Origin of the sequence: Streptomyces sp. NPDC048415, assembly GCF_040651675.1 — a bacterium.
Lineage (GTDB): Bacteria > Actinomycetota > Actinomycetes > Streptomycetales > Streptomycetaceae > Streptomyces.
On sequence record NZ_JBEZKJ010000035.1, the window covers coordinates 34,004 to 83,340 of the forward strand.

A 49,337-nucleotide genomic window follows, 5' to 3' on the forward strand; every position below is an offset into this window, starting at 1 on the left:
GGCGGTTACTCACGTGAGTAACCGCCCGACCCGCACGCGCGCGTGGAGCGCGGAATCTCAGTCGCGTGCTTCGGAGAGCAGCTTCTGGATCCGGGAGACACCCTCGACGAGGTCCTCGTCACCGAGGGCATACGACAGGCGCAGGTAACCCGGCGTGCCGAAGGCCTCGCCCGGGACGACCGCGACCTCGACCTCCTCCAGGATGAGCGCGGCCAGCTCCACCGTGTCCTGGGGGCGCTTGCCGCGGATCTCCTTGCCGATCAGGGCCTTCACCGAGGGGTACGCGTAGAAGGCGCCCTCGGGCTCGGGGCAGAGCACGCCGTCGATCTCGTTCAGCATGCGCACGATGGTCTTGCGGCGGCGGTCGAAGGCCTCGCGCATCGCGGCGACGGCCTCGAGGTCGCCCGAGACGGCGGCGAGCGCGGCGACCTGAGCCACGTTCGAGACGTTCGACGTGGCGTGCGACTGGAGGTTGGTCGCGGCCTTGACGACGTCCTTCGGGCCGACGATCCAGCCCACCCGCCAGCCGGTCATGGCGTAGGTCTTGGCCACGCCGTTGACCACGATGCACTTGTCGCGCAGCTCGGGCAGGAGGGCCGGCAGCGAGACGGAGACCGCGTCCCCGTAGACCAGGTGCTCGTAGATCTCGTCGGTCAGCACCCACAGGCCGTGTTCGACGGCCCAGCGGCCGATGGCCTCGGTGTCGGCCTCGGTGTAGACCGCGCCGGTCGGGTTGGACGGCGAGACGAAGAGGACGACCTTGGTCTTCTCGGTGCGGGCCGCCTCCAGCTGCTCCACGGAGACCCGGTAGCCGGTGGTCTCGTCCGCGACCACCTCGACCGGGACACCGCCGGCGAGACCGATCGACTCGGGGTACGTGGTCCAGAACGGCGCCGGGACGATCACCTCGTCGCCCGGGTCGAGGATGGCGGCGAAGGCCTCGTAGATCGCCTGCTTGCCGCCGTTGGTCACGAGGATCTGCGACGGGTCCACCTCGTAACCCGAGTCGCGCAGGGTCTTCGCGGCGATCGCGGCCTTCAGCTCGGGCAGACCGCCGGCCGGCGTGTAGCGGTGGTACTTCGGGTTCGCGCAGGCCTTGATGGCGGCCTGGACGATGTAGTCCGGGGTCGGGAAGTCGGGCTCACCGGCGCCGAAGCCGATCACCGGACGCCCGGCGGCCTTGAGGGCCTTGGCCTTGGCGTCCACGGCGAGGGTGGCGGACTCGGAGATCGCGCCGACTCGGGCGGAGACCCGGCGCTCGGTGGGAGGGATTGCAGCGCTCATGGGACCCATCGTTTCAGACTGGAAACGCCCCTGGCACGCGGGTTTCACGGACTGAACACAGCAGAACATCCGTCCGGATCCGGACGCCTCACCAGTCGATCTTCGGTGGAGGAGGCCCGTACGGACACTTTCTGTTCGACGACCGGCCCCGGAGCACGTACACTCTCACCTCGTTGGCCTTCGCCGGCCGTGCCCACCCGGTGCACAACGAGCACCCGGGCGGATGCGGTACGTTGGGGGAAATCAAAGGGTCGTAGCTCAATTGGTAGAGCACTGGTCTCCAAAACCAGCGGTTGGGGGTTCAAGTCCCTCCGGCCCTGCTACACACACCTTTCGCCAGGATGTGTGCGCATGTACGTACTGCAATGCATCGCCGTGCGGCTCAGCCGGGCGCGGCACGGCCACGACCCGGAATCAGGTGAGGACGAGTGACGGACGCCGTGGGCTCCATCGACATGCCTGATGCCGAGGCGCCGGAGTCCAAGAAGAAGGCTCGCAAGGGCGGCAAGCGTGCCAAGAAGGGCCCGCTGAAGCGCCTCGCCACCTTCTATCGCCAGATCGTCGCGGAACTCCGCAAGGTCGTCTGGCCGACTCGCAATCAGCTGACGACGTACACCACAGTGGTGATTGTCTTCGTCGTCATCATGATCGCCCTGGTGACCGTGATTGACTATGGGCTCAACCACGCCGCCAAGTACGTCTTCGGCTGAGCCGAGAGCGAAGGGCGCCGTCACCGGCGCCCCTTTCGCGTGTTCCACCCCCATGTATCCAGGAAGAAGCAGCCACCGTGTCTGACCCGAACCTGAACGACGCCATCGAGTCGGTCGAGTCCGTTGACGACGAACTCGACATCGTCGAGGGCGCGGACGTCGAGGACGAGGTTGAGGCTGCCGACGACGCCGCCGGCGAGCCCGCCGAGGAAGCGGCCCTGCACGTCGAGGACGAGTCCGGTGAGGACGTCGAGGACGAGGACGTTCCCGCCGAGGCCCTCGCTGACGAGCCCGAGGCCGAAGAAGAGGCCGAGCCCGTCGATCCCGTCACCGCCCTGCGCGAGGAGCTCCGTACCCTCCCCGGCGAGTGGTACGTCATCCACACGTACGCCGGTTACGAGAACCGCGTGAAGACCAACCTCGAGCAGCGCGCCGTCTCGCTGAACGTCGAGGACTTCATCTTCCAGGCCGAGGTGCCGCAGGAAGAGGTCGCGCAGATCAAGAACGGCGAGCGCAAGACGATCAAGCAGAACAAGCTCCCGGGCTACGTCCTGGTCCGCATGGACCTGACGAACGAGTCCTGGGGTGTCGTCCGCAACACCCCCGGCGTCACCGGCTTCGTGGGCAACGCCTACGACCCGTACCCGCTGACCCTGGACGAGATCGTCAAGATGCTCGCCCCGGAGGCCGAGGAGAAGGCCGCCCGTGAGGCCGCCGAGGCCGAGGGCAAGCCTGCCCCGCAGCGCAAGGTCGAGGTCCAGGTGCTGGACTTCGAGGTCGGCGACTCGGTCACCGTCACCGACGGCCCCTTCGCCACCCTCCAGGCGACCATCAACGAGATCAACGCCGACTCGAAGAAGGTCAAGGGCCTCGTCGAGATCTTCGGCCGCGAGACCCCGGTCGAGCTCTCCTTCGACCAGATCCAGAAGAACTAGCACTCTCTGGACGTACGTCTTCCGAACAGGTCAGACGGGCTCTCGCAGCCGGTCTGACCTGCTCGGTTTTTGGCCGCGCATGGATACCCGTTATCGTTGTGCGGTATGCCTCCATCCGGATGATCCGGACGGAAGCTGAAAACTCTCACTAGGACCCGGAGAGAGCACATGCCTCCCAAGAAGAAGAAGGTCACGGGGCTTATCAAGCTCCAGATCCAGGCCGGCGCCGCGAACCCGGCTCCGCCGGTCGGCCCCGCGCTGGGCCAGCACGGCGTCAACATCATGGAGTTCTGCAAGGCCTACAACGCCGCGACCGAGTCGCAGCGCGGTTGGGTCATCCCGGTGGAGATCACGGTCTACGAGGACCGTTCCTTCACCTTCATCACCAAGACCCCGCCGGCCGCCAAGATGATCCTCAAGGCCGCAGGTGTCGAGAAGGGCTCCGGCGAGCCGCACAAGACCAAGGTCGCCAAGATCACCCAGGCGCAGGTCCGCGAGATCGCCACCACCAAGATGCCCGACCTCAACGCCAACGACCTGGACGCCGCGTCGAAGATCATCGCCGGCACCGCCCGTTCCATGGGCATCACGGTCGAGGGCTGACACCCACCTTCAGGACACCCGTGGCAGGGCCTGCTCGGCCCGCACCACGACTCCTCAGAACACATCAGGAGCAGTAGTGAGCAAGCGCAGCAAGTCTCTCCGCGCTGCGGACGCCAAGATCGACCGGGACAAGCTCTACGCCCCGCTCGAGGCCGTCCGTCTCGCCAAGGAGACCTCCACGTCCAAGTTCGACGGCACCGTCGAGGTCGCCTTCCGTCTGGGTGTCGACCCGCGCAAGGCCGACCAGATGGTCCGTGGCACCGTGAACCTCCCGCACGGCACCGGTAAGACCGCCCGGGTCCTGGTCTTCGCGACCGGTGACCGTGCCGAGGCCGCGACTGCCGCGGGCGCCGACATCGTCGGCTCCGACGAGCTCATCGACGAGGTGGCGAAGGGTCGTCTGGACTTCGACGCCGTCGTCGCCACCCCGGACCTCATGGGCAAGGTCGGCCGCCTGGGCCGTGTCCTCGGCCCGCGTGGTCTGATGCCGAACCCGAAGACGGGCACCGTGACCCCGGACGTGGCCAAGGCCGTGACCGAGATCAAGGGCGGCAAGATCGAGTTCCGCGTCGACAAGCACTCGAACCTGCACTTCATCATCGGCAAGGCGTCCTTCGACGACTCCCAGCTGGTGGAGAACTACGGCGCCGCGCTGGACGAGATCCTTCGTCTGAAGCCGTCGGCCGCCAAGGGTCGCTACATCAAGAAGGCCACGATCAGCACCACGATCGGCCCTGGCATTCCGGTCGACTCGAACCGCACCCGCAACCTCCTCGTCGAGGAGGACCCGGCCGCCGTCTGAGCCCTCCCGCTCACCGTGCAGGCCGCGTCGCGTACGCGTTTTTGATACGGGCCCCGCAACCTTTCGAGGTGCGGGGCCCGTCCCCATCTGCGGACGGCAAATCCGAATACGAGTGTCAGTGGGCTGCGCTAGCGTGCAGATCACAGAATTCGCATAGGGGTGGGGACGAATGAAGAGCACGACCGTGCGCCGCGTGACCCTTTCGATCGCGCTGACGACCGCGCTGACGGGCGTGGCCGCCTGTAGCTCCGCGGGCTCCTCCGGGGGCTCGGGCAAGGGCGACAAGGCGGTGCACAAGGGCACGACGCAGGTCAGCCCCATAGCCGCCCTGCGCTCCGCCGAGAAGTCCACCGACAGCGCCGACTCCGCCAAGGTCGAGTCCACGACCACCATGGGCGCGATGATGTCCATGAAGGCGGACGGCGTCATGGGCTGGGCCGACGGCCTCACCGGCACCATGACGATCACGTACACCGGCGGCACGATGGCCGACACCATGCGCAAGACCGGCAGCACGTCCATGCAGGCCCGCTATCTGCCCGACGCCTACTACGCGAAGATGAGCGACACGTTCGCCGAGCAGGCCGGCGGCAAGCACTGGATCAGGTACGCGTACGACGACCTGGCGAAGCTCGGCGGCAGCTCGGGCGCGTATCTCAAGGACCAGATGCAGAACACCACGCCGAACCAGTCGGTGAAGCTCCTGCTGGCCTCCGGCGATGTCAGGAAGGTCGGCGAGGAGAGCGTGCGCGGCGAGCAGACCACGCACTACTCCGGCACCGTCGACGTCGCCGACCTGGCGACCAAGTCCTCCAACCTGTCCGCGAGTCAGCTGACCGACCTGAAGAAGCAGCTCACGGCGGCCGGCGTCAGCACCGAGCAGATCGACATCTGGGTCAACGGCGACGACCTGCTGGTCAAGAAGGCAGAGAAGGGCGAGCTGTCGACCGGCACGATGTCCTCGACGGCGTACTACAGCGACTACGGGGTGAAGGTCTCCGCCCAGGAGCCCCCGGCGAGCGACACCGCCGACTTCAAGGACCTGCTGAAGGCCCAGGGCGCGGGCGGCACCACCTCTTGAGCCCCACAGGAATTCGGAAGACCACCTGAACCCCCTGGGATACGCTCGCGGCTTTGCTGTGAATCGACCATTTGTTCCTTGGGGGGAATCGTGGAGTTCGCTGTGCGCGCGGGCGCCCGGCGCGCGGTGGCGGGCGTGCTCGCCGCGCTGGTCGTCGGAGGATGCGGCGTCGCCTGTACGAAGGGCGACGCGAGGCAGTCGCCGGGCATGACGCCCGCGGCGGCCGTCGCCAAGGCGGCGAGGAACGCGGACGACATCACCTCGCTGCGCTATCGCATGTCGGGCCGGATCCCGGAGCAGGGCCGGGTCAGCGCCGAGGCGGCGCTGACCGTGAAGCCGCTGGCCATGACCATGAAGACGGTCGTGCTTGACGGCCCCGACAAGGGCGAGGTCGTGCAGACGCGGCTGGTCGGCGGAGCGCTGTACATGGGCGGGGGCGAGGAAGTCGCCAAGAACATGGGCGGCAAGCACTGGATGAAGTTCGATGTGTCCGCGCACAGCCGCACCCCGGGCGGCCTGAAACTCGACACCACCAAGATGCGCGACCAGGCCGACAAGAACCCGGCCCAGGAAGCCGGTTTCCTGACCGGCTCCAAGGACGTGAAGAAGGTCGGCAGCGAGAAGGTCGACGGCGTCCGCACCACCCACTACCAGGGCACGGTCACCCTCGCCGCCATCCGCGCGGAGCTGAGGACCAAGGACAAGGCGACGCGGGAGAGGCGCGAGAAGAGCCTCAAGCAGTACGAGGACATGGGCGCCGACGCGCTCACGATGGATCTCTGGATCGGCCCGGACGACCGCACGAAGCAGTTCCGGGTCCGAGCCGCCGCGGACAAGGGCACGTTGGACGTGACCATGACCTTCCTCGACCACAACAAGCCCGTGACGATCAACGCCCCGGCCGCCAAGGACACCGTTGATCTGGCCCGGGCGATGAAGGACGCCCAGGGCTGACCCGGGGGTCCGGAGCCGATTTGCTTGACGCGCGACCGTTCACGTACTCTTCCACAGAAGCCAAAGACCGCTGGTCGTTGCCGTGTGCTCGCAAGAGGACGCGGTGGCCGAAGGATCCGCTGAGACTGCGGACGACCCGCGCAGGTGATCGTGGATGTGCTCCCGGAGATCTGTCCAAGACCTCAGGTCGAGCTACGCCCCGTGCGCCTGCGCCGGGGCGTTTTGTTTTGTCGGCCCCTTCCGAGCGGTCCTCATCACCCGGAAGGAGGCCACGCTCTATGGCAAGGCCCGACAAGGCTGCCGCGGTAGCCGAGCTCGCGGACCAGTTCCGCAGCTCGAACGCCGCTGTGCTGACCGAGTACCGGGGTCTCACCGTGGCGCAGCTCAAGACGCTGCGTCGTTCGCTCGGTGAAGACGCCCAGTACGCCGTGGTGAAGAACACGCTGACCAAGATTGCGGCCAACGAGGCCGGGATCTCCACGCTCGACGACCTGTTCAACGGTCCGACGGCGGTCGCGTTCATCTCCGGTGACCCGGTGGTGTCCGCGAAGGGTCTTCGTGACTTCGCCAAGGACAACCCGAACCTCGTCATCAAGGGCGGTGTCCTTGACGGTAAGGCGCTGTCCGCCGACGAGATCAAGAAGCTTGCGGACCTCGAGTCCCGCGAGGTTCTGCTCGCCAAGCTGGCGGGTGCCTTCAAGGGCAAGCAGTCTCAGGCTGCCTCGCTCTTCCAGGCGCTGCCGTCGAAGTTCGTCCGCACTGCGGAAGCGCTTCGCGTCAAGCTGGCCGAGCAGGGCGGTGCCGAGTAATTCGGCTCGCGCATTGACCGCCGCCTGAGGCGACGGTCGTAGCGGGCCGAACGTACGCCCGCCTCACCAGTACATACCGGCACCTGCCGAATTAGTGGAAGGACGCCATCATGGCGAAGCTGTCCCAGGAAGAGCTGCTCGCGCAGTTCGAGAACCTCACCCTCATCGAGCTCGCCGAGTTCGTGAAGGCCTTCGAGGAGAAGTTCGACGTCACCGCCGCCGCCGCGGTCGCCGTCGGCCCCGCCGCCGCCGCTGCCCCGGCCGAGGCCGAGGCCGAGCAGGACGAGTTCGACGTCATCCTCACGGGTGCCGGCGAGAAGAAGATCCAGGTCATCAAGGTCGTGCGTGAGCTGACCTCGCTGGGTCTGAAGGAGGCCAAGGACCTCGTCGACGGCGCTCCGAAGCCGGTCCTCGAGAAGGTCGCCAAGGAGGCCGCCGAGAAGGCTGCCGAGTCCCTCAAGGGCGCCGGCGCCTCCGTCGAGGTCAAGTAACACCTCACGGGTCCGGCACGGGCTCACGCGAGCTGATACGGGGCTACGAGTAGCTCTGTAACGGGGCTGGAAGCAGCTCTGTAACGCGGACGCACTGAAGAGCGATCATCCATCTGGGTGGTCGCTCTTCGGCGTTCCCAGGGGTCGTCGTAGCGGCTGCCTTGCGCTGTCGGTCGCGGCGAGTATGGTGATCTTCGTTGTGCCTCCGCCCGGTCCGTGACGGGCTGCAAGACGGGTTGCAAGACGGGCTGCACGTGACGATCGCGGCACTCGCTTTGGGCATGGGGGGCCTTGACGAACCGCACGCAGCGCGCAATTCTCAGGACGCGTCGTCACAACGATCCGGATCCGAGGCATGGATCGACGGCGAAGAGGGCAGTATCGATGTGCATTGAGGGCGTGGCTTGCCGCAGGTGTTGAGAACAACGAGGGTCTCAAAAACCGGGACTGGACATCAGTGGGCCAAGTGGCTACACTGACCCTTTGCGCTGCCTGTTAGCTGCCTCCTGCCCGTCACCAGGGGCATCCCCGTGCTAGAGCATCGACGATTGGACCATTCCGACCTGGCCTTCTTGGGCTGGATGAGGAACGCCCCGTCGCGGTGTCCGACATGGGACCGGTACGCGCGTAGTGAGTCCGAGCCCTCGGAAGGACCCCCTCTTGGCCGCCTCGCGCACTGCCTCGACCGCGAATACGAACAACGGCGCCAGCACCGCCCCGCTGCGCATCTCCTTTGCAAAGATCAAGGAGCCCCTCGAGGTTCCGAACCTTCTTGCGCTGCAGACCGAGAGCTTCGACTGGCTGCTCGGCAATGCCGCGTGGAAGGCTCGTGTCGAGGCGGCTCTGGACAGTGGACAGGACGTCCCCACCAAGTCCGGTCTGGAGGAGATCTTCGAGGAGATCTCTCCGATCGAGGACTTCTCCGGGTCGATGTCGCTGACCTTCCGCGACCACCGTTTCGAGCCGCCGAAGAACTCCATCGACGAGTGCAAGGAGCGGGACTTCACGTACTCCGCGCCGCTCTTCGTCACGGCTGAGTTCACCAACAACGAGACCGGCGAGATCAAGTCCCAGACGGTCTTCATGGGCGACTTCCCGCTCATGACCAACAAGGGCACCTTCGTCATCAACGGCACCGAGCGTGTCGTGGTGTCGCAGCTCGTCCGCTCGCCGGGCGTCTACTTCGACTCCTCGATCGACAAGACGTCCGACAAGGACATCTTCTCCGCGAAGGTCATCCCGTCCCGGGGTGCCTGGCTGGAGATGGAGATCGACAAGCGCGACATGGTCGGTGTCCGCATCGACCGCAAGCGCAAGCAGTCCGTCACCGTTCTCCTGAAGGCTCTCGGTTGGACCACCGAGCAGATCCTCGAGGAGTTCGGCGAGTACGAGTCCATGCGCGCCACCCTGGAGAAGGACCACACCCAGGGCCAGGACGACGCGCTGCTCGACATCTACCGCAAGCTGCGTCCGGGCGAGCCCCCGACCCGTGAGGCCGCGCAGACGCTGCTCGAGAACCTCTACTTCAACCCGAAGCGCTACGACCTCGCGAAGGTCGGCCGCTACAAGGTCAACAAGAAGCTGGGCGGCGAAGCCCCGCTGGACGCCGGGATCCTGACCGTCGAGGACATCATCTCGACGATCAAGTACCTGGTGAAGCTGCACGCCGGTGAGACCGAGACCGTTGGCGACAGCGGCACCTCGATCGTCGTCGAGACCGACGACATCGACCACTTCGGCAACCGTCGTCTGCGCAACGTCGGCGAGCTCATCCAGAACCAGGTCCGCACGGGTCTGGCTCGTATGGAGCGCGTCGTGCGTGAGCGCATGACGACCCAGGACGTCGAGGCGATCACGCCGCAGACCCTGATCAACATCCGGCCGGTCGTCGCCTCCATCAAGGAGTTCTTCGGCACCAGCCAGCTCTCGCAGTTCATGGACCAGAACAACCCGCTGTCGGGTCTCACCCACAAGCGCCGTCTGTCGGCGCTTGGCCCGGGTGGTCTCTCCCGTGAGCGGGCCGGCTTCGAGGTCCGTGACGTGCACCCGTCGCACTACGGCCGCATGTGCCCGATCGAGACCCCTGAAGGCCCGAACATCGGTCTGATCGGCTCGCTCGCCTCCTACGGCCGGGTCAACGCGTTCGGTTTCGTCGAGACGCCGTACCGCCGCGTCACCGACGGTGTCGTCACCGACGAGGTCGACTACCTCACGGCCGACGAAGAGGACCGGTTCGTCATCGCGCAGGCCAACGCGCCGCTCACCGAGGACTTCCACTTCGAGGAGTCCCGCGTGCTGGTGCGCCGTCGTGGCGGCGAGGTCGACTATGTCCCCGGGGACGACGTCGACTACATGGACGTCTCGCCGCGCCAGATGGTGTCGGTCGCGACCGCCATGATCCCGTTCCTCGAGCACGACGACGCCAACCGTGCCCTCATGGGCGCGAACATGATGCGTCAGGCCGTGCCGCTCATCAAGTCCGAGGCGCCGCTGGTCGGCACCGGCATGGAGTACCGCTGCGCGGTCGACGCCGGTGACGTCCTGAAGTCGGAGAAGGACGGTGTGGTCCAGGAGGTCTCCGCGGACTACATCACCACCGCCAACGACGACGGTACGTACACCACGTACCGCCTCGCGAAGTTCTCCCGCTCCAACCAGGGCACGTCCGTCAACCAGAAGGTTGTCGTGGACGAGGGTTCCCGGGTCATCGCCGGTCAGGTTCTGGCCGACGGTCCGGCGACCGAGAACGGCGAGATGGCGCTCGGCAAGAACCTGCTCGTGGCGTTCATGCCGTGGGAGGGTCACAACTACGAGGACGCGATCATCCTGTCGCAGCGCCTCGTGCAGGACGACGTCCTCTCCTCGATCCACATCGAGGAGCACGAGGTCGACGCCCGTGACACCAAGCTCGGCCCCGAGGAGATCACCCGGGACATCCCGAACGTCTCCGAGGAGGTCCTCGCCGACCTCGACGAGCGCGGCATCATCCGTATCGGTGCCGAGGTCGTCGCCGGCGACATCCTGGTCGGCAAGGTCACGCCCAAGGGTGAGACCGAGCTGACCCCGGAGGAGCGCCTGCTCCGCGCGATCTTCGGCGAGAAGGCGCGCGAAGTGCGCGACACCTCGCTGAAGGTGCCGCACGGTGAGATCGGCAAGGTCATCGGCGTCCGCGTCTTCGACCGTGAAGAGGGCGACGAGCTGCCGCCGGGCGTGAACCAGCTGGTTCGTGTCTACGTGGCGCAGAAGCGCAAGATCACGGACGGTGACAAGCTCGCCGGTCGTCACGGCAACAAGGGTGTTATCTCCAAGATCCTGCCGATCGAGGACATGCCGTTCCTGGAGGACGGCACCCCGGTCGACATCATCCTCAACCCCCTCGGTGTCCCGTCCCGAATGAACCCGGGACAGGTCCTGGAGATCCACCTCGGCTGGCTCGCCAGCCGCGGCTGGGACGTCTCCGGGCTCGGCGAGGACTGGGCGCAGCGCCTGCAGTCCATCGGTGCCGACCAGGTCGCCCCGGGCACCAACGTCGCCACCCCCGTCTTCGACGGTGCGCGTGAGGACGAGCTCGCGGGTCTGCTCCAGCACACGATCCCGAACCGCGACGGCGAGCGCATGGTGCTCCCGTCCGGCAAGGCGAGGATGTTCGACGGCCGCTCCGGCGAGCCGTTCCCGGAGCCGATCTCGGTCGGCTACATGTACATCCTCAAGCTCCACCACCTGGTCGACGACAAGCTGCACGCCCGGTCGACCGGTCCGTACTCGATGATCACCCAGCAGCCGCTGGGTGGTAAGGCCCAGTTCGGTGGCCAGCGCTTCGGAGAGATGGAGGTGTGGGCGCTTGAGGCTTATGGCGCCGCGTACGCCCTCCAGGAGCTGCTGACCATCAAGTCCGACGACGTCACCGGCCGCGTGAAGGTCTACGAGGCCATCGTCAAGGGCGAGAACATCCCCGAGCCCGGCATCCCCGAGTCCTTCAAGGTGCTCATCAAGGAGATGCAGTCCCTGTGCCTCAACGTGGAGGTGCTGTCCTCGGACGGCATGTCCATCGAGATGCGCGACACCGACGAGGACGTCTTCCGCGCGGCGGAGGAGCTTGGCATCGACCTGTCCCGGCGCGAGCCGAGCAGCGTCGAAGAGGTCTGACGGGAGTCCGGTACGGGGGCTCAGCAATGAGCCCCCGGCCGGCCCCAGGACCCCCGTTTCAGACCCCATGACTTACAACCCTGAGAGGGATTGACGCATAGTGCTCGACGTCAACTTCTTCGATGAGCTCCGGATCGGTCTGGCCACCGCTGACGACATCCGTCAGTGGAGCCACGGCGAGGTCAAGAAGCCAGAGACCATCAACTACCGCACCCTCAAGCCCGAAAAGGACGGACTCTTCTGCGAGAAGATCTTCGGTCCGACCCGGGACTGGGAGTGCTACTGCGGCAAGTACAAGCGTGTCCGGTTCAAGGGCATCATCTGTGAGCGCTGCGGCGTCGAGGTCACTCGCGCCAAGGTGCGTCGTGAGCGGATGGGCCACATCGAGCTGGCCGCTCCCGTCACCCACATCTGGTACTTCAAGGGCGTTCCGTCGCGCCTCGGCTACCTGCTCGACCTCGCCCCGAAGGACCTCGAGAAGGTCATCTACTTCGCGGCGTACATGATCACGTACGTCGACGAGGAGCGCCGCACCCGCGACCTGCCCTCGCTGGAGGCGCACGTCTCCGTCGAGCGTCAGCAGGTCGAGAACCGTCGCGACGCCGACCTCGAGGCCCGCGCCAAGAAGCTCGAGACCGACCTGGCCGAGCTCGAGGCCGAGGGCGCCAAGGCCGACGTACGCCGCAAGGTGCGCGAAGGTGCCGAGCGTGAGATGAAGCAGCTGCGTGACCGTGCGCAGCGCGAGATCGACCGTCTCGACGAGGTGTGGACCCGCTTCAAGAACCTCAAGGTCCAGGACCTCGAGGGTGACGAGCTGCTCTACCGCGAGCTGCGTGACCGCTTCGGCACGTACTTCGACGGTTCGATGGGTGCCGCGGCGCTGCAGAAGCGCCTGGAGTCCTTCGACCTGGAGGAGGAGGCCGAGCGCCTCCGCGAGATCATCCGCACCGGCAAGGGCCAGAAGAAGACCCGTGCGCTCAAGCGCCTGAAGGTCGTCTCCGCGTTCCTGCAGACCAGCAACAGCCCCAAGGGCATGGTGCTGGACTGCGTGCCGGTCATCCCGCCGGACCTGCGTCCGATGGTGCAGCTGGACGGTGGCCGCTTCGCGACCTCCGACCTGAACGACCTGTACCGCCGCGTGATCAACCGCAACAACCGCCTCAAGCGACTCCTTGACCTCGGCGCGCCCGAGATCATCGTGAACAACGAGAAGCGCATGCTTCAGGAGGCCGTCGACGCGCTCTTCGACAACGGCCGTCGTGGTCGCCCGGTCACGGGCCCCGGCAACCGTCCGCTGAAGTCGCTGTCCGACATGCTCAAGGGCAAGCAGGGCCGCTTCCGTCAGAACCTTCTCGGTAAGCGTGTGGACTACTCCGCGCGTTCCGTGATCGTCGTCGGTCCGCAGCTGAAGCTGCACCAGTGTGGTCTGCCCAAGGCCATGGCGCTGGAGCTCTTCAAGCCGTTCGTGATGAAGCGTCTGGTCGACCTGAACCACGCGCAGAACATCAAGAGCGCCAAGCGGATGGTCGAGCGGGGCCGCACGGTCGTGTACGACGTCCTGGAAGAGGTCATCGCTGAGCACCCGGTTCTGCTGAACCGTGCGCCCACGCTGCACCGCCTCGGCATCCAGGCCTTCGAGCCGCAGCTGGTCGAGGGCAAGGCCATCCAGATCCACCCGCTCGTCTGCACCGCGTTCAACGCGGACTTCGACGGTGACCAGATGGCCGTGCACCTGCCGCTCTCCGCGGAGGCGCAGGCCGAGGCCCGCATCCTGATGCTGTCCTCGAACAACATCCTCAAGCCGGCCGACGGCCGCCCGGTCACGATGCCGACCCAGGACATGGTCCTCGGTCTGTTCTTCCTGACCACGGACGGCGAGCTGCGTAACGTCAAGGGTGAGGACCGCTCCTTCGCGTCCGTCGCCGAGGCGATCATGGCGTTCGACTCCGGCGAGCTCTCGCTGCAGTCCCGCGTGGACATCCGCTTCCCGGTGGGCACCATCCCGCCGCGCGGCTGGACCCCGCCGGCCCGCGAGGAGGGCGAGCCGGAGTGGCAGCAGGGTGACACCTTCCGCCTGAAGACGACCCTGGGCCGCGCGCTCTTCAACGAGCTGCTGCCCGAGGACTACCCGTTCGTCGACTACGAGGTCGGCAAGAAGCAGCTCTCCGAGATCGTCAACGACCTCGCCGAGCGCTACCCCAAGGTCATCGTGGCGGCGACGCTCGACAACCTGAAGGCTTCCGGCTTCTACTGGGCGACCCGCTCCGGCGTCACCGTGGCCATCTCCGACATCGTCGTTCCTGAGGCGAAGAAGGAGATCGTCAAGGGCTACGAGGCGCAGGACGAGAAGGTCCAGAAGCAGTACGAGCGCGGTCTGATCACCAAGGACGAGCGCACGCAGGAGCTCATCGCGATCTGGACCAAGGCGACCAACGAGGTTGCCGAGGCGATGAACGCGAACTTCCCGAAGACGAACCCCATCTTCATGATGGTTGACTCGGGTGCCCGAGGAAACATGATGCAGATGCGTCAGATCGCCGGTATGCGTGGTCTGGTGTCGAACGCCAAGAACGAGACGATCCCGCGCCCCATCAAGGCCTCCTTCCGTGAAGGCCTGTCGGTGCTCGAGTACTTCATCTCGACTCACGGTGCTCGTAAGGGTCTGGCGGACACGGCTCTGCGTACCGCCGACTCGGGTTACCTCACCCGTCGTCTGGTCGACGTCTCCCAGGACGTCATCATCCGCGAGGAGGACTGCGGCACCGACCGTGGCCTCAAGCTGCACATCGCGGAGCGCGGCGCGGACGGTGTGCTGCGCAAGGCGGACAACGTCGAGACCAGCGTGTACGCACGTGCGCTGGCCGAGGACATCACCGTCGACGGCAAGGTGCTGGCCCCGGCCAACACCGACCTCGGCGACGTCCTCATCGACGAGCTCGTCAAGCACGGCATCGAGGAGGTCAAGACCCGCTCGGTCCTGACCTGCGAGTCCGCCGTCGGCACCTGCGCCATGTGCTACGGCCGTTCGCTGGCCACCGGCAAGCTGGTCGACATCGGTGAGGCGGTCGGCATCATCGCCGCCCAGTCCATCGGTGAGCCCGGCACGCAGCTGACGATGCGTACCTTCCACACCGGTGGTGTGGCCGGTGACGACATCACCCAGGGTCTGCCCCGTGTCGTCGAGCTCTTCGAGGCCCGTACGCCCAAGGGTGTCGCCCCGATCTCCGAGGCCTCCGGCCGCGTGCGGATCGAGGAGACCGAGAAGACCAAGAAGCTCGTCGTCACCCCGGACGACGGCAGCGACGAGACGGCGTTCCCGATCTCGAAGCGCGCCCGACTCCTGGTGTCCGAGGGCGAGCACGTCGAGGTGGGCCAGAAGCTCACCGTGGGTGCCACCAACCCGCACGACGTGCTGCGCATCCTGGGTCAGCGTGCCGTCCAGGTCCACCTGGTCGGCGAGGTCCAGAAGGTCTACAACTCGCAGGGTGTGTCGATCCACGACAAGCACATCGAGATCATCATCCGGCAGATGCTGCGCCGGGTGACGATCATCGAGTCGGGTGACGCGGAACTGCTGCCCGGCGAGCTGGTCGAGCGTTCGAAGTTCGAGACCGAGAACCGTCGTGTGGTCCAGGAAGGTGGCCACCCGGCCTCCGGCCGTCCGCAGCTGATGGGTATCACCAAGGCCTCGCTGGCGACCGAGTCGTGGCTGTCGGCGGCGTCCTTCCAGGAGACGACCAGGGTTTTGACGGACGCGGCGATCAACGCCAAGTCCGACTCCCTGATCGGCCTCAAGGAGAACGTCATCATCGGTAAGCTCATCCCGGCCGGTACGGGTCTGTCCCGCTACCGCAACATCCGGGTCGAGCCGACCGAGGAGGCCAAGGCCGCGATGTACTCGGCCGTCGGCTACGACGACATCGACTACTCGCCGTTCGGCACGGGCTCCGGCCAGGCCGTCCCGCTGGAGGACTACGACTACGGTCCGTACAACCAGTAAGCGGTAGTACTGAAGGGCGGTCACCCCGGGTTCGGGGTGACCGCCCTTCGGCGTTTGTCAGCGGGGGAGCTGGAGGTACGGCTCCAGGGCGCGGATGCGGGTGATGTTGTCGGGATGAGTCGTCAGGAGCTTGGCCAGGCCGCCCGGCTCCTTGAGCTTCTTGCCCTGCGCGGCGGCGTACGCCTTCGCTGCGTTCTCCTCGGCCTGGAAGTGGTGCAGCACCTGGACCATCTCGGTCGCGAAACCGAGGGCGGCGGCCTGCTGGTCGGCGCGAAGCTCGCCCAGACGGCCCGCATAGGCGAGCAGGTAGGGCGCAATCACGAGGGGGATGGTGATGTACCAGGCGACGAGGAAGCCCATCACCACGAATGCCCCCATGAAGAGGATGAGAATCCCCGTCGCGGCCGCGGAGAAGACACTGGCGACGGCCAGCGCGATCCTGGCGAGCCCCCGGGTCAGCGCCCAGGCGATCCGGCCGGGCAGCGAGTACCAGTAGCCGAGCAGGCCCGCCCAGGCGTGACCGCCGGTGTGGTGGCCCAGTTCATGGGCGAGTACGGCGGCGAGGTTGCTGCTCGGGATCCGGTTGAGCGAGTACGTGGTGACGCCGACGACGTGCCCGGCCACCGCGACCGCGTTGAGGTCGTCACTGTTCTCCACCATCAGTGCGTACGTGTCCGCCTCGATGCCCGCCCGGGCGGTGACCTCGCGCCAGATCGGCTCCAGACGGGCCCGCTCCTCGGCCAGCGGTGCCCGCAGCTTGAGCACGCGCCGGGCGAAGAGCAGTTCGCTGGGCCGGTGGAAGACGAGCGCACCGGAGGCCAGCCAGGCCAGCACGACCAGCCAGCCCACCACCGTGCCGAACAACGGCAGGGCGATCGCGGAGACCACGGCGAGGCTCACCACGAAGCCCGGGATCTGCGTCGCCAGTTGGCCTATGGCGGTGGCGTCGGCCCCCCGCTGATGGGCCGCCACGTGGACGCGGGAGCCTTGATGACGGTAGTGGAGGTCATCGGGGGCGGTGGCGGGCTGCTGCGGGACGAAGGGGACCGCTCCCGGGGGCTGGGCCGCGTACTGCGGGGCGGGTCCCGGGGCCGGGGCGGCGGCTCCCGGGTACGGCGGGGCCGCCGTGCCGGGGTGGGCGGGCGGGGCCGCCGGATACTGCGGCTGTGGACACGGCTGCGGATACTGCGGTGGGGGAGCGGAGGCGCCCGGGTACGCGCGAGGCGGTGGGGGAGCGGGAGCGCCCGGGTACGCGGGAGGCGGCGGGGCCGCGCCCGGGTACTGGGGCTCGGGGGACGCCGGGCCCGATGGCTGGGTCATGCGGGACTCCTTCGGGGAATGCGGAAAGGGGACGTCAGCCGATGAGCAGCGCGGTGGGCAGCAGTGCGGAGCCGACGCAGAAGGCGATCAGTCCGGTGCGGATCCACTGGTGCTTGCGGGCGGCGATACGGCTGGTCTCGACGAGTGCCGCCGTGAGTCCGGTGGCCGGGTCACGGTCGGTGTCGGCGAGCGCCTCGGCCAACTGGCCCTCGCGTACGGCCTGTTGGATGTCGCCGAAGTAGCACAACGGCTGGCCGGGGGACCAGGAGCCGTTGCGGTAGCGGGGGAGTACGGCGAGGAGCAGCGCGAACAGGGAGAGTGCCAGGGCGGCGGCACCGGCCCACCACAGGGCGGTCCCGGCCCCGGACAGCGCGCCCGGCGTCCAGTCCCGCCCGGCCAGCAGCCCGCTGAACACTCCCGCCGTCATCCCGAGCGCCGCCACCAGGACGGACGCCTTGCTGTCGGCCCGGGCGATCTCCGCCCGCAACTCGCCGAGCAGCCGCTCGGCGGTGCGGGTGCCGGTCAGGGTGCCCGGGGTGGTCATACGGACCCCGCTTCGGCGGAGCCCTGAGGCGGCACACTGGCGTCTGAGGGGTCGCCCGCGCCGGGGGGCGGGGGAACGGCCGGAGCGGGGCCTGCGGCGGCGTACGGCGGTGTCTGACCGGCGTACGGGGGCGTCTGGCCGGCGTACGGCTGTGTCTGACCGGCATGCGGCGGTTGGCCCGCGTACGGAGTCTGGCCGGGATACGGAGCCTGGCCCGTGTTCGGAGCCTGGCCGGCATGCGGCGGTTGGCCCGCGTAAGGAGCCTGGCCCGCGTAGGGAGCCTGGCCCGCGTACGGAGCCTGGCCGGGATGCGAAGCCTCGCCGGGATGCGGCGGCTGCGGCGGGACGTACGGCTGTCCGGGCGTCGCTCCCGCGGGCAGTGCGCCCTGGCTCTCCGCCGGCTGAGGCGTCTGCTGCTGAATCAGGTCGTTGACGGCGCGCAGCGTGGAGCGGGCGGACTCCGCCTTCTGGTAGTCCTCCAGCGTGTCCCCGGCGATCAGTTCCAACTGGCTCTTCATGATGGAGAGTTGGTCTTTCTGGATGGAGCCGACGACCAGCTGGGTGTCCTCGGGATGCTGGGCCAGATGCAGGGCCCAGGCGGCGACACCGCCGTGCTGGAGCCAGTACTGGTAGAAGTTGATCTTCTCGGCCACCAGCTGCTGGTTCTGCTGCTGCCGCAGCACCTCCAGCTCGTGCTGCTGCCGGGCCTGGCGGAGCCGGAACTCGTGCTCGGGGTCGAGCATGTCCGTCTCGTAGCGCAGGCTCCGCTGCCGCCGCCGGTGCGCGATCGCCTCGTCGTCCAGCCGAAGCCGTACGACACAGGTCACGGCGAGGCCGACGCCCGCCGCGAAACCCCCGGTTCCCACGGCCTGTTGGACCGCGCCCTCGGCAGCCGGGCTGTCCTCGATGGAGAAGCGGCGGCTCACCGGCCGGGCGAACTTGTGGAGTTCACGGGTCAGCCGCGTCGGCACGTCACGCTCGCCGCTCGCCACATACGCGATCGGATCGGCGACCCGCCAGGTCAGATCGGCGGTGGCGCCGAAGGAGAACGCGTCGTCGTCGCTGGGCAGTTCCAGGTCGAGCTGTACCGGATGGCTGCCCATGTCCACCTCGTACACCGAGGTGTAGCGGCGTGTCGCGGCGTCCGAACGGCTCGGCCGGTGCGGCGGCATGTAGACGTCGTACGCGCCCTTGGCGGTGACGAAGACCAGCGCGTGGTCGATCGCGGTGACCGGCCGGCGGGCGGTGTAGTCGAAGCGTGCGATGGGCCGCACCGTGAGCACCGGGTCGATCAACTCGGTGTGCCGGTCGGCGTCCTGCTGCCACTCCGGCTGACGGCGGAACTCCGCCATGGTTCAACTCCTCGATGGCTCTGGGGTGGAGGGGATCAGTACGCCGAGCAGCCGGTCGGAGATCGGCGGGCGCGGTCCGCCGTCGGAGGCGCGCAGGTTGAGCAGCTCGTGGCTGAGCCGCTTGTGGTCGTCCGCCGTCACGATCAGCGCGGGCAGCAGCAGCTCCAGGGCCTGCGCGGCGTCCGCGCGGCGCTGGGCCACGTACACCCAGGTGTGCAGGGCGTTCAGGGCTCCCCGGGTGTGCGCGCGGTCGCCGAGCGCGGTGCGCCAGAGGGTGGCGAGGTCGCGGGCCGAGTCCGTCTCGTACATGCCCGTCTCGGCGTACCACTCGACGAGCGCGCCCTCCTCGGCGTTGTCGCAGGCGCGGACGAACGCGCCCAGTGCGAGCGCGCGGACCGACGCCGTGTCGTGGTGCAGGAGCCGCACCAGCTCGGAAAGCATCTCGCCGCGCCGGCCGCCCACGGACAGCAGCAGGGCTGTGGACTCGATCAGGTTGTTCGCCTCGGCGGCGGTGCTGTTGTCGACGCGGGCACGGGCCGCGAGTGCGCTCAGCGCGGGGCCCACGAGGTCCGGGCGCAGCGGTGTGAGCAGACCGAAGGCGCGGATCGCGGTCCAGCGTCGGGCCCAGTGGGAGTCCGTGCACCACTGCGTGAGCAGGCGCAGGACGACGGGCGCGTCGAGGAGCTGGGCGAGCGTGAGCGCGTTCGCGGCGGTGACCCGGGGGCCGAAGGACTTCGACACGGCCCAGCCGTCGATCAGCAGCGCGACCGCCGACGGCAGGTCGGCGCGGGCGAGCAGCGCGGTGGCCGCGGCGGCCCGGGTGCGGACGACCGGGCGGCCGTCGCGGGCCAGTTCCCTCAGCCAGGCGACCAGCGCGGGCCGGGCCGACGGATGGCCCGTCCACACCTCGGTGAGCAGGACGCGCGGGGTGTTCTCCCTCTTGAAGTACGCCGTGTACTGCGGCACCGACCCCCACTCGGTCGCCTCGTCCCGCACCTCCCCCTCGGCCCGCGCCCGCTCGAGCCGGGTCTCGGCGGCGAGCCCGAACACCGGGATCTCCGGCGGCTGTTCGGGATGCTGCAAGCGCTGAAAGTGCACGTACAACGTGTCCGCGAGCTCGGCGGCGAGGACGTACGGGGCCTGGTCGAAGACGGCGAGCGAGATGAGGAACGCCTTGTCGCGCAGGGTGGCCTCGGGGTCGCTCAGCCACTCCCGGCACTGCTGCTCCACCGCCGCCTGCCCGAAGTCCGTGAGACGCGCCGCCGCTTCCTCGCCACCGTCGTAACCGGCCACTTCGGCGGCGAACTTGGCGGCTTCCGCGGGCCGGTGGGCGCCGCGCGAGAGGAAGTGCCGCACGGGGCCGAGCGCGAGGAGTTCGTCGATGTCCGCGCCGCGCCGCTCGGCCAGGTGCGCGCGCAGCACGTCGGTCGCCTCCGGCGGCTCCCAGCGGGACGGCGTGACGCCCAGCAGGAACGGGGAGTTCTCGACGGTCACCACGAGATATCCGTCGATCTTCTTGAGCTGGTCGCGGGCCGCGTACAGGTAGTTGTCCCGCAGTGGCCGGTTGCGGCTCAGCGGCAGGTCGCGCAGGACATGGCCGCCCGGCGAGGAGAGCTGGGCGCTCAGGGCGGCCGGGTTCGTCTCCGAGGAGAGGGCGTGCACGGCGGGGACGCCGAGGCGGTGCAGCAGCATGAGCGCGGCGGCGGAGCGGCCGGTGGCGTGGGCGCCCGCCAGTACCAGGACGCGTTCCTCGCGCAGCCGCGCCAGGGCGGACGCGAAGGCGGGGCCCTCGACGAAGGTCGCGGCCAGTTCGTCCAGCCGCTCGCGCGGGATCTCGCCGGAGGCGTACGCCGCCGAGGCCGTCGCCCCGTAATGGTGGTGCTCCGTCTTGCCGCCCATGAACACATCACGGGCTACGCCGCCGGACACCCCGTGCTGGGCGCCGCCCACCAGGCTGCCGCCGAAGGACGTGGCCTCATTGAGGATGAATCCCGGGGTGTGCGCGACGAGTTCGCGCTGGGCGGCTCGAGCCTCCTGGGTGCGCTCCTCGGGATCGTGGTCGGGGTTCGGTTCGGCGGCCGGGTGCGGCTCGTTCGGCAGTACGTCGTCGGGGGGCGGGGGTGGGGGCATCGTCACGCCGACTCACCCCCGGATCCGCCCAGGTGTACGTCGCCGGTGACCTGGCCGCCGGACACGCCGTGCTGGTCGCCTGCGACGACGCTGCCGCCGAAGCTGGGGGAGCCGCCGTTGAAGTTGAAGACGACGCCTGAGGGAGGACCGGAGGGAGGACCGCAGGGAGGACCGGAGGGAGGAGGGGAAGCCGGTGTGTCAGCGCCCGGCGCCGGGCTCTCCCCCGAGCCGCCCGGCGCCGGGGCTCCCCCCTCCTCACAGTGGTCGTCGGTGCCGTGCCGCGGGACGGGGCCGTGCAGCCAGGCCCGCAGGGGGCCGTTCTTGCTGTCCACCGTCACCGGGTGGAAGTCGTCCGCCGGGATGCCGCGATGGCCGTGCCGCACGATGCCCGCGTGCACGCTCTCCGAGACGCACAGCGCGAAGTCGTTCGGCCGCTCGCGCAGGGCCGCGCGCAGCAGCTTGGCGTCCAGGAGCCGGCAGGCGTGGTTCAGGTCCGAGCCGACCCAGCCGTCGAGGTTGTCCACGGCGACGTAGCCCGTGGCGACGACGCCGCGCAAGCGGATCTGGGCGGAGCTGGACGCCATGCGATTGATGGCCTGGAGCTGGGTGGGGACCTCGGTGAGCAGGGTGCGCAGCAGGGCGGCGACGGAGGCGTTGGCGTCGATCAGCTCCATCACCGAGTCGCCTCGGTCCGCGCGGAGCCGGAGCCGCTCGTCGATGCCGGCGCTTTCGAGTGCGCGGTCGGTGATGTCGTACAGCATGCGGCGCAGGTAGGCCTGCTCGACGTCGTCCCGGTCGCTGTACTTCTCGATGTCGAGCAGGAGGATCGTCCGGCTCACGGGGTCGGTCATGGTCGCCTTTCGGTGGGGGCCGCCTTGCCTGCTCAGCAGGGTGTCGTTCCCGGCGGGCCGGGTGTGAGGGCGGATTTCCCACTCGAAGTGTGACCGTGTGCACAGAGGGCTTCCGGCGTCCCGGAGGTCCCACGTGGCCGTTGCTTTCACGGGCACCCGGCGCGGGTGCCTGCGCAGGCGTTTCTCGCCCCCTCCGCCCCTTCCCGTCCCGTCCCTGGGGGCTGCGCCCCCAGACCCCCCTGTCGCGCTTCGCGCTCGTCCTCAAACGCCGGACGGGCTAGGTCTAGCCCCGTGCGATCTGTCGCAGTACATCCGGACGCACGATCACCAGTGCCCGCCTCCCCGTCACCACCGCCTCCCGTTCCCGTAGCTCCTTCAGCAGGCGTTGGACCATCTCCCGGGAGGCGCCCACGGAGCCCGCCAGCTCCTGCTTGCTCAGCGGGACGGACAGCTCGATGCCCTCGGGCGTGCGGCGGCCGTTGGTGCGGGCGAGGTCGAGGAGGAGGGCGGCGAAGCGTTCACGGACGCTCATGGAGGCGAACTCCAGGCGGCGGCGGTCGGCGGCGCGGGTGCGGTCGGAGGTGAGGCCGAGGAGGGCGAAGGAGACGGCCGGGGAGCGGGCCAGGAACGCGGTGAAGTGTTCGCGGACCACGGCGATGGTGCGGACCGGTTCCAGGGCGGTGACCGTGGCCGAGCGCGGCCGGCCGGTGAGGGCGGCGGACTCGCCGATGATGTCGCCGGGCCCGCGCAGCGCGAGCAGTGCCTCGTACCCGTTCGCCGCGGCCGCCGTCACCTTCGTCCACCCGTGCGTCACGATCAGCACATGGGAGGACGGCTCACTCTGGTGCAGCAGCACCATGCGCGGGGTGAAGGAGAGCTCACGGCCGAGGGCCAGCAGCGCGGCGCGGTCCCCGCTCTCCAGCCGGGCCAGGAACGGCACCCTGTCGTCCAGGCCCTCGTCACCGGGTAAATCCGCAACCGTCATGTGTCCCCCGTCCCCCGATCGTCACAGCGACCGATCAACGTACTGAACGGACAGTCGTCACAATGGCGGAACCGGAGACATTCGCAGGAGGTCGGCGAAAGAGCCCACAGCAAGGGTGACAAGTCCGGCGTGTCGGGCCCCACGGCATTTGTTTTGACCGGAGTCCGTGAGGTAGGTACGCTCAGACCTTGTGCCTGGGGTGTGCCCTGGCTCCCGTGCGTGCCTTCAACCGCACAGGGGGAGCCGTAGGCGGCCACCGTAATCTGCGCCCTTTTCGCCTCGCGGCGAGAGTCCGCGGTTTCGACACACCCGACCGCGTGGGTCGGCGATGTTTCAGGTTAGCTTCACCATTCGGCACACAGAAACCGGAGAAGTAGTGCCTACGATCCAGCAGCTGGTCCGGAAGGGCCGGCAGGACAAGGTCGAGAAGAACAAGACGCCCGCACTCGAGGGTTCGCCCCAGCGTCGCGGCGTCTGCACGCGTGTGTTCACGACCACCCCGAAGAAGCCGAACTCGGCCCTGCGTAAGGTCGCGCGTGTGCGTCTGACCAGCGGGATCGAGGTCACCGCTTACATTCCGGGTGAGGGACACAACCTGCAGGAGCACTCCATCGTGCTCGTGCGTGGTGGCCGTGTGAAGGACCTGCCGGGTGTTCGCTACAAGATCATCCGCGGTTCCCTTGACACCCAGGGTGTGAAGAACCGCAAGCAGGCCCGCAGCCGCTACGGCGCCAAGAAGGAGAAGTAGAAATGCCTCGTAAGGGCCCCGCCCCGAAGCGCCCGGTCATCATCGACCCGGTCTACGGTTCCCCTCTGGTGACCTCCCTCATCAACAAGGTGCTGCTCAACGGCAAGCGCTCCACCGCCGAGCGCATCGTCTACGGCGCCATGGAGGGTCTGCGTGAGAAGACGGGCAACGACCCGATCATCACGCTGAAGCGCGCGCTGGAGAACATCAAGCCGACCCTCGAAGTCAAGTCCCGCCGTGTCGGCGGTGCGACGTACCAGGTCCCGATCGAGGTCAAGCCCGGTCGCGCCAACACGCTCGCGCTGCGCTGGCTCGTCGGTTACTCCCGCGCCCGTCGCGAGAAGACCATGACCGAGCGTCTGCTCAACGAGCTTCTCGACGCCTCCAACGGCCTCGGTGCCGCTGTGAAGAAGCGCGAGGACACCCACAAGATGGCCGAGTCCAACAAGGCCTTCGCGCACTACCGCTGGTAGTCGCAACCCACATCGAGACCGAGAGAAGACTGAAGCCTTATGGCTACCACTTCACTTGACCTGGCCAGGGTCCGCAACATCGGGATCATGGCCCACATCGACGCGGGCAAGACGACCACCACCGAGCGGATCCTCTTCTACACCGGCGTCAGCTACAAGATCGGTGAAGTCCACGACGGCGCCGCCACCATGGACTGGATGGAGCAGGAGCAGGAGCGTGGCATCACGATCACCTCTGCTGCCACCACCTGTCACTGGCCGCTTGAGGACAACGACTACACGATCAACATCATCGACACCCCGGGCCACGTCGACTTCACGGTCGAGGTGGAGCGCTCGCTGCGCGTCCTCGACGGTGCCGTCACGGTGTTCGACGGTGTCGCCGGTGTCGAGCCGCAGTCCGAGACGGTGTGGCGTCAGGCCGACCGTTATGGCGTGCCGCGCATCTGCTTCGTGAACAAGCTGGACCGTACCGGCGCCGAGTTCCACCGCTGTGTGGACATGATCTCGGACCGCCTGGGTGCCCAGCCGCTCGTCATGCAGCTTCCGATCGGCGCCGAGATGGACTTCAAGGGCGTTGTGGACCTGGTCCGCATGAAGGCGCTCGTGTGGTCCGCCGAGGCCGCCAAGGGCGAGATGTACGACGTCGTCGACATCCCGGCCACGCACACCGAGGCTGCCGAGGAGTACCGCGGCAAGCTGATCGAGGGCGTCGCCGAGAACGACGAAGAGATCATGGAGCTGTACCTGGAGGGCGTCGAGCCCACCGAGGAGCAGCTGTACGCCGCGATCCGTCGCATCACCATCGCGTCCGGCAAGTCCAACGACACCACGGTCACCCCGGTGTTCTGTGGCACCGCGTTCAAGAACAAGGGCGTTCAGCCCCTGCTCGACGCGGTCGTGCGCTACCTCCCGACTCCGCTTGACGTCGAGGCCATCGAGGGCCACGACGTGAAGGACCCGGAGCTGGTCATCAAGCGCAAGCCGTCCGTGGACGAGCCGCTGTCCGCCCTCGCGTTCAAGATCATGAGCGACCCGCACCTCGGCAAGCTCACCTTCGTCCGGGTTTACTCGGGCCGCCTGGAGTCCGGCACCGCCGTGCTGAACTCCGTCAAGGGCAAGAAGGAGCGCATCGGCAAGATCTACCGCATGCACGCGAACAAGCGTGAGGAGATCGAGGCGGTGGGCGCCGGCGACATCGTCGCCGTCATGGGCCTGAAGCAGACCACCACCGGTGAGACGCTTTCGGACGACAAGAACCCGGTCATCCTGGAGTCCATGGACTTCCCGGCGCCGGTCATTCAGGTCGCCATCGAGCCCAAGTCCAAGGGTGACCAGGAGAAGCTGGGTGTAGCCATCCAGCGTCTCGCGGAGGAGGACCCCTCCTTCCAGGTTCACTCGGACGAGGAGACCGGCCAGACCATCATCGGCGGTATGGGCGAGCTGCACCTCGAGGTGCTGGTCGACCGTATGCGCCGTGAGTTCAAGGTCGAGGCCAACGTCGGCAAGCCGCAGGTCGCCTACCGTGAGACGATCCGCAAGGCCGTCGAGCGCGTGGACTACACCCACAAGAAGCAGACCGGTGGTACCGGTCAGTTCGCCAAGGTGCAGATCGCGATCGAGCCCATCACCGAGGCCGACGGTCCGGCGTACGAGTTCGTGAACAAGGTCACCGGTGGCCGTATCCCGCGGGAGTACATCCCGTCGGTGGACGCCGGTGCGCAGGAGGCCATGCAGTTCGGCATCCTCGCCGGGTACGAGATGACGGGCGTCCGCGTCACGCTTCTCGACGGTGGCTACCACGAGGTCGACTCCTCCGAGCTCGCGTTCAAGATCGCCGGTTCGCAGGCCTTCAAGGAGGCCGCGCGCAAGGCCAGCCCCGTGCTGCTCGAGCCGATGATGGCCGTCGAGGTCACCACGCCCGAGGACTACATGGGTGACGTCATCGGCGACATCAACTCCCGCCGTGGTCAGATCCAGGCCATGGAGGAGCGGGCCGGTGCCCGCGTCGTGAAGGGCCTCGTGCCCCTCTCGGAGATGTTCGGCTACGTCGGCGACCTCCGCAGCAAGACCTCGGGTCGCGCAAGCTACTCGATGCAGTTCGACTCCTACGCCGAGGTTCCCCGGAACGTCGCCGAGGAGATCATCGCGAAGGCCAAGGGCGAGTAACACACCCCGTTTACACGCTTTAGGCTTGACACCGACCGCCGGGGCTCATCCGGTAAGGGAGAACCCCGGCGGGCGGCATCCCAGCAAAGATCACCTGGCGCCGATGAGTAAGGCGTACCAGAACCACTCCACAGGAGGACCCAGTGGCGAAGGCGAAGTTCGAGCGGACTAAGCCGCACGTCAACATCGGCACCATCGGTCACATCGACCACGGTAAGACGACCCTCACGGCCGCCATTACCAAGGTGCTGCACGACGCGTACCCGGACCTGAACGAGGCCTCGGCCTTCGACCAGATCGACAAGGCTCCTGAGGAGCGCCAGCGCGGTATCACGATCTCGATCGCGCACGTCGAGTACCAGACCGAGACGCGTCACTACGCCCACGTCGACTGCCCCGGTCACGCGGACTACATCAAGAACATGATCACGGGTGCGGCGCAGATGGACGGCGCCATCCTCGTGGTCGCCGCCACCGACGGCCCGATGCCGCAGACCAAGGAGCACGTGCTCCTGGCCCGCCAGGTCGGCGTTCCCTACATCGTTGTCGCGCTGAACAAGGCCGACATGGTGGACGACGAGGAGATCCTGGAGCTCGTCGAGCTCGAGGTTCGTGAGCTTCTCTCCGAGTACGAGTTCCCGGGCGACGACCTGCCGGTCGTCAAGGTCTCGGCGCTCAAGGCCCTTGAGGGCGACAAGGAGTGGGGCCAGACCGTCCTCGACCTGATGAAGGCCGTCGACGAGAACATCCCGCAGCCCGAGCGTGACGTCGACAAGCCGTTCCTCATGCCGATCGAGGACGTCTTCACGATCACCGGTCGCGGTACGGTCGTCACCGGCCGTATCGAGCGTGGTGTCCTCAAGGTCAACGAGACCGTTGACATCGTGGGCATCAAGCAGGAGAAGACCACCACCACGGTCACCGGCATCGAGATGTTCCGCAAGCTGCTCGACGAGGGCCAGGCCGGTGAGAACGTCGGTCTGCTCCTCCGTGGCATCAAGCGCGAGGACGTCGAGCGCGGCCAGGTCATCATCAAGCCCGGTTCGGTCACGCCGCACACCGAGTTCGAGGCCCAGGCCTACATCCTGTCCAAGGACGAGGGTGGCCGCCACACGCCGTTCTTCAACAACTACCGGCCGCAGTTCTACTTCCGTACGACGGACGTGACCGGTGTGGTGACCCTCCCCGAGGGCACCGAGATGGTCATGCCGGGCGACAACACCGAGATGCTTGTCTCGCTGATCCAGCCCGTCGCCATGGAAGAGGGCCTGAAGTTCGCCATCCGTGAGGGTGGCCGGACCGTGGGCGCCGGCCAGGTCACCAAGATCAACAAGTAAGTCTTGTTGACTTGATTGCCTGGTAGCTCCTTCAAGAGCTCCTGAGAGGGCCCGTACGACTTCGGTCGTACGGGCCCTTTCGCTGTGACGAAACTATTCGGCGCCGACGACCCGCTGTTCCCTCGCCGTACCCGCCCTCCCGATTTGGACATACCTGGGCCCTCCGGAGAGCCACCGCGTCAACCGACTCGCACATCTGGCCGTACGCATCACTCGAAAGGACTGCACCTGGGGAACTTCTGTGTGCCCGCAGTAGCTGTGGTGGCCGCGACGCTGCTGGTGAGCCGCCACGCAGACGGCGTCCGCGCACGAGGCCCCGCCGCGGGCGCTCGCCGACCGGGCGGACGTCACTCCGGATTGCCACGCCCGTGCACATGACGGCACTCGCCCAGGACGCCACGTACAGCCGTACGACCGCGCGTGAATTTACCTGGCGCGCTTCGCGGGCCTGGACATGCGGACGGCCTTCACGGAGGTGGACGTACGGATGGTCCTGCCGGCGGACGCCGAGAAGTTCACCCGTCAGGCGGGCTACTTCCGGGGACTGCTCGACGCCTGCCTCTCCACCCGCAGCTGCACGTCCTTCACCGTCTGGGGCTACACCGACAAGCACTCCTGGGTGTCGGGGGCCTTCACGGGGCAGGGGGCGGCGACGCTGATGGACGAGGACTTCGCGACGAAGCCGGCGTACGCGGCGGTCGGCGACCGGCTGGCGTCCGGACGCTGAGCGGCTGTCACCAAGTGACCGGCAGAGCCACCGGGCCGCGGATCATCGTGCGCTGCCGGAAGGGGACCTGATCGGCGGGTACGGCGAGGCGCAGCCCCGGGAGGCGGTCCAGCAGCGTGTCGATCAGCAGCTCGATCTGCATACGGGAGAAGACGGCACCCGTGCAGTAGTGCGGCCCGTTGCCGAACGCCACATGGGCGCCGGCGTCCCGGTCGAGGTCGATCCGGTCGGGGTCGGGGAAGACGTCCGGATCACGGTTGGCGGCGAGGTAGGAAACGTAGACGGGGTCGCCGGCGCGGACGCGGATGCCCTGGATGTCGACGTCCTCCGTGGCGATACGGGGGAGGCCGACGGCGGCGCGGTGGGGGATGTAGCGCAGCAGTTCCTCGATGGCTGCGGGGCGGCAGGCCGGGTCGCTGCGGAAGCGTTCCAGCAGGTCGGGCCGGGTGAGCAGCAGGTAGAACATCTGGCCGGAGTTGTTGGTGACGGCCTCCCCGCCGATCTGCAGCGGCCCGGCGACGCTGATCGCCTCTTCCTCGCCGAGCTCGCCGCGCCGCACGGCGCCGCCGAGCAAGGACAACACCTCTTCGCTGCCACTGTCACTGTCAGTCTCGCTGTCGCGGCGGTCGCGGACGGCCTGCCCGATCCACCCGAACAGGCCCTGCTTGGCGCGCTCGGCGGCCTCGACGCCGCCCGCGGTGGAAATGATCTCCCGCGTCCAGTCGTGCAGCTTCTGCCGCTCGTCGACGGGGACGCCCATGACCTCGCAGACGACGTTGATCGGGAACGGCTCGAGAACCCGCTCGATGAGATCGGCGGGCGGCCCGCTCGCCACCATCTCCTCGACCAGGACGTCGAGCATCTCCTGGGCCCGCGGGCGCAGCCGTTTCACCGCGCTCACGGTGTAGGCGTTCGCGACGGCGTGCCGGAGCCGGTTGTGGTCGGGCTGGTCGGCCCACGCGAGCGCGCCGGGCCTCGGCGCGAAGTGCGGCGCCAGCCGGGTGACCTGCCGGACGGAGGCCTCCGCCCGGCTGAACCGGGGATCGTTCGTGATCATCTTCACGTCGTCGTAGCGCGTCGCCAGCCACGCCCAGCCCTCCCCGTGCGGAAGCCGGATCCGCGTGAGCGGCCCTTCCCGCATCAGCTCCGCGAGCACCGGCTCGAACTCGGTCGCGGCCAGCTCACCGGCGGGCCAGTCACGGACAGGGGGAAGGGGCTGCTCGGCGAGGGTGGTGGTCTCTTCTGCCATGGATCCACCTTCGGCCGCCCCGGCTCGGGTGTCGCGCGGGAGTGCTCCAGGCGGAGGTGGCCTCCATGAGGGAACCTCGGCTGCGCTGAGTCCCCGTTCAGTCCTCCGCGAAGACCTCGGTGGTCGACGTGTAACGCTCGTGTGCGCGCCCCGCCGCGTTGCCGTCACCGGGACGCGGCGAACCGCCTCCCGGTGGGAGCGAGGCCCAACTCGGCCCAGACCGTCTTGCGTGGGGCCGGCCCGGACCGGACGCCCCAGCGGTCGGCGAGTGTGTCCACGAGGAGGAGCCCTCGGCCGGACTCGCCGTCGGGCAGCGGGTGCCGGGCCTGCGGAAGGTGGTCACCCCGGGTGTCCGTGACCTCGATGCGCAGGGTGTCGCCGACGACGTACAGAGTGAGCCGGAAGTCGCGGCCGGGCACGCGGCCGTGCGTCACCGCGTTGGCCGCGAGCTCCGCCACGATGTGCCGTGCCGCCTCCAACGGGAGTTCCCAGGCGCGGAGTTGTTCGGTGGTGAGCAGTCGAGGTGCTGCGCCGAGAGCTTGAACGCATGTCGGCAGTCGCCCAGTTGAGGAGGGTCTCGTTCCAGGTCATGCCTACGAATCGAGAGGATCACGCCGGAATGCAGGGGCTGATCGAGGTGCTGAAGTTCGGTGACGGTACGGCGGTCGGGCGCTCCGAGGGCGCGTTCAACTCCCGTCCGGTCTCGGACCCGAAGGTGTCTGCCCCCACCTGGGGTTCACCCCCACCACGTGGGCCAACTTCGTGCCGTACGCCTGCGGACCCTGACGCCTTCTGGTGAACGGCGCCCGCGCAGCGGACACTTCACGGATGGATGAGCAGCAGCGGGTCGATGAGCCGGCCAGAGCGGCGGCCTTGGTGCGCCGGTGGGGCGCGGCGACGTTGGGCTACGAGGAGCTGGCTCGGAGGGGCGCCCGTCAGCTGCTCGACGAGGGCCGTGTCGAGGAACTGCGGGAGTTGGCACGGAACGGGTCCTTTGAGCGGCTGGCGTTGGCGCGGTTCTACGCCGAGCGGGGCCGGACCGAGGAGCTTCAGGAGCTCGCCGACCTCGCGCTCCCGCGCCTGGACGTCGTCCTGAGCGGCGCCCTGGCCGGGCAGGACGACGCGGAAGCGGCGAAGGCCCTCATGAAGACGGGCCTGTACGTGCGCGACCGGGACGCCCGCGAGCAGTTGATCGCGCTGCTGCGCGCCCAGGGCCGCATGGACGAGGCCATCGCCGCGCTGGACACGCACCCCAACGAGTTCGCGGAATGGCATCTGCTGGTCCACCTTCTCCTCGCGCAGGGCCGTATCGAGGAAGTCCGCGCGATGGTGGACGACCAGCGCCGCGCGCATGCCCGCAGCGCGATCGCGGACATCTTCGCCGAGGAGGGCATGGTCGAGGAGTTGCGGGCGCTCACCGGCCGCGGACACGCCGACAACACCGCCTACCTCCTCCTGCTGGCCCGCACCCTGGCACGCCTCGGCCGCGCCGAGGAGGGCATCGCCGTGTTCAGGAAAGGCGTCAAGGCAGGCGACAAGTACGCCTTCACATGGCTGATCGACCTGCTGGTGGAGCAGGGCCGGGCCGATCAGGCCCTGGCAGCCCTGGCCGGCCATCGCGGTCGCACTCAGGCCGACCGCGACTCCCGCAGCGACGCCGGCTTCAAAGTGGCCCGACTGCTGGACCGACAGGGCCGCGCCGAGGGCGCGATCCGCGTGCTGCGCACCTACACAGACGCGCCCGCCCAGCTCGCCGACCTGCTGGCCGAGCAGGACCGCCTCGACGAGGCCCTCCAGGTCCTCGACCGTGCCATCGGGGCCACCACCTATACGAAGCCCCTCGAAAGGCTCGCCGAACAGGTGACCGACCTGCTCGTCGAGCACGGCCGGATCGACGAGCTCCGCGGCCGCGCCGACGGGACAGGCGGAGCCGTCCCCACGTACCGGCTGCGCCTTGCCCGGTACCTGGAGGAACGCCGGTTCCTCGACGAACTGCGGACACGCCACGCCGCCGGAGATCATTTCGCGAGCAGAAGCCTGGCCGAGCTGCTGGCCCGGGAGGACCGTGTCGCCGATCTCGAAGCCCTCGTGGCCGAGAGCGACGACAGCGTCCCGCGGTACGTCCTGGGGCACGTCAGGCAGGCCCGCTTCCTGGAGATCCCCTACCAGCTCTACATGCAACGGCAGCGGGGCCAGGAACCAGCCTGAGAGCAGGAGTCGATCACGGTCCTTCCTGTTTCCCCGTCTCCCGGATCCGGGCTCCTGTAAGGCAGTCCGAACCGCGACTCGGCGTCAAGAGCGGGAAGTTGAGCCGTGGGGAGCCGGGCGTCGCGGGTGTCGGTCAGCTCGATGTACCCCGATGTACAGGGTGTTGCCAGCGGGTGGGTTCGGTGACTGCCCGGAGCTTGTCCGGGCTGCCGGGACGGCGTGTACGGGTAGGGCGCTGCTGCGCGGGGGAGCGTCGCCCGGACCGTCCGGTGCACCGGCGTATCGGGGTGGGGACAGTCCCCCCGGGGCCGAGTTCGCCCCGGAGCGGGGCGGTTTCCTTTTTCTGACTCACTGTCATTTCCCACCGGGTCTCGGGGAGCCTCACCCTCGTGGCGCAACACGAGTCGCAGGGCGGTCGTGCATCGCCAAGGCTGCATTGCAGAGCGGCGCGGCCCTTCAAAAGCCCACTGCTTTCACCGGCGTGTGGCACGCCGCACCGCAACGGCTCGCTCGGGGAACCATGAAGGAAAGGTGTCGAGATGACACATTCTGGCCGCCCGGTGCGGCTTCCAGGCCGTTGGGGCATAGCCTCGCTCACGGCTGCAGCCGCCCTCCTGGCCACCGGTATGGCGCAGCCGACGTCGGCAGCCGCAGTGCGGCCACCCGCCATTCCGGCCCCGTATGCCCCTTCCCAGAGCGATGGATCCGTCTCCGTCACACCGCTCTCGGGCGGCTGGTCCAATCCCTGGGCCATCTCGTTTCTGCCGGACGGACACTCGGCGCTGGTGACCGAGAACGAGACCTCCCGTGTCTTCCGCCTCCGCGACGACGGCTCCAGGAGCCTTGTCGGCACAGTGCCGCACGTGGCCGTCTTCGCGCCCGGCGACTCCGGAGTCGGCGGGCTGCTGGGGGTCGTTCTGTCTCCGACGTGGGACGGCAAAAAGGACAAGAGCGTGTTCTTCATGCACACCACGGCGACGGAGACCCGCGTGGTGCGGATGAACTACGACGGCAAGTCGCTGAGCGGCTACACCGTGCTGCTCGGTGGCATCAGACGGGGCTCGAACCACCACGGCGGCAAGATCGCCTTCGGGCCGGACGGGTACCTCTACGTCGCGACCGGCGAGGCCACGCAGGCGCAGCTCGCACAGGACAAGAACTCGATCAACGGAAAGATCCTCCGGATCACCAAGACCGGCGCTCCGGCGCCCGGTAACCCGTTCGGCAACCACATCTACAGCTATGGCCACCGCAATCCGCAGGGCCTGGCCTGGGATCGCAAGGGCCGGCTGTGGTCGGTTGAAATCGGCCAGGACGCGACCGACGAACTCAACCTGATCGAGCCGGGCGCCAACTACGGCTGGCCGCGCTGTGAGGGCAACTGCAATGTCAAGGGCATGACCAACCCGAAGGCCACCTGGGATCACACCACCGCCCCCGCCCAGATCGCTGTCGTAGGCGACAACCTCTATGTGTCGTCGCTGCGCGGCTATCACCTGTGGCGCGTTCCGGTCGACGCGGCAATCGGGGGCAAGGGCAACGACGCGAAAACCGCCGTCTACTCCGGCCACGTGCTCCGTGCCCTCACGAAGGTCCCCGGCAGGAACGAGCTGTGGCTCGGCACCTCGAGAAGCGGGGACGGCAAGGACGAGATCTTCCGCGTGACCATCAAGTAAGGCCCCTCGCAGAAAGGCAGGTACCACCCATGAACGAAACCGAGGCCCAGACGAAGGCAGTCGAGGCGGCCCCCTCGCAGCAGCCCGACCCGACTGCCTGGCAGACGCCCGAGTACACGGTCGTCGACACCGCGCTCGAGGTCACCGCCTACTCCCTCAACTCCCGCTAGCCGACGCCATGCTGCTGCTGGTACTCGGCACTGCCGCCGGCGGCGGAATCCCCCAGTGGAACTGCGCGTGTCCCGGATGCTCCGGGGCACGCGCCCACCCGCACTGGCGCCGCCGCCACGCATCGCTCGCCGTCCGGACAGGTGAAGGGCGCTGGTACATCGTCAACGCGACACCCGACATCGGCGACCAGATCGAAGACCGGCCCGAACTCCACCCGGGGCCCGGACCCCGGCAGACACCGGTCGCCGGACTGATCCTCACCGACGCCGAACTCGACCACACCCTGGGCATCGCACGGCTGCGTGAGGCGGAGGGCCTCCAGGTGATCGCGACGGCCCCGGTCCGCCAGGCCCTCCTGGACCATCTGCACCTCGGCGATGTGCTGACGCCGTACACCTCCGTGACCTGGCGGGAACTGCCGCGGCGCGGCGCCGATCCGCTGGACCGGGACACCTCGGCCCTGCAGATCAGCGGCATCCCGGTGTCCGGCAAGCGCCCGCGGTACGCCGCCGACGCCCCGGACGACGACGCGTGGGTCGTCGCGCTGCGCCTGTACGACCCCGCCTCCGGCGCGTCCGCGCTCTACGCTCCCGCGCTGGCCGCCTGGCCGGACCGCCTCCAGCAGGCCGCCGCCGAGGCCGACTGCGTCATCGTGGACGGCACCTTCTGGGACGACGAGGAGCCCCGCCGTACCGGCATCTCGCCCCGCACCGCCACCGGCATGGGCCACCTGCCCATCGAGGGACCCAACGGCACCGCGGAACGCCTGGCCGCCCTCTCCGCCCGGTGCCTCTACACGCACCTCAACAACACCAACCCCCTCGTCGACCCGGCGGCACCGCAGCACAAGCGGCTCGCACGGCTGGGCATCGAGGTGGCGCACGACGGGATGGTGATCGAGCTGTGAACACGGCACTCGCCCCGCTCGCGGAGCCCTGGAGCCCCGCGGAGTTCGAGGCACGACTGCGCGCGGTGGGGGAGGACCGGTACCACGACCGCCACCCCTTCAACCTCCGGATGCACAGCGGCGATCTCAGCCCGGATGAGCTTCGCCGCTGGATCGCCAACCGCTTCCACTACCAGTGCCACATCCCCGTCAAGGACGCCTTGATCACCGCCAAACTGGACACCCCCAACCTGCGCCGGATGTGGCTGCGCCGCATCCAGGACCACGATGGGCACCAGGACGGAGAGGGCGGCATCGAGCGGTGGCTGCGGCTCGGCGAGGCGGCCGGCCTGGACCGCGAGACGCTGCTGCGCGCCGACACCGTTGTGCCGGGCGTACGGCTGGCGGTGGACGGATACGTCAACTTCTGCCGGCTGCGCTCGCCCCTCGAAGCCGTCGCCGCCTCCCTGACCGAACTGTCCGCGCCGGATCTGATGCGCACCCGCATAGACGCCTTCGAACGCCACTACCCGTGGATCGAACCCGATGGCCTCGCCTATTTCCGCGCCCGTGTCTCCCAGGGGCGGCGCGACAGCCGCGAGGCACTCGACCTCGTGCTGAGCTGGGCCCGTACTCGGGAGGAGCAGAAGCGCGCCGTGGCCGCGCTGCGCTTCAAATGCGACGTCCTGTGGTCGCTGCTCGACGCCGTGGACGGGGCAAGCCGCCGGGAGCAGGCGTGAGGGCGGCACCAGTGACCGACTGGCGGCCCGTCCTGGCCCCCGCCATCGTGCGGCGGCACGACCCCGTACGCGACGCGGACCTGCTGCTCCTTCCCGAACGCGTCGGTGTCCTGACAGGCCGGGCCGAAACAGTCGTCGGCCTGTGCGACGGCACCCGCAGCGTGTGCGAAATCGTCGATGCACTGGCCGAACGCTTTCCCGGCGCCCCCGTCGCCACCGACGTCCCCACTTTCCTCGAACGTCTGCGCAAGGAGGGCTGGCTCCGATGACCGCCATTGATCCGACGGCCCCCGCCGCTCAGGCGCTCGCGCCCGCCCGCCCCTGGGCGCTGTTGGCCGAACTCACCCATGCCTGCCCGCTCCACTGCGGGTACTGCTCCAACCCACTGGAGCTGACGCGGCGTTCGCGCGAGCTGACCACCGGGCAGTGGACGGACGTGATGCGTCAGGCGGGCGAGTTCGGTGTCGTCCACACGCATCTCTCGGGCGGCGAGCCGCTGCTGCGCCGGGACCTGGAGCGGATCGTCACCGCGGCCGACGCCGCCGGGATTTACACCCAACTGGTCACCAGCGGCGTGGGCCTGGACCAGGCCCGGCTGTCCGCGCTCGCCGCCGCCGGGCTGCGCAGCGTCCAGCTGTCCGTCCAGCATGCCGACCCGCGCGCCTGCGACCGGATCGGCGGCCGCCGGTCCTTCGCCGAGAAGGAACGGGCCGCCGAGCTCGTACGGGCCGTCGGTCTCCCCCTCGGCCTCAACGTTGTCCTGCACCGCGAGAACCTCGACGCCATCGACGCCCTCATCGAACTGGGCCTGTCCTGGGGCGTGGACCGTATCGAACTGGCCAACGTCCAGTTCTACGGCTGGGGTCTGCTCAACCGTGCCGCGCTGCTCCCCACGCGCGACCAGCTCGCCCGTGCCCGGGATGCCGTCGAGCGATGGCGAGAGAAGCTCGCCTCGGGCGCCGGGGGCGTGGCGAACCAGGCGGGGGCGCCCGAGCTGGTCTGGGTCGTCCCCGACTACTTCGACGGTGTCGCCAAGCCGTGCATGGGCGGGTGGGGAGCGGTCTCGCTCACCGTCACCCCGGACGGCACCGTCCTGCCCTGCCCGGCCGCGGCCTCCCTGCCGGACCTGGACCCCCCGAACATCCGCGACCATCCACTGGCCTGGATCTGGGAACACTCCAAGGCGTTCACCCGCTACCGCGGGACCGGCTGGATGGCCGAGCCCTGCCGCAGCTGTTCCCGCCGCGACGAGGACTTCGGCGGCTGCCGCTGCCAGGCGTACGCGCTCACGGGGGACGCCGCCCGCACGGACCCCGCATGTCGGCTGTCCCCGGACCACGGGCTGATCCGTACGCTGGCCGACGACAGCGCGGACGGGACCGCTCCGCTCAGGCGGCGAGCACCCGGCCGGCCCGAGAACGCCGGGAATCCGCGCTGATCCGGGCCTGTGTTTGACCTACGTCACGTCCGGGGTATTGTCTCCGGCTCGATTGGCGTCGGCGCTGCCCCATATGGCAGACTGTCGGAGTTGCTCGGTCGAGTGCCGATGCTGCGCGCCTCCCGTCGGGAGGACCGGAAGCGAGTCCCACAGTACTCGTCGCCTCAACTGCCGTAAGGCAGCGCTGGGGCGGACGTACGGGAATCTTTCGGGAAGTGTCAGCGGGGTGCAGGCCAGGCGCCCGGTGGGTGTTCCAGCCCCCGGTCCTGCGGTTGCTTTCGGGCGGGCCGCGTCCCTCGTAGGGAAATCCATTACGGATATCTCTGCGGCAGGAGCGCGACACACCCGACCGCGTGGGTCGGAGATAGGGGACGCGAACCCCCGGGTACCAGAGCGTTTCACGAGACAAAGGACTACTGAGTAGCCATGGCGGGACAGAAGATCCGCATCCGGCTCAAGGCCTACGACCACGAGGTCATCGACTCCTCGGCGAAGAAGATCGTCGAGACGGTGACCCGCACTGGTGCGTCGGTCGCGGGCCCGGTGCCGCTGCCCACTGAGAAGAACGTGTACTGCGTCATCAAGTCGCCGCACAAGTACAAGGACTCGCGCGAGCACTTCGAGATGCGCACGCACAAGCGCCTGATCGACATCCTCGACCCGACGCCCAAGACCGTTGACTCTCTGATGCGACTCGACCTCCCGGCCGGTGTCGACATCGAGATCAAGCTCTAGGGATCGGTGATCTGAGAATGGCTAAGCAGATCAAGGGCATCCTGGGCGAGAAGCTCGGCATGACGCAGGTGTGGGACGAGAACAACCGTGTTGTTCCGGTCACCGTCGTCAAGGCCGGCCCCAACGTCGTCACCCAGGTCCGTACGAACGACACCGACGGCTACGAGTCGGTCCAGATCGCCTTCGGCGAGATCGACCCGCGCAAGGTGAACAAGCCCCTCAAGGGCCACTTCGCCAAGGCCGACGTCACCCCCCGCCGTCACCTCGTCGAGATCCGTACCGCTGACGCCAGCGAGTACACCCTCGGCCAGGAGATCACCGCCGAGGCCTTCGAGGCCGGCGTCAAGGTGGACGTGACCGGCAAGAGCAAGGGCAAGGGCTTCGCCGGTGTCATGAAGCGTCACAACTTCAAGGGCCTCGGCGCCGGTCACGGCACCCAGCGCAAGCACCGCTCTCCCGGCTCCATCGGTGGCTGCGCCACCCCGGGTCGTGTGTTCAAGGGCCTCCGCATGGCGGGTCGCATGGGCAACGAGCGGGTCACCACCCAGAACCTGACCGTTCACGCCGTTGACGCGGAGAAGGGCCTGCTCCTTATCAAGGGCGCGGTTCCTGGTCCGAACGGCGGCCTCGTCCTGGTCCGCACCGCGGCCAAGGGGGCCTGAGGACTATGAGCACCATTGACATTCTGTCGCCCTCCGGCGACACCGCCGGGACCGTTGAGCTCCCGGCCGAGATCTTCGACGTAGAGAAGATCAGCATTCCGCTGCTTCACCAGGTCGTCGTCGCACAGCTGGCCGCTGCCCGTCAGGGCACGCACAAGGTCAAGCGTCGTGGCGAGGTCCGCGGTGGTGGCAGGAAGCCCTACCGCCAGAAGGGCACCGGCCGCGCCCGTCAGGGTTCGACCCGTGCGCCGCAGTTCGCCGGCGGTGGCGTTGTCCACGGCCCCACGCCGCGTGACTACTCGCAGCGGACCCCGAAGAAGATGAAGGCCGCGGCCCTGCGCCACGCCCTCACCGACCGGGCCCGCAACGCTCGCATCCACGTCATCACCGGCGTGATCGAGGGCGAGACCATCTCCACCAAGGCCGCGAAGAGCTTCCTCGGCAAGATCTCGGAGCGCAAGAACGTGCTCCTGGTCATCGAGCGCTCCGACGAGGCCGCGCTGCTTTCCGCGCGCAACCTGCCCCAGGTCCACATCCTGGAGCCGGGCCAGCTGAACACGTACGACGTTCTCGTCTCGGACGACGTGGTCTTCACCCAGGCCGCTTTCGAGTCCTTCGTGTCTGGCCCCCAGGCCGCTGACACCGAAGGGAGCGAAGCCTGATGGCTACGCGTCACCCGAGCATTGCCTCGAAGGCCGCCAAGGCCAAGAAGGCCGCGCGCGTCGCCAAGGCGAAGCGCCACGAGGCCGAGGGCAAGAACACCGTAGAGACACCGCTGAGCAAGAGCTTCACGGATCCCCGTGACGTCCTCCTCAAGCCGGTCGTCTCCGAGAAGAGCTACGCGCTGCTCGACGAGGGCAAGTACACCTTCGTCGTGGACCCGCGGGCCAACAAGACCCAGATCAAGCAGGCCGTCCAGGCGGTCTTCTCGGTCAAGGTCACCGGAGTCAACACGATCAACCGTCAGGGCAAGCGCAAGCGCACCAAGACGGGCTTCGGCAAGCGTGCTGACAGCAAGCGCGCGATCGTGACCCTCGCTGAGGGCGACCGTATCGACATCTTCGGCCAGGCCTCCTAACGGAGCGCCCTGGTCCGAATATCGGACGAGGACTGAGAAATGGGAATCCGCAAGTACAAGCCGACTACGCCGGGGCGTCGTGGCTCCAGCGTCGCCGACTTCGTCGAGGTCACGCGGTCCACGCCGGAGAAGTCGCTGGTCCGCCCGCTGCACAGCAAGGGCGGCCGTAACAACGCCGGTCGTGTGACCGTTCGCCACCAGGGTGGCGGACACAAGCGCGCCTTCCGAGTGATCGACTTCCGTCGTCACGACAAGGACGGCGTGCCGGCGAAGGTCGCGCACATCGAGTACGACCCCAACCGCACCGCGCGCATCGCGCTGCTGCACTACGCGGACGGCGAGAAGCGTTACATCCTCGCCCCCCGCAACCTGTCGCAGGGCGACCGCGTCGAGAACGGTCCTGGGGCCGACATCAAGCCGGGCAACAACCTGGCCCTCCGCAACATCCCGGTCGGTACCACGATCCACGCGATCGAGCTCCGTCCCGGTGGCGGTGCCAAGTTCGCCCGCTCCGCCGGTACCTCCGTGCAGCTGCTCGCGAAGGAGGGCCAGATGGCTCACCTCCGCATGCCCTCCGGTGAGATCCGCCTGGTCGACCAGCGCTGCCGCGCCACGGTCGGTGAGGTCGGCAACGCCGAGCAGAGCAACATCAACTGGGGTAAGGCCGGCCGCAAGCGCTGGCTGGGCGTTCGCCCGACCGTTCGCGGTGTGGCGATGAACCCGGTTGACCACCCGCACGGTGGTGGTGAGGGCAAGACCTCCGGTGGTCGCCACCCGGTCTCCCCGTGGGGTCAGAAGGAGGGTCGTACTCGTTCGCCGAAGAAGGCTTCGAGCAAGTACATCGTCCGCCGCCGCAAGACGAACAAGAAGCGCTAGGAGCGGGTTTAGATGCCGCGCAGTCTCAAGAAGGGGCCCTTCGTCGACGACCACCTGATCAAGAAGGTGGACGTACAGAACGAAGCCGGTTCCAAGAACGTCATCAAGACCTGGTCCCGTCGCTCGATGATCATCCCGGCCATGCTCGGCCACACGATCGCGGTGCACAACGGCAAGACCCACATTCCGGTGTTTGTCACCGAGTCGATGGTCGGCCACAAGCTCGGCGAGTTCTCGCCGACGCGCACCTTCCGGGGTCACGTCAAGGACGACCGGAAGTCGAAGCGCCGCTAACGCGGGGTGGAATGACCATGACAGACACTGGAAGGACAACCATGGAAGCCAGGGCCCAGGCGCGGTACATCCGCGTTACGCCCATGAAGGCCCGCCGCGTGGTGGACCTTATCCGTGGCATGGATGCCACGGAGGCTCAGGCGGTCCTGCGTTTCGCCCCGCAGGCCGCGAGCGTGCCGGTCGGCAAGGTGCTTGACAGCGCCATTGCCAACGCCGCGCACAACTACGACCACACCGACGCCGACAGCCTCTTCATCTCCGAGGCGTACGTCGACGAGGGTCCGACCCTGAAGCGGTTCCGGCCGCGTGCCCAGGGCCGTGCCTACCGGATCCGCAAGCGGACCAGCCACATCACCGTGGTCGTCAGCAGCAAGGAAGGAACCCGGTAATGGGCCAGAAGGTTAACCCGCATGGGTTCCGGCTCGGCATCACGACGGACTTCAAGTCCCGTTGGTACGCCGACAAGCTGTACAAGGACTACGTCAAGGAAGACGTCGCCATCCGTCGGATGATGACGTCCGGCATGGAGCGCGCCGGTATCTCGAAGGTTGAGATCGAGCGCACCCGTGACCGCGTGCGGGTGGACATCCACACCGCGCGTCCCGGCATCGTCATCGGCCGCCGTGGCGCCGAGGCCGACCGCATCCGCGGCGACCTCGAGAAGCTCACGGGCAAGCAGGTCCAGCTGAACATCCTCGAGGTCAAGAACCCCGAGACCGACGCTCAGCTGGTTGCTCAGGCCGTTGCCGAGCAGCTGTCCTCCCGCGTCTCCTTCCGCCGCGCCATGCGTAAGAGCATGCAGTCGGCGATGAAGGCGGGCGCCAAGGGCATCAAGATCCAGTGCGGTGGCCGTCTCGGCGGCGCCGAGATGTCCCGCTCGGAGTTCTACCGCGAGGGCCGTGTGCCCCTGCACACGCTCCGCGCGAACGTCGACTACGGCTTCTTCGAGGCCAAGACGACCTTCGGCCGTATCGGTGTGAAGGTCTGGATCTACAAGGGCGACGTCAAGAACATCGCCGAGGTCCGCGCCGAGAACGCCGCTGCCCGCGCCGGCAACCGCCCGGCCCGTGGTGGCAACGACCGCCCGGCCGGCCGTGGTGGCCGCGGTGGCGAGCGTGGCGGTCGCGGTCGCAAGCCGCAGCAGGCTCCCGCTGCCGAGGCCCCCAAGGCCGAGGCTCCGGCTGCCGCTCCGGCTGAGAGCACCGGAACGGAGGCCTGACCGACATGCTGATCCCCCGTAGGGTCAAGCACCGCAAGCAGCACCACCCCAAGCGCCGTGGTCAGGCCAAGGGCGGTACGCAGGTTTCGTTCGGCGAGTACGGCATTCAGGCCCTCACGCCGGCGTACGTGACGAACCGCCAGATCGAGGCCGCTCGTATCGCGATGACCCGCCACATCAAGCGTGGCGGCAAGGTCTGGATCAACATCTACCCGGACCGCCCGCTCACGAAGAAGCCCGCCGAGACCCGCATGGGTTCCGGTAAGGGTTCGCCCGAGTGGTGGGTCGCGAACGTGCACCCGGGCCGGGTCATGTTCGAACTGTCCTACCCCAACGAGAAGATCGCCCGTGAGGCCCTCACTCGCGCAGCCCACAAGCTGCCGATGAAGTGCCGGATCGTCAAGCGCGAGGCAGGTGAAGCGTGATGTCGGCCGGTACCAAGGCGTCCGAGCTGCGCGAACTGGGTGACGAGGAGCTTCTCGCGAAGCTTCGCGAAGCCAAGGAAGAGCTGTTCAACCTCCGCTTCCAGGCGGCGACCGGTCAGCTCGAGAACCACGGTCGGCTCAAGGCCGTCCGTAAGGACATCGCGCGGATCTACACCCTGATGCGTGAGCGCGAGCTGGGCATCGAGACGGTGGAGAGCGCCTGATGAGCGAGAGCAACGTGACTGAGACCAACGAGCAGCGCGGTTTCCGCAAGACCCGTGAGGGTCTTGTCGTCAGCGACAAGATGGACAAGACCGTCGTCGTCGCTGTCGAGGACCGCGTCAAGCACGCGCTGTACGGCAAGGTCATCCGCCGTACCAGCAAGCTCAAGGCCCACGACGAGCAGAACGCCGCAGGCGTCGGCGACCGTGTCCTCCTCATGGAGACCCGGCCGCTGTCCTCGACGAAGCGCTGGCGCATCGTCGAGATCCTCGAGAAGGCCAAGTAATCCCTCCTAGGGGGACCCCCTAGGAACAGTTCCGCCAGGCTCGGGGCGGGGTCGCCACAACGGCCCCGCCCCGGGAACCGGCAGACAATCAGGAGATAGACGTGATCCAGCAGGAGTCGCGACTGCGTGTCGCCGACAACACTGGTGCGAAGGAGATCCTTTGCATCCGTGTGCTCGGTGGCTCCGGTCGCCGCTACGCGGGCATCGGTGACGTCATCGTCGCCACCGTCAAGGACGCGATCCCCGGTGGCAACGTGAAGAAGGGTGACGTCGTCAAGGCGGTCATCGTTCGCACCGTCAAGGAGCGCCGCCGTCCGGACGGCTCGTACATCCGCTTCGACGAGAACGCCGCCGTCATTCTGAAGAACGACGGCGACCCTCGCGGCACCCGTATCTTCGGCCCCGTCGGCCGTGAGCTGCGCGAGAAGAAGTTCATGAAGATCATCTCGCTCGCGCCGGAGGTGCTGTAAGCATGAAGATCAAGAAGGGCGACCTGGTCCAGGTCATCACCGGTAAGGACAAGGGCAAGCAGGGCAAGGTCATTGCCGCTTACCCGCGCGACGAGCGCATCCTTGTCGAGGGTGTCAACCGGGTCAAGAAGCACACCAAGGCCGGCCCGACCGCGAGCGGTTCGCAGGCCGGTGGCATCGTCACGACCGAGGCGCCGATCCACGTCTCCAACGTCCAGCTGGTCGTTGAGAAGGACGGCAACAAGGTCGTCACGCGTGTCGGTTACCGCTTCGACGACGAGGGCAACAAGGTTCGCGTTGCCAAGCGGACGGGTGAGGACATCTGATGGCTACCACCACCACTCCGCGTCTCAAGACGAAGTACCGCGAGGAGATCGCGGGCAAGCTGCGTGAGGAGTTCTCGTACGAGAACGTCATGCAGATCCCCGGCCTCGTCAAGATCGTGGTCAACATGGGTGTCGGCGACGCCGCCCGTGACTCCAAGCTCATGGACGGTGCCGTCCGTGACCTGACCACCATCACCGGTCAGAAGCCGGCCATCACCAAGGCCCGCAAGTCCATCGCGCAGTTCAAGCTGCGCGAGGGTCAGCCGATCGGTGCCCACGTCACGCTCCGTGGCGACCGCATGTGGGAGTTCCTGGACCGCACCCTGTCGCTTGCGCTGCCGCGCATCCGCGACTTCCGCGGTCTGTCCCCCAAGCAGTTCGACGGCCGTGGCAACTACACCTTCGGTCTCACGGAGCAGGTCATGTTCCACGAGATCGACCAGGACAAGATCGACCGCGTCCGGGGTATGGACATCACCGTGGTGACCACGGCGACCAACGACGCTGAGGGCCGTGCCCTTCTCCGTCACCTCGGCTTCCCGTTCAAGGAGGCGTAAGCGAGATGGCGAAGAAGGCTCTTATTGCCAAGGCTGCTCGTAAGCCCAAGTTCGGTGTGCGCGCGTACACCCGCTGCCAGCGCTGCGGCCGTCCGCACTCCGTGTACCGCAAGTTCGGCCTGTGCCGCGTGTGCCTTCGTGAGATGGCTCACCGTGGCGAGCTGCCGGGCGTGACCAAGAGCTCCTGGTAATCCCCTAGTTGGGATTCCCCGGACGCTCTCGGTAAGCAGAGGGTTGGCAGAGGCCCTCCCCTTCATGGCTTAGGCTAGGAGGGTTGGGCGTCTGTCGCCCGTACGACTTACTACGCCGTAGGTCCCCGTGCCGCACCCGTCCCGCCCATGTGTGGGGAGAGGGATGGCGCATACAGGAAACCCCGGCGAGAGAGGCCGAAGGCCAATTCATGACCATGACTGATCCGATCGCAGACATGCTTACGCGTCTGCGTAACGCGAACTCGGCGTACCACGACTCCGTGGCTATGCCGCACAGCAAGATCAAGTCGCACATCGCGGAGATCCTCCAGCAGGAGGGCTTCATCACGGGCTGGAAGGTCGAGGACGCCGAGGTCGGCAAGAACCTCGTCCTCGAGCTGAAGTTCGGCCCGAACCGTGAGCGCTCCATCGCGGGCATCAAGCGGATCTCCAAGCCCGGTCTCCGGGTTTACGCGAAGTCCACCAACCTGCCGAAGGTGCTCGGCGGCCTCGGCGTGGCGATCATCTCCACGTCGCACGGTCTCCTCACCGACAAGCAGGCCGGCAAGAAGGGCGTAGGCGGAGAAGTTCTCGCCTACGTCTGGTAGCGGAAGGGAACGGAGGAAACAGCTATGTCGCGTATTGGCAAGCTCCCCATCACGGTTCCCGCCGGCGTGGACGTCACCATCGACGGCCGTACGGTGCAGGTGAAGGGCCCCAAGGGGACCCTCTCCCACACCATCGCGGCGCCGATCGAGATCGCTAAGGGTGAGGACGGCGTTCTGAACGTCACCCGCCCGAACGACGAGCGTCAGAACAAGGCCCTCCACGGCCTGTCCCGCACGCTGGTGGCGAACATGATCACCGGCGTGACCCAGGGTTACGTGAAGAAGCTCGAAATCAGCGGTGTCGGTTACCGAGTCCTGGCGAAGGGCTCCAACCTGGAGTTCTCGCTCGGCTACAGCCACTCGATCACTGTCGAGGCCCCCGAGGGGATCTCCTTCAAGGTCGAGAACCCGACGCGGTTCTCGGTCGAGGGCATCGACAAGCAGAAGGTCGGAGAGGTTGCGGCCAACATCCGCAAGCTGCGCAAGCCCGACCCGTACAAGGCCAAGGGCGTCAAGTACGAAGGCGAAGTCATCCGCCGCAAGGTCGGAAAGGCGGGTAAGTAAGCCATGGCATACGGTGTCAAGATTGCTAAGGGCGACGCTTACAAGCGTGCTGCCATCAAGCGTCGTCACATCCGGATCCGTAAGCACATCTCGGGTACGGCTGAGCGTCCGCGCCTGGTCGTGACGCGCTCGAACCGTCACATCGTGGCCCAGGTCATCGACGACGTTAAGGGTCACACCCTGGCGTCGGCGTCGACCCTGGACACCACGGTCCGCGGCGGCGAGGGCGACAAGTCCGCGCAGGCCAAGTCGGTCGGCGCCCTGGTCGCCGAGCGCGCCAAGGCTGCCGGTGTCGAGGCTGTCGTATTCGACCGTGGTGGTAACCAGTACGCCGGGCGCATCGCTGCCCTGGCGGACGCCGCCCGCGAAGCCGGACTCAAGTTCTGAGTCGCCCGTCGCGCTAGCGACTTAGGTCGCTGCGTAGCTAGCGGAAAAAGAGAGAGGTAATCCAATGGCTGGACCCCAGCGCCGCGGAAGCGGTGCCGGTGGCGGCGAGCGGCGGGACCGGAAGGGCCGTGACGGCGGCGCTGCTGCCGCCGAGAAGACCGCGTACGTTGAGCGCGTTGTCGCGATCAACCGCGTCGCCAAGGTTGTGAAGGGTGGTCGTCGCTTCAGCTTCACCGCGCTGGTCGTGGTGGGCGACGGTGACGGCACCGTGGGTGTCGGTTACGGCAAGGCCAAGGAGGTGCCGGCCGCCATCGCCAAGGGTGTTGAGGAGGCCAAGAAGCACTTCTTCAAGGTCCCCCGTATCCAGGGCACCATCCCGCACCCGATCACGGGCGAGAAGGCCGCGGGCGTCGTCCTGCTCAAGCCTGCTTCCCCCGGTACCGGCGTTATCGCCGGTGGCCCGGTGCGTGCGGTGCTCGAGTGCGCCGGCGTTCACGACATCCTGTCGAAGTCGCTCGGCTCGTCCAACGCGATCAACATCGTGCACGCGACCGTGGCGGCCCTCAAGGGCCTGCAGCGTCCCGAGGAGATCGCGGCTCGCCGTGGTCTGCCCCTCGAGGACGTCGCTCCCGCGGCTCTGCTGCGTGCACGTGCGGGAGCGGGTGCGTAATCATGGCTCAGCTCAAGATCACGCAGACGAAGTCGTACATCGGCAGTAAGCAGAACCACCGCGACACCCTGCGTTCGCTTGGTCTCAAGGGGATCAACGACGTGGTCGTCAAGGAGGACCGCCCCGAGTTCCGCGGCATGGTTCGCCATGTCCGTCACCTCGTGACGGTTGAGGAGGTCGACTGATCATGGCGGAGAACAACCCGCTCAAGATCCACAACCTCCGTCCCGCCCCGGGCGCCAAGACCGCCAAGACCCGTGTGGGTCGTGGTGAGGCGTCGAAGGGTAAGACGGCCGGTCGTGGTACCAAGGGCACGAAGGCCCGCTACCAGGTTCCGGAGCGCTTCGAGGGTGGCCAGATGCCCCTCCACATGCGTCTTCCGAAGCTGAAGGGCTTCAAGAACCCGTTCAAGACCGAGTTCCAGGTCGTGAACCTCGACAAGCTGGCCGCGCTGTACCCGGAGGGTGGCGAGGTCACCGTCGAGGGTCTCGTCGCCAAGGGTGCCGTTCGCAAGAACAGCCTCGTCAAGGTCCTCGGCCAGGGTGAGGTCACCGTGGCGCTGCAGGTGACGGTCGACGCCGTCTCCGGCTCCGCCAAGGAGAAGATCACCGCCGCCGGCGGTACCGTCACCGAGCTCGTCTGACTTAAACAGGCGTCTCGATGACTTGAGCGATCCCGACCGGGGATGCCCCACAAATGGGGCATCCCCGGTTGGTCGTTCCTAGGGGGGCAGTCCCGCCGGTAAGGTGGCCTGCACTGCCAACTTTTCGTCCGGCGTCCCGCTGGGCGGCAGTTAGCCGATACCTATTCGTCGAAACTCAAGACCGTCACCCTTGACGCACTTGCGCGGGGGTCGCAGGAGGCACCGTGCTTACCGCGTTCGCCCGGGCGTTCAGGACGCCCGACCTGCGCAAGAAGCTGCTCTTCACGCTCGGCATCATCGTGGTCTACCGAGTCGGTACCCACATCCCGATCCCCGGCGTCGACTACAAGAGCGTCCAGTTCTGCATGGACCAGGCGAAGGCCAACACTGGTCTGTTCGGTCTGGTCAACATGTTCAGCGGTGGCGCTCTGCTGCAGATCACGATCTTCGCGCTCGGTATCATGCCGTACATCACGGCGAGCATCATTCTGCAGCTGCTGACGGTGGTGATTCCGCGTCTCGAAGCCCTCAAGAAGGAGGGCCAGGCCGGCACCGCGAAGATCACGCAGTACACCCGTTATCTGACGGTGGCCCTCGCCATCCTCCAGGGCACCGGTCTGGTCGCCACCGCCCGCAGCGGCGCCCTGTTCAGCGGCTGTCAGCTGGCCGGTCAGATCGTGCCGGACCAGTCGATCTTCACCACCATCACCATGGTCGTCACGATGACCGCCGGTACGGCCGTCGTCATGTGGCTCGGCGAGCTCATCACGGACCGCGGCATCGGCAACGGCATGTCGATCCTGATGTTCATCTCGATCGCCGCGACCTTCCCGTCCGCGCTGTGGGCCATCAAGAAGTCGGGCACCCTCGCGGGCGGCTGGATCGAGTTCGGCACCGTGATCCTCGTCGGCCTGGTCATGGTCGGCCTCGTCGTCTTCGTCGAGCAGGCCCAGCGCCGCATTCCGGTCCAGTACGCGAAGCGCATGATCGGCCGGCGGTCGTACGGTGGTACGTCCACTTACATCCCGCTGAAGGTCAATCAGGCGGGTGTGATTCCTGTCATCTTCGCGTCGTCGCTGCTCTACATCCCGGCCCTGATCGCGCAGTTCTCCAAGAGCGACTCGGGCTGGAAGACCTGGGTCACTCAGAACCTGACCAAGGGCGATCACCCCATCTACCTGGTCTCTTACTTCCTGTTGATCGTTTTCTTCGCGTTTTTCTACGTGGCGATCTCGTTCAACCCCGAGGAAGTAGCGGACAACATGAAGAAGTATGGTGGCTTCATCCCGGGCATCCGGGCCGGCCGCCCGACCGCCGAGTACCTCAGCTACGTACTCAACCGGATCACCTGGCCGGGGTCGCTGTATCTGGGTCTGATCGCTCTCGTGCCGACGATGGCGTTGGTGGGCTTCGGCGCCACCGGTAACTTCCCGTTCGGTGGAACCAGCATCCTGATCATCGTGGGTGTGGGTCTTGAGACGGTGAAGCAGATCGAGAGCCAGCTTCAGCAGCGCAATTACGAAGGGTTCCTCCGCTGATGCGAATCGTCCTCGTCGGGCCGCCCGGTGCCGGCAAGGGAACGCAGGCCGCGTTCCTCGCCAAGAACCTGTCGATCCCGCACATCTCCACGGGCGACCTGTTCCGCGCCAACATCAGCCAGCAGACGGAACTCGGCAAACTGGCGAAGTCCTACATGGACAAGGGCGAGCTGGTACCGGACGAGGTCACCATCGCGATGGCCAAGGACCGCATGGAGCAGCCCGACGCGGAGCACGGATTCCTCCTCGACGGGTTCCCGCGCAACGTCTCGCAGGCCGAGGCGCTGGACGAGATGCTCAACGCCGAGGGCATGAAGCTGGACGCGGTCCTGGACCTGGAGGTCCCCGAGGACGAGGTGGTCAAGCGCATCGCCGGCCGCCGCATCTGCCGTAACGACTCGGCGCACGTCTTCCACGTGACGTACAAGCAGCCGAAGCGGGAAGGCGTCTGTGACGTCTGCGGTGGCGAGCTGTACCAGCGTGACGACGACTCCGAGGAGACCGTCCGCAAGCGTCTCGAGGTCTACCACACGCAGACCGAGCCGATCATCGACTACTACAAGGCCCAGGGCCTGGTCGTCACGATCTCCGCGCTCGGCAAGGTGGAAGAAGTCACGAGGCGTGCGATGGATGCGCTGGCTCGCGAGGCGGCGTAATACTCGCGTTTGTCTCGCGGGGCGCGTTGAGCAGGGCGCCGTTTCCTCGCGGGGGCGCGTAGGCAGGTGTACGTCGTTTCGGCCGCGGTACCCCAGGAGGGTGCCGCGGCC

54 protein-coding genes, 1 tRNA gene and 1 pseudogene are annotated in these 49,337 nt (G+C 67.6%); 47 read left to right on the forward strand and 9 right to left on the reverse strand.

All coding sequences use genetic code 11. From position 1 onward, the window contains the following. Positions 1-57: 57 nt before the first annotated feature. On the reverse strand, positions 58-1,284 hold the full coding sequence (locus AB0D27_RS22980) for a pyridoxal phosphate-dependent aminotransferase (RefSeq protein ID WP_362511738.1): 1,227 nt from the start codon (positions 1,282-1,284) through the stop codon (positions 58-60). A gap of 247 nt (positions 1,285-1,531) precedes the next feature. Here AB0D27_RS22980 and AB0D27_RS22985 point away from each other — a divergent pair. The 11 genes from AB0D27_RS22985 to AB0D27_RS23035 all read left to right on the forward strand — a co-directional run bounded on the left by AB0D27_RS22985 (position 1,532) and on the right by AB0D27_RS23035 (position 15,815). After that, positions 1,532-1,604: transfer RNA gene (locus tag AB0D27_RS22985), tRNA-Trp, on the forward strand. Between the two features lie 108 nt (positions 1,605-1,712). Further along, a complete protein-coding gene (secE, locus tag AB0D27_RS22990; RefSeq protein WP_189190363.1) occupies positions 1,713-1,994 on the forward strand; it encodes a preprotein translocase subunit SecE in 282 nt (93 codons plus the stop codon). Between the two features lie 77 nt (positions 1,995-2,071). Beyond that, complete coding sequence (gene nusG, locus AB0D27_RS22995) at positions 2,072-2,929, forward strand: transcription termination/antitermination protein NusG (protein WP_362511741.1); 858 nt, start codon at positions 2,072-2,074, stop codon at positions 2,927-2,929. 168 nt (positions 2,930-3,097) lie between these two features. Continuing rightward, positions 3,098-3,532, forward strand: a complete 435-nt coding sequence (rplK, locus tag AB0D27_RS23000) for a 50S ribosomal protein L11 (RefSeq protein ID WP_030359033.1) — start codon at positions 3,098-3,100, stop codon at positions 3,530-3,532. 76 nt (positions 3,533-3,608) lie between these two features. Then, positions 3,609-4,334 carry a 50S ribosomal protein L1 gene (rplA, locus tag AB0D27_RS23005; RefSeq protein ID WP_362511745.1) on the forward strand — a complete coding sequence of 242 codons (726 nt, stop codon included), beginning with the start codon at positions 3,609-3,611 and terminating at the stop codon, positions 4,332-4,334. A gap of 169 nt (positions 4,335-4,503) precedes the next feature. Beyond that, positions 4,504-5,415, forward strand: coding sequence for a hypothetical protein (locus tag AB0D27_RS23010; protein ID WP_362511748.1), 912 nt, complete (start codon positions 4,504-4,506; stop codon positions 5,413-5,415). Positions 5,416-5,493: 78 nt separating this feature from the next. Continuing rightward, positions 5,494-6,369, forward strand: a complete 876-nt coding sequence (locus AB0D27_RS23015; RefSeq protein ID WP_362511751.1) for a DUF1396 domain-containing protein — start codon at positions 5,494-5,496, stop codon at positions 6,367-6,369. 278 nt (positions 6,370-6,647) lie between these two features. Next, a complete protein-coding gene (rplJ, locus tag AB0D27_RS23020) occupies positions 6,648-7,178 on the forward strand; it encodes a 50S ribosomal protein L10 (RefSeq protein ID WP_362511753.1) in 531 nt (176 codons plus the stop codon). Between the two features lie 110 nt (positions 7,179-7,288). Next, complete coding sequence (gene rplL, locus AB0D27_RS23025; protein ID WP_266700828.1) at positions 7,289-7,669, forward strand: 50S ribosomal protein L7/L12; 381 nt, start codon at positions 7,289-7,291, stop codon at positions 7,667-7,669. A gap of 660 nt (positions 7,670-8,329) precedes the next feature. Further along, a complete protein-coding gene (gene rpoB / locus AB0D27_RS23030) occupies positions 8,330-11,815 on the forward strand; it encodes a DNA-directed RNA polymerase subunit beta (protein ID WP_362511756.1) in 3,486 nt (1,161 codons plus the stop codon). Between the two features lie 100 nt (positions 11,816-11,915). Next, the gene (locus AB0D27_RS23035; protein ID WP_362511759.1) at positions 11,916-15,815 is read left to right on the forward strand and encodes a DNA-directed RNA polymerase subunit beta'; all 3,900 of its coding nucleotides are present in this window, start codon (positions 11,916-11,918) and stop codon (positions 15,813-15,815) included. A 57-nt stretch (positions 15,816-15,872) separates the two neighbouring features. Here the strand turns inward: AB0D27_RS23035 and AB0D27_RS23040 are convergent, their stop codons facing one another. From AB0D27_RS23040 to AB0D27_RS23065, 6 genes are all read right to left on the reverse strand, one after another. Then, the gene (locus AB0D27_RS23040; RefSeq protein WP_362511762.1) at positions 15,873-17,135 is read right to left on the reverse strand and encodes a M48 family metalloprotease; all 1,263 of its coding nucleotides are present in this window, start codon (positions 17,133-17,135) and stop codon (positions 15,873-15,875) included. Positions 17,136-17,169: 34 nt separating this feature from the next. Then, positions 17,170-17,679: a Pycsar system effector family protein gene (locus AB0D27_RS23045; protein ID WP_362511765.1), complete on the reverse strand. Its 510-nt coding sequence runs from the start codon at positions 17,677-17,679 to the stop codon at positions 17,170-17,172. After that, positions 17,676-19,031, reverse strand: coding sequence for a PE-PGRS family protein (locus tag AB0D27_RS23050; protein ID WP_362511768.1), 1,356 nt, complete (start codon positions 19,029-19,031; stop codon positions 17,676-17,678). The genes AB0D27_RS23045 and AB0D27_RS23050 overlap by 4 nt, the downstream gene beginning before the upstream one ends. A 3-nt stretch (positions 19,032-19,034) precedes the next feature. Further along, complete coding sequence (locus AB0D27_RS23055; protein ID WP_362511771.1) at positions 19,035-21,167, reverse strand: hypothetical protein; 2,133 nt, start codon at positions 21,165-21,167, stop codon at positions 19,035-19,037. Further along, positions 21,164-22,012: a hypothetical protein gene (locus tag AB0D27_RS23060; RefSeq protein ID WP_362511774.1), complete on the reverse strand. Its 849-nt coding sequence runs from the start codon at positions 22,010-22,012 to the stop codon at positions 21,164-21,166. The genes AB0D27_RS23055 and AB0D27_RS23060 overlap by 4 nt, the downstream gene beginning before the upstream one ends. 283 nt (positions 22,013-22,295) lie before the next feature. After that, positions 22,296-22,997 carry a Crp/Fnr family transcriptional regulator gene (locus tag AB0D27_RS23065; protein WP_362511777.1) on the reverse strand — a complete coding sequence of 234 codons (702 nt, stop codon included), beginning with the start codon at positions 22,995-22,997 and terminating at the stop codon, positions 22,296-22,298. Positions 22,998-23,373: 376 nt separating this feature from the next. On the opposite strand from AB0D27_RS23065, the gene rpsL reads away from it, so the two are divergent. From rpsL to AB0D27_RS23090, 5 genes are all read left to right on the forward strand, one after another. Beyond that, entirely contained in the window at positions 23,374-23,745 is a 372-nt protein-coding gene (gene rpsL, locus AB0D27_RS23070; RefSeq protein WP_003948652.1) for a 30S ribosomal protein S12, read from the forward strand. A gap of 2 nt (positions 23,746-23,747) precedes the next feature. Continuing rightward, positions 23,748-24,218 carry a 30S ribosomal protein S7 gene (rpsG, locus tag AB0D27_RS23075; protein WP_003992340.1) on the forward strand — a complete coding sequence of 157 codons (471 nt, stop codon included), beginning with the start codon at positions 23,748-23,750 and terminating at the stop codon, positions 24,216-24,218. A 39-nt stretch (positions 24,219-24,257) separates the two neighbouring features. Next, positions 24,258-26,387, forward strand: a complete 2,130-nt coding sequence (fusA, locus tag AB0D27_RS23080) for an elongation factor G (RefSeq protein ID WP_362511780.1) — start codon at positions 24,258-24,260, stop codon at positions 26,385-26,387. 143 nt (positions 26,388-26,530) lie between these two features. Beyond that, positions 26,531-27,724, forward strand: a complete 1,194-nt coding sequence (gene tuf, locus AB0D27_RS23085) for an elongation factor Tu (protein WP_362511783.1) — start codon at positions 26,531-26,533, stop codon at positions 27,722-27,724. Between the two features lie 430 nt (positions 27,725-28,154). Further along, a complete protein-coding gene (locus AB0D27_RS23090) occupies positions 28,155-28,451 on the forward strand; it encodes an endo-1,4-beta-xylanase (RefSeq protein WP_362511841.1) in 297 nt (98 codons plus the stop codon). Positions 28,452-28,458: 7 nt separating this feature from the next. Here AB0D27_RS23090 and AB0D27_RS23095 read toward each other — a convergent pair whose 3' ends face one another. Together AB0D27_RS23095 and AB0D27_RS23100 are read right to left on the reverse strand one after the other, a co-directional pair. Next, entirely contained in the window at positions 28,459-29,700 is a 1,242-nt protein-coding gene (locus AB0D27_RS23095; RefSeq protein ID WP_362511786.1) for a cytochrome P450, read from the reverse strand. 164 nt (positions 29,701-29,864) lie between these two features. Then, positions 29,865-30,257 (reverse strand): ATP-binding protein, encoded by a 393-nt coding sequence (locus AB0D27_RS23100; RefSeq protein ID WP_362511844.1) that lies wholly within the window; start codon positions 30,255-30,257, stop codon positions 29,865-29,867. Between AB0D27_RS23100 and AB0D27_RS23105 the strand changes: the two are divergent. From AB0D27_RS23105 to AB0D27_RS23255, 31 genes and pseudogenes are all read left to right on the forward strand, one after another. Continuing rightward, positions 30,224-30,415, forward strand: a pseudogene (locus AB0D27_RS23105) (Scr1 family TA system antitoxin-like transcriptional regulator); the annotation flags it as partial. The gene AB0D27_RS23100 and the pseudogene AB0D27_RS23105 sit on opposite strands and share 34 nt — an antisense overlap. 113 nt (positions 30,416-30,528) lie before the next feature. Then, on the forward strand, positions 30,529-31,908 hold the full coding sequence (locus AB0D27_RS23110) for a hypothetical protein (RefSeq protein ID WP_362511787.1): 1,380 nt from the start codon (positions 30,529-30,531) through the stop codon (positions 31,906-31,908). Between the two features lie 626 nt (positions 31,909-32,534). Then, positions 32,535-33,584, forward strand: coding sequence for a PQQ-dependent sugar dehydrogenase (locus AB0D27_RS23115; protein ID WP_362511847.1), 1,050 nt, complete (start codon positions 32,535-32,537; stop codon positions 33,582-33,584). 29 nt (positions 33,585-33,613) lie between these two features. Next, a complete protein-coding gene (gene pqqA / locus AB0D27_RS23120) occupies positions 33,614-33,754 on the forward strand; it encodes a pyrroloquinoline quinone precursor peptide PqqA (protein ID WP_362511790.1) in 141 nt (46 codons plus the stop codon). An 8-nt stretch (positions 33,755-33,762) separates the two neighbouring features. Continuing rightward, on the forward strand, positions 33,763-34,662 hold the full coding sequence (pqqB, locus tag AB0D27_RS23125; protein WP_362511793.1) for a pyrroloquinoline quinone biosynthesis protein PqqB: 900 nt from the start codon (positions 33,763-33,765) through the stop codon (positions 34,660-34,662). Beyond that, on the forward strand, positions 34,659-35,381 hold the full coding sequence (gene pqqC / locus AB0D27_RS23130; protein ID WP_362511796.1) for a pyrroloquinoline-quinone synthase PqqC: 723 nt from the start codon (positions 34,659-34,661) through the stop codon (positions 35,379-35,381). The genes pqqB and pqqC overlap by 4 nt, the downstream gene beginning before the upstream one ends. Further along, positions 35,378-35,650 carry a pyrroloquinoline quinone biosynthesis peptide chaperone PqqD gene (gene pqqD / locus AB0D27_RS23135; RefSeq protein WP_362511798.1) on the forward strand — a complete coding sequence of 91 codons (273 nt, stop codon included), beginning with the start codon at positions 35,378-35,380 and terminating at the stop codon, positions 35,648-35,650. Before pqqC ends, pqqD begins: the two co-directional genes overlap by 4 nt. Next, positions 35,647-36,819: a pyrroloquinoline quinone biosynthesis protein PqqE gene (gene pqqE / locus AB0D27_RS23140; protein ID WP_362511801.1), complete on the forward strand. Its 1,173-nt coding sequence runs from the start codon at positions 35,647-35,649 to the stop codon at positions 36,817-36,819. Before pqqD ends, pqqE begins: the two co-directional genes overlap by 4 nt. 426 nt (positions 36,820-37,245) lie before the next feature. After that, positions 37,246-37,554, forward strand: coding sequence for a 30S ribosomal protein S10 (rpsJ, locus tag AB0D27_RS23145; RefSeq protein ID WP_003948644.1), 309 nt, complete (start codon positions 37,246-37,248; stop codon positions 37,552-37,554). A gap of 17 nt (positions 37,555-37,571) precedes the next feature. Continuing rightward, positions 37,572-38,216 carry a 50S ribosomal protein L3 gene (rplC, locus tag AB0D27_RS23150; protein ID WP_362511804.1) on the forward strand — a complete coding sequence of 215 codons (645 nt, stop codon included), beginning with the start codon at positions 37,572-37,574 and terminating at the stop codon, positions 38,214-38,216. Positions 38,217-38,221: 5 nt separating this feature from the next. Continuing rightward, positions 38,222-38,878, forward strand: coding sequence for a 50S ribosomal protein L4 (gene rplD, locus AB0D27_RS23155; RefSeq protein WP_362511807.1), 657 nt, complete (start codon positions 38,222-38,224; stop codon positions 38,876-38,878). Next, positions 38,878-39,294 (forward strand): 50S ribosomal protein L23, encoded by a 417-nt coding sequence (gene rplW / locus AB0D27_RS23160; protein WP_362511810.1) that lies wholly within the window; start codon positions 38,878-38,880, stop codon positions 39,292-39,294. The genes rplD and rplW overlap by 1 nt, the downstream gene beginning before the upstream one ends. A gap of 39 nt (positions 39,295-39,333) precedes the next feature. Next, complete coding sequence (gene rplB / locus AB0D27_RS23165; protein WP_362511813.1) at positions 39,334-40,170, forward strand: 50S ribosomal protein L2; 837 nt, start codon at positions 39,334-39,336, stop codon at positions 40,168-40,170. A 12-nt stretch (positions 40,171-40,182) separates the two neighbouring features. Further along, positions 40,183-40,464 carry a 30S ribosomal protein S19 gene (gene rpsS / locus AB0D27_RS23170; RefSeq protein ID WP_006376029.1) on the forward strand — a complete coding sequence of 94 codons (282 nt, stop codon included), beginning with the start codon at positions 40,183-40,185 and terminating at the stop codon, positions 40,462-40,464. 41 nt (positions 40,465-40,505) lie between these two features. Beyond that, positions 40,506-40,853 (forward strand): 50S ribosomal protein L22, encoded by a 348-nt coding sequence (rplV, locus tag AB0D27_RS23175; RefSeq protein ID WP_003974262.1) that lies wholly within the window; start codon positions 40,506-40,508, stop codon positions 40,851-40,853. Then, complete coding sequence (gene rpsC / locus AB0D27_RS23180; RefSeq protein WP_266700850.1) at positions 40,853-41,683, forward strand: 30S ribosomal protein S3; 831 nt, start codon at positions 40,853-40,855, stop codon at positions 41,681-41,683. The genes rplV and rpsC overlap by 1 nt, the downstream gene beginning before the upstream one ends. A 5-nt stretch (positions 41,684-41,688) precedes the next feature. Next, positions 41,689-42,108, forward strand: a complete 420-nt coding sequence (gene rplP, locus AB0D27_RS23185; RefSeq protein WP_099500627.1) for a 50S ribosomal protein L16 — start codon at positions 41,689-41,691, stop codon at positions 42,106-42,108. Next, a complete protein-coding gene (rpmC, locus tag AB0D27_RS23190; protein WP_003998824.1) occupies positions 42,108-42,332 on the forward strand; it encodes a 50S ribosomal protein L29 in 225 nt (74 codons plus the stop codon). Before rplP ends, rpmC begins: the two co-directional genes overlap by 1 nt. Continuing rightward, a complete protein-coding gene (gene rpsQ / locus AB0D27_RS23195) occupies positions 42,332-42,616 on the forward strand; it encodes a 30S ribosomal protein S17 (protein WP_362511818.1) in 285 nt (94 codons plus the stop codon). Before rpmC ends, rpsQ begins: the two co-directional genes overlap by 1 nt. A gap of 101 nt (positions 42,617-42,717) precedes the next feature. Further along, a complete protein-coding gene (gene rplN / locus AB0D27_RS23200; protein ID WP_003998823.1) occupies positions 42,718-43,086 on the forward strand; it encodes a 50S ribosomal protein L14 in 369 nt (122 codons plus the stop codon). A 2-nt stretch (positions 43,087-43,088) separates the two neighbouring features. Further along, positions 43,089-43,412 carry a 50S ribosomal protein L24 gene (gene rplX, locus AB0D27_RS23205; RefSeq protein WP_362511821.1) on the forward strand — a complete coding sequence of 108 codons (324 nt, stop codon included), beginning with the start codon at positions 43,089-43,091 and terminating at the stop codon, positions 43,410-43,412. Next, positions 43,412-43,969, forward strand: a complete 558-nt coding sequence (gene rplE / locus AB0D27_RS23210) for a 50S ribosomal protein L5 (protein ID WP_020132628.1) — start codon at positions 43,412-43,414, stop codon at positions 43,967-43,969. The genes rplX and rplE overlap by 1 nt, the downstream gene beginning before the upstream one ends. 5 nt (positions 43,970-43,974) lie before the next feature. Then, positions 43,975-44,160: a type Z 30S ribosomal protein S14 gene (locus AB0D27_RS23215; protein ID WP_003956452.1), complete on the forward strand. Its 186-nt coding sequence runs from the start codon at positions 43,975-43,977 to the stop codon at positions 44,158-44,160. A gap of 209 nt (positions 44,161-44,369) precedes the next feature. Then, positions 44,370-44,768 carry a 30S ribosomal protein S8 gene (gene rpsH, locus AB0D27_RS23220; protein WP_004984520.1) on the forward strand — a complete coding sequence of 133 codons (399 nt, stop codon included), beginning with the start codon at positions 44,370-44,372 and terminating at the stop codon, positions 44,766-44,768. A gap of 24 nt (positions 44,769-44,792) precedes the next feature. Next, the gene (gene rplF, locus AB0D27_RS23225; RefSeq protein WP_099500630.1) at positions 44,793-45,332 is read left to right on the forward strand and encodes a 50S ribosomal protein L6; all 540 of its coding nucleotides are present in this window, start codon (positions 44,793-44,795) and stop codon (positions 45,330-45,332) included. Between the two features lie 3 nt (positions 45,333-45,335). Then, the gene (gene rplR / locus AB0D27_RS23230; protein ID WP_067367094.1) at positions 45,336-45,719 is read left to right on the forward strand and encodes a 50S ribosomal protein L18; all 384 of its coding nucleotides are present in this window, start codon (positions 45,336-45,338) and stop codon (positions 45,717-45,719) included. A gap of 64 nt (positions 45,720-45,783) precedes the next feature. Next, positions 45,784-46,389, forward strand: coding sequence for a 30S ribosomal protein S5 (gene rpsE / locus AB0D27_RS23235; RefSeq protein ID WP_006376045.1), 606 nt, complete (start codon positions 45,784-45,786; stop codon positions 46,387-46,389). A gap of 2 nt (positions 46,390-46,391) precedes the next feature. Continuing rightward, entirely contained in the window at positions 46,392-46,574 is a 183-nt protein-coding gene (gene rpmD, locus AB0D27_RS23240) for a 50S ribosomal protein L30 (protein ID WP_362511826.1), read from the forward strand. Between the two features lie 2 nt (positions 46,575-46,576). Next, positions 46,577-47,032: a 50S ribosomal protein L15 gene (gene rplO / locus AB0D27_RS23245; RefSeq protein ID WP_362511829.1), complete on the forward strand. Its 456-nt coding sequence runs from the start codon at positions 46,577-46,579 to the stop codon at positions 47,030-47,032. Between the two features lie 224 nt (positions 47,033-47,256). Further along, entirely contained in the window at positions 47,257-48,570 is a 1,314-nt protein-coding gene (gene secY / locus AB0D27_RS23250) for a preprotein translocase subunit SecY (protein ID WP_362511832.1), read from the forward strand. Beyond that, positions 48,570-49,226, forward strand: coding sequence for an adenylate kinase (locus AB0D27_RS23255; RefSeq protein ID WP_362511835.1), 657 nt, complete (start codon positions 48,570-48,572; stop codon positions 49,224-49,226). The genes secY and AB0D27_RS23255 overlap by 1 nt, the downstream gene beginning before the upstream one ends. The last annotated feature ends 111 nt before the right edge of the window (positions 49,227-49,337 follow it).

Coding starts and splice junctions, on each gene's coding strand:
- AB0D27_RS22980 (WP_362511738.1), bottom strand. CDS start 1,284: ATGAGCGCTGCAATCCCTCCCACCGAGCGCCGGGTCTCCGCCCGAGTC.
- rplK (WP_030359033.1), top strand. CDS start 3,098: ATGCCTCCCAAGAAGAAGAAGGTCACGGGGCTTATCAAGCTCCAGATC.
- AB0D27_RS23010 (WP_362511748.1), top strand. CDS start 4,504: ATGAAGAGCACGACCGTGCGCCGCGTGACCCTTTCGATCGCGCTGACG.
- rplJ (WP_362511753.1), top strand. CDS start 6,648: ATGGCAAGGCCCGACAAGGCTGCCGCGGTAGCCGAGCTCGCGGACCAG.
- rplL (WP_266700828.1), top strand. CDS start 7,289: ATGGCGAAGCTGTCCCAGGAAGAGCTGCTCGCGCAGTTCGAGAACCTC.
- AB0D27_RS23040 (WP_362511762.1), bottom strand. CDS start 17,135: ATGACCCAGCCATCGGGCCCGGCGTCCCCCGAGCCCCAGTACCCGGGC.
- AB0D27_RS23045 (WP_362511765.1), bottom strand. CDS start 17,679: ATGACCACCCCGGGCACCCTGACCGGCACCCGCACCGCCGAGCGGCTG.
- AB0D27_RS23050 (WP_362511768.1), bottom strand. CDS start 19,031: ATGGCGGAGTTCCGCCGTCAGCCGGAGTGGCAGCAGGACGCCGACCGG.
- AB0D27_RS23060 (WP_362511774.1), bottom strand. CDS start 22,012: ATGACCGACCCCGTGAGCCGGACGATCCTCCTGCTCGACATCGAGAAG.
- AB0D27_RS23065 (WP_362511777.1), bottom strand. CDS start 22,997: ATGACGGTTGCGGATTTACCCGGTGACGAGGGCCTGGACGACAGGGTG.
- rpsG (WP_003992340.1), top strand. CDS start 23,748: ATGCCTCGTAAGGGCCCCGCCCCGAAGCGCCCGGTCATCATCGACCCG.
- fusA (WP_362511780.1), top strand. CDS start 24,258: ATGGCTACCACTTCACTTGACCTGGCCAGGGTCCGCAACATCGGGATC.
- AB0D27_RS23095 (WP_362511786.1), bottom strand. CDS start 29,700: ATGGCAGAAGAGACCACCACCCTCGCCGAGCAGCCCCTTCCCCCTGTC.
- AB0D27_RS23110 (WP_362511787.1), top strand. CDS start 30,529: ATGGATGAGCAGCAGCGGGTCGATGAGCCGGCCAGAGCGGCGGCCTTG.
- AB0D27_RS23115 (WP_362511847.1), top strand. CDS start 32,535: ATGGCGCAGCCGACGTCGGCAGCCGCAGTGCGGCCACCCGCCATTCCG.
- pqqA (WP_362511790.1), top strand. CDS start 33,614: ATGAACGAAACCGAGGCCCAGACGAAGGCAGTCGAGGCGGCCCCCTCG.
- pqqB (WP_362511793.1), top strand. CDS start 33,763: ATGCTGCTGCTGGTACTCGGCACTGCCGCCGGCGGCGGAATCCCCCAG.
- pqqE (WP_362511801.1), top strand. CDS start 35,647: ATGACCGCCATTGATCCGACGGCCCCCGCCGCTCAGGCGCTCGCGCCC.
- rpsJ (WP_003948644.1), top strand. CDS start 37,246: ATGGCGGGACAGAAGATCCGCATCCGGCTCAAGGCCTACGACCACGAG.
- rplC (WP_362511804.1), top strand. CDS start 37,572: ATGGCTAAGCAGATCAAGGGCATCCTGGGCGAGAAGCTCGGCATGACG.
- rplD (WP_362511807.1), top strand. CDS start 38,222: ATGAGCACCATTGACATTCTGTCGCCCTCCGGCGACACCGCCGGGACC.
- rplW (WP_362511810.1), top strand. CDS start 38,878: ATGGCTACGCGTCACCCGAGCATTGCCTCGAAGGCCGCCAAGGCCAAG.
- rplB (WP_362511813.1), top strand. CDS start 39,334: ATGGGAATCCGCAAGTACAAGCCGACTACGCCGGGGCGTCGTGGCTCC.
- rpsS (WP_006376029.1), top strand. CDS start 40,183: ATGCCGCGCAGTCTCAAGAAGGGGCCCTTCGTCGACGACCACCTGATC.
- rplV (WP_003974262.1), top strand. CDS start 40,506: ATGGAAGCCAGGGCCCAGGCGCGGTACATCCGCGTTACGCCCATGAAG.
- rpsC (WP_266700850.1), top strand. CDS start 40,853: ATGGGCCAGAAGGTTAACCCGCATGGGTTCCGGCTCGGCATCACGACG.
- rplP (WP_099500627.1), top strand. CDS start 41,689: ATGCTGATCCCCCGTAGGGTCAAGCACCGCAAGCAGCACCACCCCAAG.
- rpmC (WP_003998824.1), top strand. CDS start 42,108: ATGTCGGCCGGTACCAAGGCGTCCGAGCTGCGCGAACTGGGTGACGAG.
- rpsQ (WP_362511818.1), top strand. CDS start 42,332: ATGAGCGAGAGCAACGTGACTGAGACCAACGAGCAGCGCGGTTTCCGC.
- rplX (WP_362511821.1), top strand. CDS start 43,089: ATGAAGATCAAGAAGGGCGACCTGGTCCAGGTCATCACCGGTAAGGAC.
- rplE (WP_020132628.1), top strand. CDS start 43,412: ATGGCTACCACCACCACTCCGCGTCTCAAGACGAAGTACCGCGAGGAG.
- AB0D27_RS23215 (WP_003956452.1), top strand. CDS start 43,975: ATGGCGAAGAAGGCTCTTATTGCCAAGGCTGCTCGTAAGCCCAAGTTC.
- rpsH (WP_004984520.1), top strand. CDS start 44,370: ATGACCATGACTGATCCGATCGCAGACATGCTTACGCGTCTGCGTAAC.
- rplF (WP_099500630.1), top strand. CDS start 44,793: ATGTCGCGTATTGGCAAGCTCCCCATCACGGTTCCCGCCGGCGTGGAC.
- rplR (WP_067367094.1), top strand. CDS start 45,336: ATGGCATACGGTGTCAAGATTGCTAAGGGCGACGCTTACAAGCGTGCT.
- rpsE (WP_006376045.1), top strand. CDS start 45,784: ATGGCTGGACCCCAGCGCCGCGGAAGCGGTGCCGGTGGCGGCGAGCGG.
- rpmD (WP_362511826.1), top strand. CDS start 46,392: ATGGCTCAGCTCAAGATCACGCAGACGAAGTCGTACATCGGCAGTAAG.
- rplO (WP_362511829.1), top strand. CDS start 46,577: ATGGCGGAGAACAACCCGCTCAAGATCCACAACCTCCGTCCCGCCCCG.
- AB0D27_RS23255 (WP_362511835.1), top strand. CDS start 48,570: ATGCGAATCGTCCTCGTCGGGCCGCCCGGTGCCGGCAAGGGAACGCAG.